This is a genomic window from Pseudomonas sp. TH32 (genome assembly GCF_016650855.1).
Lineage (GTDB): Bacteria > Pseudomonadota > Gammaproteobacteria > Pseudomonadales > Pseudomonadaceae > Aquipseudomonas.
This window is the reverse complement of record NZ_JAEKFA010000002.1, coordinates 571019-628243: the sequence shown is the minus strand read 5'-3', so window position 1 is coordinate 628243 and position 57225 is coordinate 571019. Positions and strand designations below refer to the sequence as shown.

Here is a 57225-nt window from a genome sequence, read left to right as displayed (position 1 = left end):
CGGACACGGCAGCGCCCAGGGTGGCGACCACCGATACCTGTTTGATGAATTCGCGACGTGTTGCCATGGGTACCTCTGGAAGTGGGATCATTGGACGGTAGCGGTCTTGAATTTGGTCCATACGCGCATGCGTGCACGCATGTCCGCCTGGGGGATGTCTTTTCCCGGGATCAGCCGTTCAAACGTGGCCTCATCCGGGTAGATCTGCGGGTTGTTGCGCATCGCCGGATCCACCTCGGGACGCGCCTTGGCGTTCGCGGTGGGGTAGCCGGTGAAGTTGCTGATGGCGGCCATGTTCTGCGGGCGCATCACGAAATTGATGAACGCGTAGGCGTACTCCGGATGCCGGGCATCGACGGGGATTGCCATCGTGTCCATCCACACCGTGGTGCCCTCGCGGGGGATGTGATAGTCGAACGTGACCTTTTTTCCGGCTGCGTCCGCCGCCCGTTGCGCCTGGGTCATGTCGCCGCTGTAGCCGAGGGACAGGCACAGGTTGCCGTTCACCAGGTCGGTCACCGGCTGCGACTGGAACTTGCGGATGTAGGGTCGCAGCTTGAGCAACAGCTCGCTGGCGGCGGCCAGGTCTGCCGGCTTGGCGCTGCGCGGGTCACGCCCCAGGTAATTGAGGGCCACCGCCAGCACTTCATCCGGTGAGTCGATCAGGGAAATCCCGCAGTCGGCGAACTTGGCGGCAAGCTCCGGCTTGAACAACAGGTCGAGGCTGTTGACCGGCGCGTCCGGCATGCGCTGTTTGATCTGCTCGGTGTTGTAGGTCAGGCCGATGGTGCCCCAGGTGTAAGGAACCGTGGCGTTGTTCGAGTAGGTGTAGTGCGTGCGCAGCATCTGCAGCCCGGGCTCGATGTCGCTCAGGGCGGTGAGCCTGGACTGATCCAGCGGCTGCAGGCTGCCTGCGCGCATCAGCCGTTCGCCCACGGTGTCGCCAGGGAAAATCAGGTCATAACCGCTGCCACCGGCCATCAGCTTGGCCTCCAGGGTTTCGCTGCCGTCCATCACATCGTAGATCACCTGGATCCCGGTTTCGGCGGTGAACCGCGACAGCGTGTCCTCGGCAAAGTAATCGGCCCAGTTGTAGAGCTTCAGGGTTTTTTCTTCGGCGTGCAGGGACGACGCCAGCACCAGGGAGCCAAGCAACAGCGTACAGATAATCTTCATGTCAAAGCCCTCGGTGGGTGTGATGACCATCCAGACTCAACAACCCGCCATACATTTCCGGGCGACGGTCACGGTAGATGCCCCAGGTCAGGCGGTCCTCGCGCATCGCCGCCAGGTCGAGGCTGTGCAGCAGCACGCCGGTGCTGTCGCGGTCCGCTTCGGCAAGCAACTTGCCCTTGTGATTGCAGATAAAGGACGAGCCGTAGAAGTCCATCTGCAAGGCCGGGTCGGTGGTCGCCACTTCGCGGCCGACACGGTTGGCAGCGACCACCGGCACCAGGTTGGCGGCGGCATGTCCGCGCATGGTCATCTGCCAATGGTCCCGGGAGTCCAGGGTCGCGCAGCCGGGTTCAGAGCCGATCGCCGTGGGAAACAGCAACACTTCAGCCCCCATCAGCGCCAGGCAGCGCGCGGTTTCGGGGAACCACTGATCCCAGCAGATGCCCAGGCCGATGCGCCCGAACGCCGTGTCCCAGACCCGAAAGCCGGTATCGCCGGGGCTGAAGTATTCCTTCTCCTGATAGCCGATGGCGTTGGGGATATGAGTCTTGCGATACACCCCCAGCAGTTGCCCGTCCGCATCAGCCACGCTCAGGGAGTTGAAGCAGGCGTTGCCGGCCTTTTCGAACCAACTGAGGGGCAGCACCACGCCCAACTCCCGAGCCAGGGCAGCGAAGCGTTTGAGCACCGCGCTGTGTCGGTATTCCTGCGCCAGCGCCAGGTGTTTGTGATGCTGCTCGATGCAAAAGTACGGCGTGGCAAACAGCTCTTGCAGCAGGATCACCTGGGCGCCCTGCCTGGCCGCGTCACGCACCAATTGCTCGGCCAGATCGAGGTTCGCGGACAGGTCCCAGGTGCAGGGCATTTGTGTGACAGCAATCTTCAGCACTGACATGGCATCACCCCTTCACCGGCCAGGCGGGTTGCTGTTGGGTGATGCAATGCACCCCGCCGCCGCCATGGGCCAGGTGATTGATGCGCACCGGCACCACCACGCGCCCCGGGAACGCACGGGCCAGGACATCGGCGGCGACCTGGTCGGCGTCAATGCCATAGGCGGGCATGATGATCGCGTGGTTGGCGATGTAGAAGTTGGTGTAGGAGGCGCAAAACACTTCAGCCTCGGTGTCCACCGCATCGGTGGCTTCATACAGTTCGATCATCTCGAAGCGACGGCCTCGGGCGTCGGTGGCCAACGCCAGAGCCCGACGATTTTCCCGCACCACCTCGGTGTACACCGAATGGGAGTCATGGGTGGCATCCACCAGCAACACGCCCGGACGGGCAAATGCGCACACGCCATCGACATGGCCGTCGGTCATGTCGCCGGTCACGTGGTCGGGGTCACCTGGCAGCCAGATGGTTTTTTTCACGCCCAGCAGGCGGGTGAAAACCTCCTCGATCTCGGCCTTGGTCACCCCCGGATTACGATTGGGGTTGAGCAACACCGATTCGGTGGTGATCAACGTGCCCTCGCCGTCCACATGAATGGCGCCGCCTTCGTTGCTCAACGGTGTGCCCAGGCACTCCACGCCCAGGTGATTGAGCACACGGCGCGCCAGGCCTTCATCCAGGTCATGGGCCGACTTGCCGCCCCACGCGTTGAAACGCCAGCTCACACCGGCGAGCCCGTGTTGCGGATGGCACACAAAACTCGGGCCGGAATCGCGACACCAACTGTCATTCACCGCCAGTTCGATCAGTGCGATGTTTGGCCCGCACAACGCCCTGGCGCTGGCCACAGCCGAAGGATCGACGATCATTTTCACCGGTTCGAACCGCGCAATCGCATTGGCGACACGGGCAAAGTCCTCCTGCACCAGCGCCAATGTAACGCCCCAGCCGGACTCCCACAGCGCCTGGTTATGCGGCCAGACCATCCACGTCGCGGCATGCCTGGCCCACTCCGCCGGCATCCACCCGCCACCGTTTTGAATTTCATTCTGCTGCATGACAAATACCTTTGAGTTAAGTCATTGTGTTCAATGAAAACTGCCTGTGAGGTCTTGGCATGCATGCTACGGCTGTAAAAACGGGCTAACAAACGATGGATTTTGTGGAAAACTGATTAGAGGAACTTATCAGCATGCTTAACCATTGGCCGCCGCTCGGCACCCTTCGCGGCTTCGAAGCCGCCGCCCGGCTGGGCAGTTTCCACAAGGCCGCCGAGGAGCTGCACCTCACTCAATCGGCCATCAGCCAGCAAATTCGCAGCCTTGAGGCGTACCTGGAGCAACCGCTGTTTTTCCGCAGTGGGCGCAGCGTCAGCCTGACGGATGCCGGGCACGACTTCCTCAGCACCACCCAGGCTCTATTGCAGCAATTGGCCGTGGGCGTTCGTCGCCTGGGGCAGTACCGCAAGCCCAACCAGTTGGTGCTCAACACCACGCCGACCTTCGCCCGCCACTGGCTGCTGCCGCGCCTGGAGGATTTCCGCCGCCAGCACCCGGAAGTGGACCTGTGGATTTTCAGCACCGACGAAGTCCCGGACATGGCCAGCCAGACCATCGACCTGGCCGTGCGCGACGACATCAGCTCCCAGGCCGAATGCAGCTTCAAGGTGCTGCATGCCGACCGCCTGTTTCCCGCGTGCAACCCACGCGTGCTGGCACTGCCCAGGGAGGAGCGCACCACCCTGCACGGCGAACGGGAGATGGATTGGAGCCATTGGGCGGTGGAGGCCGGGATTGATGTGGGGCAAAAGGATCAGGGGCTGAATTTCTCCGACCCCGGGCTGTTGCTGGAGGCGGCGTGTACCGGGTTGGGGATTGCGCTGGTCAGCCAGTTATTGAGCCGACAGGCATTGGAAGACGGGTTGCTGCAACCGCTGGTAGAGGCAACCATTCGCGGGCCCAACTGGGCCTTGCTGACCCACCGCGACAGCGAGAACAACCCGCTGGCACGGTGCTTCAGTGAGTGGTTGACGCGCAACCTGGTCACCGCCGGTGCCGATTAGTCCCGGCTGACGCTCAGCTTCTCCCACAAGAAGCGGTAGACCAGCGCACTCATGTGCGCAGCCTGCGCGTTGTCCGCCGCCCCGCCGTGCCCGCCCTCGATGTTTTCGTAATACGTCACGTCCTTGCCGGCCTCGATCATCTTCGCCGCCAGCTTGCGGGCGTGGGCCGGGTGCACACGGTCGTCGCGGGTGGAGGTCAGGAAAAACACCGGTGGGTAGGTCTTCGCCGGGTCAAACAGGTGGTACGGCGAAAACGTCTGGATGTAGGCCCACTCTTCGGGCTCGTCCGGGTTGCCGTATTCCTCCATCCACGACGCCCCGGCCAGCAAGTGGTGGTAGCGCTGCATATCGAGCAAAGGCACCTGGGACACGATTGCACCGAACAGCTCCGGGTATTGGGTGAGCATATTGCCGGTCAACAGGCCGCCGTTACTGCCGCCCTCCGCGCCCAGGTGGAGGGGTGAAGTGATCCCGCGAGCGATCAGGTCCCGGGCCACCGCCGCGAAATCTTCATAGGCCCGCCCACGGTTCTGCTTGAGTGCCGCCTGGTGCCAGCGCGGGCCGTATTCACCGCCACCGCGAATGTTGGCAACCACGTACACGCCACCTTTCGAGAGCCAGGCGCGGCCTACTTCACCGGAGTAATTCGGCGTCAGGGAGACCTCGAAACCGCCGTAGCCATAGAGCAAGGTCGGCGCCGTGCCATCGAGTTGCAAGTCCTTGCCGCGCACCATGAAATACGGCACACGGGTGCCATCCCTGGAGACCGCGAACTGCTGCTCGATCACGTGCTGGCTTGAGTCGAAAAATGCCGGCAGGGTTTTCAGCACCTCGGGCGCCTGACCGATCTCGGCCAGCGCCAGGGTGGTCGGCGTCAGGTAATCGGTGGTCACCAGCCAGACGGCATCACTGTCGTCGCTGTCCACTGCGCGGGCATACACCGTGCCCATGCCGGGCGCCCCCGTGAACGGGCTGTGCTGCCATCCGTTCGCGCCGGGCGTGAGCACGCTGAGGCGACTCTTGACGTGATCGAGCACGTTCAGCACCAGGTGATTCAGGGTCCAGGTAAACCCTGTCAGCGAGGTGCTGTCCGTGGGCGTGAACAACACCTCGAAATCCCGCTGGCCTGCCATAAAGCGATCAACGTTGATCGCCAGCAAGGAGCCCGAGACAAACACTTCATCCAGCGCCCAGTCCTCGCGTAACTCCAGCAGCAGCCAGTCTTTATGCACCGACTTTTCAGCCGAGTTCGGCGCGTCGATTTTGCTCAACTGGCCATCGTTGCCCCGCAGGTACAGCTCGTTGTTGTAGAACGCCAGCGTACGGCTGACGAAGTCACGCTCATAGCCGGGCGTGTCGTCGTGCATCGCCGCGATGTACATATCATCCAGCGTGCCTTCGTAGACAACACGGGCGGCACTCAGCGGCGTTCCGCGCTGCCACTGCTTGGCGATGCGCGGGTAGCCGGAGCGGGTCATCGAGCCTTCGCCAAAATCGGTGAAGACATACACGTTGTCACGGTCGATCCAGCCCAGGCCGCCCTTGGACTCCGGCAACTGGAAGCCGTCTTCGACCCAGGTCTTGCTGGCCAGATCAAACTCGCGGATGACACCCGCATCAGCCCCACCACGCGACAACTCCAGTAGGCAGCGCTGGTAATCCGGGCGCAAGTAATCAGCACCGTGCCACACCCAGTTTTCGCCTTCGGCGGCGTTCAGTGCATCCAGGTCCAGCAGCGTTTCCCAGGCAGGTTGCGCCTTGCGGTACTCCGCCGGGGTGGTACGACGCCACAGGCCGCGCGGGTGAGCGGCGTCCGTCCAGAAGTTGTAGTAATAAGCACCGACCTTGTTGACCTGGGGGATGTTACTGTCCGAGTCCAGCATCTCCAGCACGTCGGCCTTGATTTGCTTGAAGCTGTCGGAGCGGGCGAGCCGGTCTTCGGTCTTGAGGTTTTGGGCTTGTACCCAGTCCAGTGAACGAGTGCTGTCGATGTCTTCAAGCCATAGGTAGGGGTCGGTGGACGTTTGGGGAAGTGTTGGCATGTTCGACTCCTGTCGGAAATCAGTGATGGATAACGCGTAGGGTGCCCGACTTTGACTGTCTTTGAGCGATAAAAAAAGCAAGAAACCGGGTGTGCTACCCAATATGAAAGGCGATACATAGGGACGCAAGCGCGGGCCGTTACGGCAGGAGTACAGGCGATGGCTGAAAAAACCGCATGGATACTGATGGGCGCAGACGCAGAACCTTTCCCAAGCCCCGAGCCGGGAACGCTGGGCGGGCACCGTCGTAGCAGGCTCTATGGAAAGCTCGACTGCCGTGCGGCACTGCAAGCGATTGCGCGCGGCGGCTATGTGAAAAATCGCGTGTTTTTTCTCGATGAATTCACTGCTATCGCGGCTGGATATCGTCCTTGTGCAGTCTGTATGCCCGACGAATACCGTCTGTTTCGAGGACACGCCTGAATCGAGTGGTCGGGTCAAATTCCAGGCAAAAAAAAGCCTGCATCGCTGCAGGCTTTTTTACTATCTGGCTCCACGACCTGGACTCGAACCAGGGACCCAATGATTAACAGTCATTTGCTCTACCAACTGAGCTATCGCGGAATTCGCCGTATGTTACTGATTGAAAAGGAGAAGTCAAGCGTTCAGTGAGATTTTGTGTACCCCAGATTGCGCCGCGCCCGGAAATCATCATCTCCACACTTGTCACAACGCTGTCATACGCCAACGCCAACATCCGCAGATAACCCGCTCCTACCCTCCTCTTGAAGGACAACATATGCACACTCGCTCAGGCCCGCCTGCGGTAAAAACCCTGCTCGCCCGTTTTATCGTTATCGGATGCGCCCTGACGGTGAGCGCGTGTGACAGTGTGACCAAGAGTGCACCGGTCGCCTCTGCTTCGTTCAAGACCCTCGACGGTGCACCGCCCCTGGTGATCGGCCATCGCGGCCTGCCGGGGCTGTACCCGGAAGAAACCCGGGCCTCGTATGAACATGCGGCCGATGCGGGGGCGGATTCGCTGGAGCTGGACCTGCACATGACCAAGGACTGTGTACTGGTGGCCCGACACAATCCCTGGTTGAGCGACAACACCAACATCAGCGACGTCGCGAAGACCAACCATGAGGTTGCACGCCGCAAGCGCACGGTTCCAGGTGTGCTGGTCAATGTCCGGTATCCCGCAACCGCAGAAAATGGCCCGGCCCAGTACCTGAGCGACTTGACCAACCCCAACGATCCAAAATCCGTGCTGAAGTCCTTGATCGTAGATGGCGAAGACCATACCAATGACTGGTCTATCAGCGATTTCACCCTGGCCGAACTCAAGCAATGGATCGGCGGCACAACCTACGATGCCCGGGACGAACGCCCGACCGAACTCAATGGCAAGTTGCCGATCCTGAGCTTCCAGGAAGTGATCGACATTGCCAAAGCCAAAAGCGCCGCCACCGGCCGGGTGATCACGACCTACCCCGAAAGCAAGAACCCGATCTGGAACAACGCCCAGGCCATTGCCAATGGGTGCGGCGCGCCGGGCAGTCATCCGTTCGAAGCCGCGTTTCTCAAGACCCTGAAAGACAACAACCTCAATCGCAAAGACGCGCCGGTGTTTGTGCAGAGCTTTGACCCCAACAGCCTGAAATACCTACGCTCTATCGGCCTGCAAGCCAGGGCTGTTCAACTGGTGGATGGGAACGGGGTGAACTTCAAGACCGGCGAAACCATTTTCATCACCGACAAACCCAACACCTTCGTCAGCGGCCGCCCTTATAGCTGGACGGTCGCGGGCGACCCACGCTCGTTTGGTGCGCTGCTGACACCGGCCGGGTTGGCCGAGGTCAAGACCTACGCCGACGGCATCGGCCCGTGGAAGCCACAAGCGATGTCGCTGACCGCCACTTCAGCGCCAAACCCCGGATTGCCCGAGGTCGACACCTTCAAGCCCACCAGCCTGATCAGCGATGCGCACAAGGCCGGGCTGTTCGTCCATATCTTCACCTTCCGCAACGAAGCCAAATACCTGGCGGGTGCCTACAAGGGCGACCCCGCGGCCGAATACATGGCCTTTTTCCGGGCGGGTGTTGATGGTGTATTTACGGACTTCACGCCGACTGCCGTTGCTGCCCGAAATACCTACCTTAAAGAAGTCGCTCGCTAAATAGTCAGCACGGTGGATGGCGGCCGTCGCGGCCGCCATTGTTCAATCCAACTGCTCGATCACCCCACCCGCCTTGAGCTGCCCCAGCTGTTCTGCCGACAACCCCAGCCGCTCACCCAGCACTTCATCGGTGTGCTGTCCCAACATCGGCGCCGGCCTTACATACTCCACCGGCGTGCCCGACATCTTGATCGGGCTGCCGACCATCTCGAACTCCGGATTCTTGGGATGCGGGATTTTCACCATCAACCCACGGGCAATCACCTGCGGTTCTTCCAGGGATTGAGCGATGTTATTGATCGCGCCCACCGGCACTTTCGACGCGTGAATGCTCGCCACCCACTCGTCCGCCGTACGCCCCAGGAAGTGCGCCGACAACAGCTCGACAATCTCTGCCCGATGCGCGACCCGATCGGCATTGCGCCGAAAGCGCGGGTCTTGCGGCAGGTGTGGCAAACCAATGCTGTGGCACAGCGCAATAAACTGGCTGTCGTTGCCGCAGGCAATGATGAAGTCGCGGTCTGCGGCGCGGAACACCTGGTACGGCACGATGTTGGCGTGGGCGTTGCCGTAGCGCTGCGGTACCTTGCCCGAGGCCAGGTAGTTCATGCTCTGGTTGGCCAGGGTTGCCACTTGCACGTCCAGCAGGGCCATGTCGATGTGTTGGCCGACGCCGGTGCGTTCGCGGCTGAGCAGAGCGGCCTGGATCGCGACGGTTGAATACAGGCCGGTCATCAGGTCGGAGAACGCCACGCCGACTTTTTGCGGGCCGCCGCCGGGCAGGTCGTCGCGCTCGCCGGTGATGCTCATCAGGCCGCCGATGCCCTGGATGATGAAGTCATAGCCGGGCTCTTCGGCACGCGGGCCGGTCTGGCCGAAACCGGTGATGGAGCAGTACACCAGCCGAGGATTGATCTCGGCCAGGGTCGCGTAGTCCAGGCCATAACGGGCCAGGGAACCGGCCTTGTAGTTTTCGATCAGTACGTCGGAACTGGCCGCCAGCGCCCGCACCAGTTCCTGGCCTTCGCTGGTGGCGAGGTCGATGGCCACCGAGAGTTTGCCGCGGTTGGTGGACTGGTAATACGACGCCTGCCCGGACGATTCACCAGTGTCGGTCTTCATCCACGGCGGGCCCCAACCCCGGGTATCGTCACCACTTTGCGGCCGTTCGATCTTGATCACTTCCGCGCCCAGGTCAGCCAACACCTGGCCACACCAGGGCCCGGCCAATACCCGGCTTAAGTCCAGCACCCGCAAACCTGTCAATGCACCCATTATTCTTGTCCTGTGATGAATCGAAATCAGCCGACTGCCGGCTCTTCATGACGCAGGGAAATCCCCAGCACCGCACGCCGCCGCAGCCAGGGGCTGGGGCGATAACGTGGGTCGTGGGTGAGTTCGCTCATGCGCTGCAAAATCGTGAGGATGCGCCGTGGCCCAAGGGCATCGCCCCAGGCCAGTGGGCCTTGTGGGTAACCCAGGCCGAGCTGCACCGCCTGGTCGATATCGTCGACGCTGGCGATGCGTTGCTGGGCAATGTCGCAGGCCAGGTTGACCACCATCGCCAGGGTGCGCTGAGCGACGAAGCCGACGCTGTCGCTGATCACCGTCACGCCTACACCGTCATTGGCGAGCAGCGCGTGGGCGGCGTCGCGGCTGGCGCTGGACGTCAGCGGGGTTTGCATCAGGGTGCGATGGCGCGACAGGTCGGTCAGCAGGTCGATGCACAGGGTGCGCGCCGGGTCGGTGTGGAAGCGTTCGCTGGCCGAGGTGGCGTCGAGGCCGTAAGGCGCCAAAAGGCACAACGCTTCTGGCGATGGCTGCGCCGCGCTTTCCAGGTGCGCGCCCAACTCGATCACCAGGGCGCTGAGGCGCTCGTAGTCATCGGCGTTTTCGGTGGCGATCCACACCGGCGGGAATGGCTTGATAGAAGGCACCGGTTGCGGCTGCGGGCCGTCGACCACCTGGCCATTTTCATAGCGGTAGAAGCCCTGCCCGCTTTTGCGCCCGAAGCGCCCGCCCACCAGCATCTGGCGGGTCAGGGGCGACGGTTTGTAGCGCGGGTCTTGATAGAACTGGTTGTAGATCGACTCCATCACCGGGTGGGACACGTCGAGCCCGGTGAGGTCCAGCAGTTCCAGCGGGCCCATGCGAAACCCTGCGCCTTCACGCAGGATGCGGTCGATATCGCCGCGCTCGGCAACGCCTTCATCGAGCATCTTCAAGGCTTCGGTGCCGTACGCACGGCCGGCGTGGTTGACGATAAAACCCGGGGTGTCCTTGGCGCGCACACCGCGATGGCCGGTGCGGGCGACGAAGGCCAGCAGGTCATCGCCGACCTTCGGCGCGGTGGCCAGGCCGTCGATCACCTCGACGACGCGCATCAACGGCACCGGGTTAAAGAAGTGCAGCCCGGCCACCCGTTCAGGGTGTTGGCAGCCGGTGGCGATGGCCGTGACCGACAGCGATGAGGTGTTGGTAGCGAGGATGCACTCCGCGCTGACCACACCTTCGAGTTGCTGCAACAGGCCGCGCTTGGCGTCGAGGTTTTCGACAATGGCTTCCACCACCAGGTTGCAATCGTGCAACGCCCCGATGGTGGCGGCCACTTGCAGGTTTTCCAGCGCGGCGTCCACCGCCGCCGGGGTGATCTTGCCCTTGGCGGCCAGCCTGGAAAGCGTGGTGCCGAGGCTGTCCCGGGCAGCCTGCGCCGCACCGTCGCGGGCGTCGAACAAGCGCACCAACACACCGGCCTGGGCGGCAATCTGTGCAATCCCGGCGCCCATCACGCCGGTGCCTACCAGGCCCATGATCTTGATTGAATCCGTCATCGTCATTCCCCCAGGTAGTTCGCGGTGCGTTTTTCGAAGAACGCCGCGGCGCCCTCCTTCTGGTCTGCCGAATCGAACAGCAGTTGAAACGCCTTGCGCTCCAACACCAGCGCGCTTTCCAGCGGCAGGTCGGCACCGGCGAGCATCACTTCCTTGATCTGTTCCACCGCCAGCGGCGGCAAGGCGGCAATCTGCGCCGCCAGCTCCAGGGCGCGGGGGATGGTCTGGTCATCCGCCACCACCTCGCTGAGCATGCCCATGGCCAGGGCTTCCGGCGCCTTGACCATGCAGCCGGTCAACGCGATGCGCATGGCCTGGAACTTGCCCACGGCGCGCACCAGGCGCTGGGTGCCCCCGGCGCCCGGCATCAGGCCCAGCTTGACCTCGGGCTGGGCGAACCGCGCCGATTCCCCGGCGACGATCAGGTCGCAATGCATGGCCAGCTCACACCCGCCGCCCAGGGCAAAACCATTCACTGCGGCGATCACCGGCTTCGGGCAGCGGCTGATGGCTTCCCACAGGTATTCGGTGTGCCGGCGATACATCTCGATCGGGCTGGCACTGGCGAACTCCTTGATGTCGGCACCGGCCACGAAGAACTGATCGCCGCCGGTGAGCACGATGGCGCGCACATCACGGCGCTTGGCCAGGGCACGAAAATGCTCGGCCAGCTCCTCGCGGACCTGGGCGTTCAAGGCGTTTTTCACTTCGGGGCGGTGGATGCGTACCACGGCGACGCCATTGTCCTGGACGTCGAGGTGCACTACGGGTTGGTCGAGGCTGGCCACAGATTCTCCTGCTGCAATGTTCTTGTTAGTTCGGATATCGACAGTTTCGCTATGCGAAACAACATTCCGTATTTAGCGATAATCATAAGGACCGACCCATCGTGATGTAAACGTAAAAACCTGAGCGCCCGGTAAATCGGGCTATAACTCTTTGTTTAGACGGCTTTTATTAAACAAAAAGACAATCACCCGCGAAGTTGCTTAGTTTCGCTCTGCGGAATACAATTTTGTTTTGTTGATTTTCTAAAAAAAGGGGGACTAACATGCGCCGTCGAAACCTGGACCCGAACACACCCGAAACACCGGCCGGCAACCACGGGTTCGAGCACTTGCTGCTCGACCCGATGAACGCCGACGAGGAGGAAGACAAGGACCGCCAGTTCGTCACCGCCCTGGCCCGAGGCCTGGAACTGCTGCGCTGCTTCACCCCCAGCGAAAGCGTGCTGGGTAACCAGGAGCTGGCGCGCAAGACCGGGCTGCCAAAGCCGACGATTACGCGGATGACCCACACGCTGACCCGCTTGGGCTATCTCAAGCACCTGCCGCAGTCGGGCCGGTATCAGCTGGATGTAGGGGTGATGGCGTTCGGTTACGCCATGCTGTCGAACCTGTCGGTGCGGGCCGTGGCTCATCCACTGATGGAGACGATGGCCAAGTACGCCCAGGCCGCAGTGGCGATGGCCACGCGGGACCGCCTGGACATGGTGTACCTGGACGTGGTCCAGGGTGAAGCCAACATGACCATGCGCCGCCAGGTCGGTACGCGGTTGCCGTTGCACTTGAGTTCCGCAGGCCGCGCCTGCCTGGCAGCGATGCCGGAAAACGAGCGGGAATTTATCCTCGACCACATCCGCCAGCGTCATCTGGAGGACTGGCCGGGCATCAGGAAGGGCCTGGAGCGTGCCTTCCGGGATTACACCGATTTCGGCTACTGCATGTCGATCGGTGAGTGGCACCGCGATGTAAACGCCATCGCCGTACCGCTGCTGCATGCACAACATGGGCTGCTGACGTTCAACTGTGGCGGACCGAGTTTTCACCTTTCCCGGGAGAAACTCGAGGACGACATCGGGCCCCGTCTCAAGCACATGGTGAACAACATCGAGGCCGCCACCCGCTAGACAGATCGGTGCAGGGCCTCGGCAGATTGACGACAACAGGCCCGCTGAACGGGCCGCTGAGGAATGCACATGATCCGAGACGCCGAAACGCTGCACCTGTTGCTGGAAACCCTGCAGCAGTTTGTCAACGAAGCGCTGATCCCACGGGAAAACGAGCTGGCCGAGACCGATGACGTCCCGGCGGATATCGTCAGCCAGTTCCGCGAGCTGGGCCTGTTCGGCCTGACCCTGCCCGAAGCCTACGGCGGCCTCGGGCTGACCATGGAAGAAGAGGTCAACGTGGCCTTTGAGCTGGGGCGCACCTCGCCGGCATTCCGCTCCTACTTCGGCACCAACAACGGCATCGGCTCCATCGGCATCCTGCTGGACGGCACCGAGGCGCAGAAGCAGCACTACCTGCCGAAGCTGGCCAGCGGCGAACTGCTCAGCTCGTTCTGCCTGACCGAACCGGACTCCGGCTCCGACGCCGCCTCGCTGAAAACCACCGCCGTTCGCGACGGTGATCACTACGTCATCAACGGCACCAAACGTTTTATCACCAACGCACCCCACGCCGGGATCTACACGGTGATGGCCCGCACCAACCCGGACATCAAGGGCTCGGCCGGCATCAGTGCATTCATCGTCGAGCGTCATACGCCGGGCCTGTCCCTGGGCAAGCGCGACCACAAGATGGGCCAGAAAGGCGCCCACACCTGCGACGTGATTTTCGACAACGTGCGCGTGCCGGCAGACCAGTTGATCGGTGGCGTCGAAGGCGTGGGCTTCAAGACGGCAATGAAGGTGCTCGACAAGGGCCGCCTGCACATTGCCGCCGTCAGCGTCGGGGCCGCCGAGCGCATGCTCAACGATGCCTTGCTGTACGCCCTGGAACGCAAGCAGTTCGGCCAGCCGATTGCCGAGTTTCAACTGATTCAGGCGATGCTCGCCGACAGCAAGGCCGAAATCTACGCCGCCCGCTGCATGGTGGTGGACGCTGCGCGCAAGCGTGACGAAGGCCTGAACATCGGCACCGAAGCGTCCTGCTCGAAGATGTTCGCCACGGAGATGTGCGGCCGCGTGGCCGACCGTTGCGTGCAGATTCATGGCGGTGCCGGGTATGTGAGCGAGTACGCCATCGAGCGGTTTTATCGCGATGTGCGCTTGTTCCGGCTGTACGAAGGCACCACGCAGATCCAGCAATTGGTGATCGCCCGCAACATGATTCGCGAGGCCAAGCACTAACCCCGGGAACAACACCGAACTAATGTGGGAGCGGGCTTGCTCGCGAATGCGGTACATCAGCCACCGGATGCATTAACTGACACACCGTATTCGCGAGCAAGCCCGCTCCCACATTTTGATCGTGTTCCAACCGCATGACCGCAACACCCATAACTTGTGCCCTAACAACTACAACAAGGTATCGCTATGGAAGTCGCCGCTTCGGCGGGCGCGTTGTCGCCCGCGAAAAACAACCTGTGGATCATTGTTTTCATCTTCTGCTTCCTCGGCCTGCTGATCGATGGTGCAGATTTGATGCTGCTGTCCTACAGCCTCAGCAGCCTCAAGGCCGAGTTCGGCCTGACCAGCGTCGAAGCCGGCAGCCTGGGCAGTTTCACCCTGGCCGGCATGGCCATCGGCGGGATTTACGGCGGCTGGGCCTGTGACCGATTTGGCCGGGTGAAAACCGTGGTCTGGAGCATCGTGCTGTTCTCTGCCGGCACAGCGATCCTGGGCATGACCCACAGCTATTGGCAGTTCGCGAGCACGCGCTTCTTCGCCTCCCTGGGGCTGGGCGCGCTGTACGTCGCGTGCAACACGCTGATGGCCGAATACGTGCCGACCCGCTATCGCACCACCGTGCTCGGCACCCTGCAGGCCGGTTGGTCAGTGGGCTACATCGTCGCCACCCTGCTCGCCGGCTGGATCCTGCCCAACCACGGCTGGCGCTGGCTGTTCTACGTGGCGATCATCCCGGTGATCCTCGCCGTACTCATGCAGCGCCTGGTGCCGGAGCCGCAAGCCTGGCTCAAGGCCCAGGCCGAACGCGCCCGGGAAAAGGCCGAAGGCATCAAGCGCGTCTCGGCGAAGAAGCCCGACGGCATGTTCAAGCTGATCTTCAGCGACCCGAAAGCCAGCCGCATGTTCATCCTCTGGGCGCTGACCGCAGGCTTCCTGCAGTTCGGCTACTACGGGGTCAACAACTGGATGCCGTCCTACCTGGAAGGCGAGTTGGGGATGAACTTCAAGTCGATGACCAGCTACATGGTCGGCACTTACGCGGCGATGATTTTCGGCAAGGTGCTCGCCGGGCTCGCGGCAGACCGCCTCGGCCGGCGCCTGGTGTTCGCCGTCGGCGCGCTGGGCACGGCGATTTTCCTGCCGGTGATCGTGCTGTTCCAGAGCCCGGACAACATCCTGTGGATGCTGATTGTGTTCGGCTTCCTGTACGGCATTCCCTACGGTGTGAACGCGACCTACATGACCGAAAGCTTCGAAGCGAAATTTCGCGGTTCGGCGGTGGGCGGGGCCTACAACATTGGCCGGATTGGCGCGGCAGTGGCGCCGGCGGCCATTGGCTTCCTGGCGTCCCATGGCTCGATCGGCGTGGGGTTCCTGGTCATGGGCGGTGCGTACTTCATCTGCGGGGTGATTCCGGCGCTGTTTATCCGCGACAAGCAGTTTGACCCGCAAAAACAATAAGCCCGATGCCGGGGCCCGCAGCAACGCGGCCCCGGCTATAAGACGTGCGGCAGTTATACCCTCAAGCAAACCGGGCTAGACTGTACGTCAGTCCTACGGAACTGAAGGAACAGTAAGACGCTCTCACCCAGCCTGTAAGACAGTTTTGTGCTTAGAGGCTCATTCGCTTATGAAAACACCGACCCAGACCAACGCAATTGACTTCGACAGTGCCAAATTGCAACGCCTGGGCTTTGGTCAGCCTTCCTTACTCCCGCGACGCCCCGCCACTGTTGCCCAACTTCGCCACCAATTGGGCATGCAGTTGCAAACCAGCCTGGAGCCGGAGCACATCCTTGCGTTGTTCTTCCGCGAAATCCAACGCCTGGTACCGCTGGACGCCCTGCAATACCGTCACGAAGCCAGCGACCTGCGCCTGGAATATGGCCATCGCGGTCACCATTCGGTGAGCTATGCCCTCAGCCACGACGGCGAGCACCTCGGTGAACTGGTGTTTCGGCGCAACCAGCGCTTCGTCGATGACGAGCTGGCCAACCTGGAATCATTGCTGGCCACCCTGCTCTACCCGATGCGCAACGCCCTGCTCTACCGCGCGGCAACCCGCAGCGCCCTGCGCGACCCGCTGACCGAAACCGGCAACCGCATCGCCATGGACCAGACCCTGCAACGGGAAATCGACATGGCCCGCCGGCACCTGCAGCCGCTGTCCCTGTTGATGCTGGACATCGACCACTTCAAGCACATCAACGACACCCACGGTCACGCCACGGGCGACAAGGTGCTGAAAGCGGTCGCCGCCTCGATCAAGAACCAGCTGCGCAATGTGGACATGGTGTTTCGGTTTGGCGGGGAAGAGTTTTTGATCCTGCTGTCCAACACCGGCCGGGATGCGGCGTCGATGGTCGGTGAGCGCCTGCGCCAGGCGGCACAGGCCCAGGATTACTGGGCGGATGAGGAACGTATCGAATTGACGGTGAGCCTGGGTTGCTCGACCTTGCTGGCGGGAGAGTCCGCCGAGAGCCTGTTGCGCCGGGCGGACAATGCCTTGTATGTGGCCAAGCGTGAAGGCCGCAATCGCCTGGCAATGGCGGGGTAACCGCTTTACTTCACAGCGGCCCCGCCATCCCGCTGTTTATGCCTCGCTGGCAACCAGTTCCGGTTGTTTGCGGGTGCTGGTCGCCGACTTTTCCAACTGCATGCAGCGTTCCAGGAACAGGTACATGTAGTCGTAGCTCTTGCACACCGCCTGGCGCAGCTCAACCTGCAGTTCCTTGGTCGGGTTCATGCCGGCCAGGGTGCAGATGATTTCCAGCGCTTCCCACGGGTGGGCGTCATCGTACTGGGCATGCATCTTCAGCCACTTCATGGCGCGCTTGCGGTCTTCCTCAGGGAATGCCGCGGCATACACGCCGGTCGAACACACCACGGCGGACCACTCCCCAGTGGCCCCCTCGATGGCGTAGTTGGTGGCGGCAATCGCAACAATCAGCGAATCGGCCGAGCTGGTGTGCCAGCACCAATGGCTCAGTGCGTGCAGCTCCGGCGGCACTTCCTGTGCCTGCAACTCTTCGAGGCTGACGCCATGGGCCCGGGCCCAATGCACCCAATAGTCGGCATGGTTGAGTTCCACGCGAATATTGCGCATCAGCCAGCGGCGCGCCATGTCCTCCCCAGGATGGCGGGCAAATTTGGTCTTGGTGAGGTTCTGTGCCATGTACAACGCAAACTGTTCCACCACTGGCCAACCACCAATCAGGTAGTGGCGCATAGTCTTGGCGCTGAGCTTGTTATCGCGCATGCGCTGGTACAGTTCGTGTTCGACAACGCGGCGCTTGCTCTCGCTACAGGCCTGGATCAGTTGCTGCGCCCAGGCGGGGTAACTTGAGGCTTCCATAAGCGGGCCGGTTCTGTTGAATGTGTCGATCACTGTCGGGCTCCTTTTGATTTGTGATATGTACAGACCAGCAAATGTTTCATCGGAACGTGCCAGGCGCCTTGAATAACAGAGGCTGCGGTCGCACAGGTCGACACTGCAAACTATCAAAGGTAAACAACTGCGGACGCTCGATCAGGTATCCCTGAGCGTAGTCGACCCCGATCTCAAGCAACGCTTGTTCGATCTGGGGTGTCTCGACAAATTCGGCAATTGTGCGCTTACCCATGACATGGCCGATGTGATTGATCACTTCGACCATAGCGCGGTTAATCGGGTCGTCCAGCATATCCTTTACGAAACTTCCATCGATCTTCAAGAAGTCTACAGGTAAATGTTTAAGATAGGCGAACGAGGACATCCCGGCGCAGAAGTCATCCAGGGAGAAATAGCACCCTAACTCTTTGAGCTCGTTAATAAAACGAATTGCACTGCCCAAATTCGCGATAGCGCTGGTTTCTGTAATTTCAAAACAAATCATTTCTGGCGGGATGCCATAGGCGCTGAATTGATCACGCAAAAACCCGAGAAAGTCTTCATCGCCGATGGTAATGCCTGACAGATTGATCGCACACATGGCCATGGGCCGGCCCGGGCGCTCACGCATGCAGCCCGCGATGATCTTGAACACGTTCTCCACCACCCAGCGGTCCAGGGAGGTCATCAACCCGTAACGTTCGGCCGCCGGAATAAAGCTGTTCGGCAGGATGATCCGCCCCGCCTCGTCATGCAGGCGCAGCAGGATTTCGATGTGCCCGTCGCCATGTTCGGTGTGCCCCAGGGGCGCGATTTCCTGGGCGTACAGGCAAAAACGGTTCTCTTCCAGGGCCATGTGCAGGCGCTGCACCCAGGCCATCTCGCCAAAGCGCAGGGACAATTCCGAGTCATCGGCGTGATACACCTGCACGCGGTTGCGGCCCTTTTCCTTGGCCATGTAGCACGCCATGTCGGCGGCACGCAGGGACGTTTCCAAAGTGGTCGGGGCTTGGGTGATGTGCACCAGGCCGATACTCACGGTGGTGACAAACGGCCGGCCCTTCCACACAAAGTGCAGGCTCTGCACAGTATGGCGCAGGCTTTCGGCGATCTTTTCCGCCACCGGCGCCGGGCAGTTCTCCAGCAGGATGCCGAACTCGTCGCCGCCCAACCGGGCCAGGGTGTCGCCTTCCCGCAGGTCGGACTGCAACAGTGCGCAGATATGCCGCAACAGCTCATCCCCGGCGGCGTGCCCGCAGGTGTCGTTGACCAGTTTGAACTGGTCCAGATCAAGGAACATCAAGGCGTGGCGCCCGGATTGCTGGCGCCCGACGTTATGCAGCACCTGCTCCAGGCGGAACTCGAACTCGCGCCGGTTGGCAAGGCCCGTCAAGGCATCGTGGGTCGCCTGCCAGGACAGATTGGCGATGTACTGGCGTTCCTGGGTCATGTCGTGCAGCACCAGCACTGCGCCGACGACTTTGCCGGCACTGCGGATCGGCGCGCCCACCAGGGTGACCGACACGGTGGTGCCGTCCAGGCGCTGGATCAGCTTTGAATGCTCGCTGCCGCCGCCGAGCTGGCCGCCCAGGATACGTTCGATCAGGGTAAAGCCGTCGGCCTGGGCATTCTCGTCCAGCAGGTTGAACAGCGCCGCCAGCGGCAACCCCTGGGCCTGGGCGGCTTTCCAGTGGGTCAGCGCTTCGGCGGCCGGGTTCATATAGGCGATGGCGCCATCGACGTCGGTGGTGATCACCCCATCGCCAATCGACTCCAGGGTGATCTGCGCCCGCTCCTTCTCCAACTGCAATGCGTCGGCAAATGCATGCCGCTGGGCCAGCAGTTTGTGGGTGCGCAGCAACGCCAACATGATCAGGCCCAGCGCCGTGGCCAGGTTGGTCACCAGCAGCAGGCGCAGGATCATCCGCGAGCCCTCGCCCAAGGCATCACTGAAGGCTTTGGCCGCCGGCGTCACGCCGTCATTGATCGCAAAAATCCGCTCCTTCCAGCCCTGTACGTCGGCGCTGCTGACCTGATTGGCCAGGATCGCGCGGTGCATCTCCTGGGCCAGGTCGTCCAGTTGCACCAGGTAGCCATCGCCCACGGTCCACAGCTCGATGGCTTTTTCCAGGTAACTGAAATGGCGAAAGTTGAGGTACAGCCAGATCAGGCTGGAAACGTCGTCACGGTGGTTGCCGCCCTTCAGAATGCCCAGGCGCGCGGCGGTCAGGTCCGGGGTCGGGCGATCGAGGGCCACCCGCAGTTCGTGCCCGCCCTGGGGCACGGCAATCGCGTTCTGGTATTTGAGGAAGGTGGCTTCGTTGCGGTTGTCGGCGTACAGCGTCAGGTAGAAGATCGCGTCTTTCTGGCCCTTGGACCACAGGCTTTCGCCCGCCACATAGCCGCGCACCGCCGAGAGCACGTAGAGACTGACGCAGCCTAACAATGCCTGGAACAGTACGACGGCTATAAAAGGCCAGACGATGCCCAATAACCGAGGGGTTCCGAGAGTCTGCTTTTGCTTCATGAGGTCCCTTGCACATGCACAACTAAAATACGCACGCGAGTGAAAACCGCTCCTGATAGCTCAGCGTAGGCTAAATCACCGCACTTGTTGCAAGTGTCCGTAAAGTTTGGCGTACAAGCCACCGTCGGCAATCAACTGCTGATGGTCGCCATCTTCGGCAATATGCCCGCTATCAAACACCAACACCCGATCCGCCTGTTTCACCGCCGACAGCCTGTGGGCGATGATCAAGGTGGTACGGCCACTGAGAAACCGTGCCAGCGCCTGATGCAGGTTGTATTCAGTCGCCGCATCGAGCGCCGAGGTCGCTTCGTCGAGTATTACCACTTTCGGCTCCGCCAGCACCATCCGTGCAATGGCCAGGCGCTGACGTTGCCCACCGGAGAAGCGCACGCCGGAGCGCCCGACCACGCTGTCCAGGCCCAGTGGCAGTGCCTTGACGGTCGCATCCAGCTGGGCAATCTCCAGCGCCTGCCAGCAGGCCTGGTCGCTGCGTTCGCGGCCCATGGTCAGGTTGGCGCGCACCGTGTCGTTGAACAGTGCCGGGTGTTGCAGCACCACGGAGACATTCTCGCGAATCGTCTCCAGGCCGATTTCCTGCTGGGTCAGCCCGCCAAAACGAATGCTGCCGGCCTGCGGCGTATACAACCCCAGCAACAGCTGCACCAGGGTACTTTTGCCGCCACCACTGGCGCCGACGATCGCGACCTTTTCACCCGGGGCAATGTTCAGGTTCAACTGGTCGAGCACCAGCTCTTCGCCATAACCGAAGTTCAGGCCGCGCACCTCGATGCCCACGGTCTCACGCCCGGTAAACGGGTCGGCACCGCCGGCGTACTGCGGCTCGTCGGCGCGGGCCAGCAGTTCGTTGATCCGCGTCAGCGCCCCGCCCGCCGCGTAGTAGGCATATTGCAGGTTCAGCAGTTGTTCCACCGGGCTGATCATGAACCACAGGTAACTGAACACCGCGAGCATCTGGCCGATGGACAGGTCGGAAAACAATACCGTCAGCATCGCTGCCGCACGGAAGATGTCGATACCGAACTGGAACAGCAAGCCACTGGCACGGCTGGAGGCGTCGCTTTTCCACTGGGAATTGACCGCAAAGTCCCGCACTTCCTGGGCGCGCTGGCCCAGGCGCCCGAGGAAAAAGCCCTGGCGGTTGCCGGCGCGCACTTCCTGGATCGCATCAAGGGTTTCGGTGAGGGCCTGGGTAAACCGCGACGTGCTGTCGTTTTCCAGCTTCTTCAGGTGCTTGACCCGCTTGCCCAACTGCACGGTGGCGTAGATCACCAGCGGGTTGAACAGCAGGATCAACAGCGCCAGCTTCCAGTGCATCCACATCAGGATGCCGGAGGTGCCCACCAGTGTCAGCATCGCCACCAGGAAACGGCTGAGGGTCTCGCCGACGAATTTGTCCACCGTGTCCAGGTCGGTCACCAGGTGCGTGGTCACCGTGCCGCTGCCCAGGCTTTCATATTCGCTGAGGGAAATGCGCTTGAGCCGCTCGATCAGCCGCACACGAATGCGATACACGATGTCCTTGGCCAGCCGCGCAAACAACCGCGCCTGCAACACGTTGAACACCAGCGCGCCGCAACGCAGGAGCAAGGTCACCAGCAGCATCAGGCCGATATAACCGGCGGCCTTCTGCCAACCCAGGGGCAGCGCGTGGTTCATGACTTTCAGCGCCGCGTCGCCGTGGCCCAGCAGCACTTCGTCCACCAGCAACGGCAACAGCAACGGAATCGGCACGCTGCACAGGGTCGCCAACACGGCAACGCCGTTGGCGATCCACAGGGATTTCTTGTGACGCAGGGCCAGGCGGCGGACTTCCGCCCAGGTCAACCGGTCGACGCGCTTCGGCTGTTCGATGGGATCAGGCTGATCATGCACAGGCAGCTCGCTCCAGCCAGCGACTCAACAGCGGCGCCAACTCGGACAGCGGCTGATAGCCGTTGGTAAGGAGCGCCAGTTGCCCGTTGCGCTCAGCCAGCAAGGTCGGGAAACCGGCGATGCCCAAATCCTGGACCCAGGTGAAATCCGCCGCGGTGGCCGCATGCTGGTCGGCCCGGTCGAAGGCTTCGGCGAATTCGATACGCGGCACACCGGCCGTCTCGGCCAGCTCCACCAGCACGTCGGCGCGGGTCACGTCGCGACCCTCGACGTAGAACGCCTGCTGGATCAGACCCAGCAGTTTCCACGCGCAATCCGGTGCCAGGCTGCGGGCGGTGACCACGGCGCGGCAAGCCGGCTCGGTGTCGTACACAAAACCGTCTGGCAACGCGCCTTCAACCTTGAACGGCTGGCCGGTGGCGTCGGTCACCGCCTGCCAATGCTCCAGAATGTAGCGCCGAGTGGTCGGCTCCAGCGCCGCGCCGCTGCCGGTGCGCAAGCCGCCCACCACCAGGTGCAGCTCCACGCCTGCGGCCTGGGCCTGCTCAACCAGCGCCTTGGCCACCGGGGCGAAACCCCAGCACCAGGAACACATCGGATCCATTACATAGAGCAGGCGCGCGGACATGGCTCAGGCCTCGGAGGATGGGGATTGCTTGTAGTTGTAGCCAATCGGGTGCGGCATATTGCGGGCCTTGGCCAGTTCAATCTGCTTCTGCCGGTCGATCGCACTGCGACGGGTCTTCTCGGAAAGCTTATCCCAGCAATGCGGGCAACTGATGCCAGCCACGTAGTGTTCGGATGCACGGTCTTCGACGCTGACCGGTGTGCGGCAGGCATGACATTGATCGTAGTCGCCTTCGCTCAAGTCGTGGCGCACGGTCACGCGATTGTCGAACACAAAGCAGTCGCCCTGCCACTTGGTTTCTTCCTGCGGCACCTCTTCGAGGTACTTCAGGATGCCGCCCTTGAGGTGATACACCTCGTCGAAACCCTCGCTGAGCATATAGCTCGAGGCTTTCTCGCAACGAATGCCGCCGGTGCAGAACATGGCGACTTTCTTGTGTTTGGCCGGGTCGAAATTGGCTTTGATGTAGTCGGGAAATTCGCGGAAGCTGGTGGTCTTCGGGTCGATCGCGCCTTCAAAGGTGCCGATGGACACTTCGTAGTCGTTGCGGGTATCGATCAGCAGCACTTCAGGGTCGCTGATCAGCGCATTCCAGTCCTGCGGGTTCACGTAGGTGCCGACTTTCTTGTTGGGGTCGACGCCTTCGACGCCCAGGGTCACGATCTCTTTCTTGAGCTTGACCTTGGTGCGGTAGAACGGCTGCTCGTCGCAGTACGACTCTTTGTGGTCGATGTCGTCCATGCGCGGGTCGTTCTTGAGCCAGGCCATCAGGCCATCAATGCCTTCGCGGCTGCCGGAAACGGTGCCGTTGATGCCTTCTTCGGCGATCAGCAAGGTGCCTTTGATGCCGTTGTCGACCATCGCCTGCAGCAGTGGCTCGCGCAGGGCGACGTAATCTTCGAGGGTGACGAACTTATACAGTGCCGCCACGACAATCGGTTGGGTCATGGATGTTCTCTCCAGGTGGCTACCCTCGTAAGGGGTGAACCGGATGCAAAAAAAACGCGCCGACTGAGCGGCGCGTTGCGGATTCTAACAAAAATGGCGACGATTATGGACCGCCTCTTTACTGTGGCGAGGGAGCTTGCTCCCGCTGGGCTGCAAAGCGGCCCCAACAAGGCAGTTGCAACCTTTCCGTAAGATCGCGGTGAGTGGCAGAAGGGCTGCTACGCAGCCCAGCGGGAGCAAGCTCCCTCGCCACATCAAGCCAATGTGCCACAGTGTCAGTGACCGCCGGCGCAGGTCGGCGAGGCCGGGGCTGCGTCGATTTTCGCCCATTCTTCAGGCGTGTAGGTATGCAGCGCCAACGCATGGAATTCGCTCATCAGGTCACCCAGGGTGGCGTAGACCTTCTGGTGGCGCTTGACGCGATTGAGCCCCTCGAACTGCTGGCTGACCAGCACCGCCTTGAAGTGGGTCTGCAACCCACGGCTGTGCATATGGCTTTCATCCAGCACGCTCAAGTGTTCCGGGCTCAGGGCGACGAGTGCCGATTCGATACGCTGTTGCATGGTCATTCCTGTTTACTTCTTCTTGGCCGGGGCCGGGGCTTTTGGCGTCAGCTCGTTGGTCATGTCTTCCAGCAGCTTGTTCACCACCGGTACCGCGCTTTCCAGCTTGGCCTGGGTCATCTGGGCCGATTGCTGAGTCAGTTGCGGCATTTTTTCCAGGACTTTCTTGCCCAGCGGCGACTGGTAGAACGCAACCAGGTCCTTGAGCTCGGATTCGCTGAAATTGTCGGTGTAGAGCTTGATCATGTCCGGCTTGAGCTTGTTCCAGCCGATGGCCTGGTCCAGGGCGGTGTTGGCCTTGGCCTGGTAGGTGTCCAGGACGGTTTGCTTGGAAGCCGGCGCCTTGGTCTGCTCGAAACGCTGGGCGAACATTTGCTGCACTTGCATGTACACCGGGGTACCCAGCTTGTCGGCATGGGCCAGGGTAAGGAAGGCTTCGGCACTGGCGTTGTGGCTGGCGGTATCGGCAAAAACCTGGCCGCTGGCACATACCAGAGCAACCGCGGTACAGATGGCACGAAGACGAGTCATCGAGTTTCCTTTTCTAGCAGGCGAGGTAAGACCCCAAGGGCGCCCATTCTGCGCCTAAAAAACGCCGCGGCTCAACCCCACGCCTTATGGGGCCTGGTTTTGCGGGGCTTAATCCGATGAAAAGTCTTTTAAGGGAACCCCCAGGGACGATCAAGGCCTAAACTGCGCAAACGAACCTGAAGGAGTGTGCCCGATGAGCCGTATCGAAACCGACAGCCTGGGAGAAGTGCAAGTCCCGGATGACGCTTACTGGGGCGCCCAGACCCAACGCTCGCTGGTGAACTTCGCCATCGGCGACCAACGCATGCCCCTCGCCGTGTTGCACGCCCTGGCCCTGATCAAAAAGGCCGCGGCCCGGGTCAACGACCGCAATGGCGACCTCCCCGCCGACATCGCCCGGCTGATCGAACAGGCCGCCGACGAGGTGCTCGACGGAAAGCACGACGACCAGTTCCCGCTTGTTGTGTGGCAGACCGGCAGCGGCACCCAGAGCAACATGAACGCCAACGAAGTGATCGCCGGCCGTGCCAACGAACTGTCGGGCAAGGCCCGTGGCGGCAAGAGCCCGGTGCATCCCAACGATCACGTGAACCGCTCCCAAAGCTCCAACGACTGCTTCCCCACGGCCATGAGCATCGCCACCGTGCAGGCCGTCACCGAGAAGCTGTTGCCGGCCATCCGTGAACTGTCCGGCGGCCTGGCGGAACTGTCGGCGCGGCACATGAAGCTGGTGAAAACCGGCCGCACCCACATGATGGACGCCACGCCGATCACTTTCGGCCAGGAAGTGTCGGCTTTTATAGCGCAACTGGATTACGCCGAACGCGCGATCCGCAGCGCCCTGCCCGCTGTGTGTGAACTGGCCCAGGGCGGTACTGCGGTGGGCACCGGGCTCAATTCGCCCCACGGTTTTGGCGAAGCGATCGCCTCCGAGTTGGCAGCGCTGTCCGGCCTGCCATTTGTCACTGCGCCGAACAAATTTGCCGCGCTGTCGGGCCATGAGCCCTTGACCACCTTGCACGGCGCCCTGAAAACCCTCGCCGTGGCCCTGATGAAAATCGCCAACGACCTGCGCCTGCTGGGCTCCGGGCCGCGGGCCGGGCTGGCAGAGGTCAAGCTGCCGGCAAATGAACCGGGCAGTTCGATCATGCCGGGCAAGGTCAACCCGACCCAGTGCGAAGCGCTGTCGATGCTGGCCTGCCAAGTGCTGGGCAACGACGTGACCATCGGCTTCGCGGCGAGCCAGGGGCATTTGCAGTTGAACGTGTACAAGCCGGTGATCATCCACAACCTGCTGGAGTCGATCCGCCTGCTGGCCGATGGTTGCAGCAACTTCCAGGAGCATTGCATCGCCGGACTGGAGCCGGACGCCGAGCAAATGGCTGCGCACCTTGAGCGCGGCCTGATGCTGGTGACCGCGTTGAACCCGCACATCGGCTACGACAAGTCGGCCGAGATTGCCAAGAAGGCCTATGCCGAGGGGCTGACCCTACGGGAAGCGGCGCTCAAACTGGGTTACCTCACGGATGAAGAGTTCGACCAGTGGGTGCGCCCGGAAAACATGCTGGAAGCCGGTCATTGAGACGCTAACCGTGCACGCCGGGCCCTGAGCCCGGCGAACAACGACGGCGCCAGCGCCACCGTCGCAGACCCCAACACCACCAACACGGCCCCGCCGTAGCCGAGGGCATTGATGTCTTCGGCGTGCACGTAATCGGGCCACATCCACGCAGCCACGGCGACCGCGACGAAGGTCACCAACGGCGTCATCGCCAGGGTGGCGCTGACCCGCGAGGCTTCCCAGTGGGCCAGGGCTTCAGCGAATGCGCCGTAGGCAACCAGGGTGTTGAAGCAGCAGGCGACCAACAGCCAGCCTTGTACCGGACTCAGTTGCAGCGCTTCCAACGGGTGCGCCCAGGGTGTCAGCAAGAGCGCGCAGGACAGGTAGATCACCATCATCACCTGCACCGAATTCCACACGGTCAGCAACTGCTTTTGGCCCAGGGCGTAGAAGGTCCAGACGGTGGTGGCCAGCAGGATGGTGAGCACCCCGGCGGTGTAGGCGCCCAGGGAGGTCAGCAGTTCGGTCAGGCGCTGGTTGAAGAACAGGCCGAAGCCGGTGATCAATATGAGCAGGCCCACACCCTGGCCCAGGCTGAAGCGTTCCTTGAAGACGAAGACGCTGGCGATCATCAGGAAGATCGGGCCCACCTGCACCACCAACTGCGCGGTGCCGGGGCTTAGCAGCTTCAGCCCGACCAGGTAGAGCACGTAGTTGCCCATCAGGCCGCACACGGCGATTGCCACCAGCCAGCCGCCTTTGGGCCCGAGGGCGCGCCAATCGGGCAAGCGCCGGACGGCGGTGAGGTAGACGAACAGGCAACTGCCGGAGACCACCAGGCGAAACCAGGTGACGGTGACCGGGTCCATCACCTGCAATACCTGTTTGAGTTTGATCGGCAGAATGCCCCAGAGCAGCGCGGTCAGCAGGGCCAGGGATAAACCGTAGACCCAGCGGCCCGATGAGATGTGCATGAGTGCCCCGAATGCCAGAGGTGGAGGAGCTGCATTCTAGGGGGATGCCGGGGGTGGGTGTATATCCGTTTCTTCGGTTATGGCTTCTATTGGTTCCGCTCTTACAGCGGGTCACTTTTGAAAAGAGCCCAAAAGTAACCAAAAGGCTCTTGCCCCACCACTCGGCACCTCGCCTAGGCTCGGTGTGCCCTCACTCCGGCATTACTACGCGGGCCGCCGCGACGGGGCGTCCCTGCCCCGTCGCGGCTAAACCGGCGTCCTGCCGGTTTACCCGCTCCGTACTACCTGCGTTCGGCCAGCGTGGTTTAACGGGGCGCCTAAGATCAAGATCAAAAGCAGATCAACAGCACAGCGGCCTACAGGCCGGCTTGAGTGGTGTGAAGCAAAGGCAAAAGCAAAATCAAAATCTAAAGCGGGCACGGTCCAACTGTAGGAGCTGGCTTGCCTGCGATGGCCTCGCCTCGGTGCATCTGAAAAACCGAGATGTCTGCATCGCAGGCAAGCCAGCTCCCACAGAAAAGCAGAGCCGCATCAGTTTCAGATTTGGCTTTCGCTTTTGATCTGGCTTCTACCACTCAAGCCGGCCTGTAGGCCGCTGTGCTGTAGATTTTGATCTTGATCTGACTGCCCCATTCAGCCCGAGGCCGAACGCAGGTGGTGCGGAGCGGGTAAACCGGCAGGACGCCGGTTTAGCCGCGCTGGGCCAAGGATGGCCCATCGCGGCGGCCCGCGGAGCAGCGCCGGAGTGAGGGAACACCGAGCCTAGGCGAGGTGCCGACAGGCGGGGCAGAGCCCTTTGCTTACTTTGGGGCTTTTCCAAAGTGAGCCGCTGTAAGAGCGGAACCCTAAGCCGCCGTTACCTAAATAACGGATATACCCCCAAAAACTACCGCACCGCTTCAAACAACCCAGTAGCCCCCATCCCCCCCCAACGCACATCGTGACAATCCCGTAACGCAAATTCCGCCGCTGCAACTCACGCACCAAATGCCCCACCTGCCGCGAGCCCGTCATCCCAAACGGGTGCCCGATGGAAATCGACCCGCCATTAACGTTGTACTTGGCATTATCAATTTCCAGCCGATTACGCGCATACAGGCACTGCGAAGCAAACGCCTCATTCAATTCCCACAAATCAATATCCGCCACCGCCAGCCCCCGGGCCTTGAGCAACTTGGGCACCGAAAACACCGGCCCGATACCCATCTCATCCGGCTCACACCCGGCCACCGTAAACCCGCGGAAAAACGCCTTCGGCTTCAACCCCAATTCCAGCGCCTTTTCCAAACTCATCACCAGCGTCATCGAAGCCCCGTCAGACAACTGCGACGAATTCCCCGCCGTCACCGACCCATCCTCGGCAAACACCGGCTTCAACCCCGCAAGACTGGCCAAGGTCGTATCCGGACGATTGCAGTCATCCCGATCCACTACCCCGTCCAGCACCTGCACCGCCCCGGTGTTCTTGTCCTCAACCTTGTACTTCACCGCCATCGGCACGATTTCATCATCAAACAACCCGTCAGCCTGGGCCTGGGCCGTACGCTGCTGGCTTTGCAGCGCATACAGATCCTGTTCCTCACGACTGACGTGATAGCGCCGCGCAACGATTTCCGCCGTCTGCCCCATGGGGAAGTAGATGCCCGGCACCTGCTCCTTGAGCAACGGGTTGATCAGATTGTCGGTGTTCACACTCTTCATGGTCAGGCTGATCGACTCAACCCCGCCGGCGACGATGATGTCGCTGCAACCGGACGCAATCTGGTTGGCCGCAATGGCGATCGCCTGCAAGCCCGAGGAACAGAAGCGGTTGAGGGTCATGCCCGCCGTGCCGGTGCCCAGCTGGGACAGCACCGCCACGTTGCGCCCGATGTTGTAGCCCTGCGCGCCCTCGTTGGAACCGGCGCCGACGATGCAGTCCTCGACAGTCGCCGGGTCGATGCCGTTGCGGGTCAGCAGCGCATTGACGCAATGGGCCGCCATGTCATCGGGACGGGTCTGGTTGAATTTGCCGCGAAAGGACTTGGCCAGGCCGGTTCGCACGCTGTCGACGATCACTACTTCACGCATGGGCCACCTCGATTGTTGTGGTTGTTGAGAGATGGATCGAGCATAGATCCAGCCCTCTTCAACCGCGACAATCATTCATCCCGCGTATGCAAAAGCATGGCGCTACTTCTTCTTGTCCTTCTTGTCATGCTTGTCGGTCTTGTCGAACGCTTCCTCCAGCGCCCGGTTGATGGTGCGCAACACCTTCACCCGTGCCCAACGCTTGTCATTGGCCTCCACCAGCGTCCACGGCGCAATCTCGGTGCTGGTGCGGTCCACCATGTCACCCACCGCCGCCCGGTAGTCGTCCCACTTTTCGCGGTTACGCCAATCGTCCTCGGTGATCTTGAAGCGCTTGAAGGGGATTTCCTCCCGCGCCTGGAACCGCTCCAGCTGCGTCTGCTTGTCGATCGCCAGCCAGAACTTGACCACGATCACCCCGGCGTCGCGCAGCTGCTCTTCAAAGTCGTTGATTTCCCCATAGGCGCGCATCCAGTCGGTCGGCGTGCAGAAGCCCTCGATGCGTTCCACCAGCACCCGGCCGTACCACGATCGGTCGAACACGGTGAACATGCCGCGCGACGGGATTTTCTGCCAGAACCGCCACAGGTAAGGCTGGGCACGCTCGTCTTCGCTCGGCGCGGCAATCGGTACGATGTGGTACTGCCGGGGGTCCAGGGCCGCCGCCACCCGGCGGATCGCCCCGCCCTTGCCGGCGGCGTCGTTGCCTTCAAATACCGTCACCAGGGCGTGCTTGCGCATGCGCTTGTCGCGCATCAGCCCGGAAAACCGCGCCTGCTCGGTGATCAGTTGCTCTTCGTAATCGGCCTTTTCAAGGCTCAGGCTCATGTCCAGGCTGTTGAGCAGGCTCATCTGGTCAACCGCCGACGGCAGCGGTGCGGGGTTCATGCCGCTGGTTTTAGCCTTGGACAGTTTCAAGGCGTTTTGCAGGCCTTCGAGCAGGATCTTGCCCACGGTCAGCCCACGGTAATGCGCATCCACACCCTCGATCACAAACCACGGCGCATAGTCACGGCTGGTGCGGCGCAGGATGCGCTCGCCGAAATGCACAAACTTGTCGTAGGTCTTCGATTGCTGCCAATCCAGCGGGCTGATGCGCCAGCTGTGCAGCGGGTCGTCCTGCAAGGCCTTGAGCCTGGATTTCATCTGCTTTTTGGAGAGATGGAACCAGAACTTGAAGATCAGCGCGCCTTCGTCGCAGAGCATCTTCTCCAGACGTTCGGCCCCGGCGATGGCCTGGTCCAGCCGCGCATCCTTGATCTCGCCATGCACGCGCCCCTGCAGCATCTGGCTGTACCAGTTGCCAAAAAAGATACCCATGCGGCCTTTTGCCGGCAGCTGGCGCCAGTAACGCCAGGCCGGCGGGCGGGCCAGTTCTTCGTCGGTCTGCTGGTCGAAGGTGCGCACCTCGATCAGGCGCGGGTCCATCCATTCATTCAACAGTTTGACGGTTTCGCCCTTGCCGGCGCCTTCGATGCCATTGATCAGGATGATCACCGGGAAGCGCTTTTGCTGCTGCAGCTCGTACTGCACTTCCAGCAAGGCTTCACGCAGGGCCGGCACTTCGGCGTCGTAGGTTTCTTTGTCGATGGCGTGACCGATTTCGGCAGATTCGAACATGGGCGGCTCCGTTCCAGAATGAGGCAAGACTAGCGGATTGGACGGCGCTACGCCGGAGGAAATTCCACACCCGGTTGTCATGGATCAATGACACCCCGGTTGATCGGCTAGAATGGCCGCCTTGTCTTTACCGAGCCGCCCATGAACCCCGTATCCCACGCCCAGCTCAACTGGGATGAACAAGGCCGCCCGCACTCGCGGGTGTTCGACGACGTGTACTTTTCCGACCAGTCGGGCCTTGAAGAAACGCGCTACGTGTTCCTCCAGCAGAACCGTTTGCAGGAGCGCTTTGCTGCGATGCCGGCGGGCGGGCGGCTGGTGATCGGTGAGACCGGCTTCGGCACCGGCCTGAACTTTCTCTGCGCCTGGCAGTTGTTCGAGCAGCATGCGGTGCCGGGCGCGCGCCTGCATTTTGTGAGTGTGGAAAAGTACCCGCTGAGCCGCGCCGACCTGCAACGCGCCCTCGCCCTCTGGCCCGAACTCAAAGCGTTCTCCGATCAGTTACTGGGGCAATACATCGCGATTCATCAAGGCTTCCAGCGCCTGGTGCTGGATAACGGCCGCGTCACCCTCACGCTGCTGATCGGCGACGCCCTGGAGCAACTGCCGCAACTGGACGCACAGATCGACGCCTGGTTTCTCGACGGTTTTGCCCCGGCGAAAAACCCGGACATGTGGACTGCCGAGCTGTTTGCCGAGCTGGCGCGGCTGGCAGCGCCGGGCTCGACCATCAGCACCTTTACCAGCACCGGCTGGGTGCGGCGGTTGATCAACGCGGCCGGGTTCAAGATGAAGCGCACACCGGGCATTGGCCACAAATGGGAGATCCTGCGGGGTGAGTTTCTTGGCTGGCCGGCCGAGACGCCGCCACCGGCGCTGGCCAAACCGTGGTTCGCCCGCCCACCAGTAGTCGGCGGCGAACGCCGGGCGCTGGTGATCGGCGGCGGCCTGGCCGGCTGCGCCAGTGCCGCCAGCCTGGCCGCCCGGGGTTGGCAGGTCAGCCTGCTGGAGCGACACGACGGCCTCGCCCGGGAAGCCTCGGGCAATCCACAAGGCGTGCTGTACCTCAAGTTGTCGGCCCACGGCACCGCGTTGTCGCAACTGATTGTCAGCGGTTTTGGCCACACCCGGCGCCTGCTGGAACACTTGCAGCGCGGGACGGACTGGGACGGCTGCGGCGTCCTGCAATTGGCCTTCAATGCCAAGGAAGCCGAACGCCAGGCACAGCTGGCCGAAGCCTTTGACCCGCAGCTCTTGCACCTGCTGGATCAACCCCAGGCGCAGGCGCGCGCGGGGGTTGCGCTGGAGCATGGCGGGCTGTATTTCCCCGAAGGCGGCTGGGTGCATCCACCCGCGCTGTGCCAGTGGCAGGCCAAACAACCGGGGATCGAGGTACTGCCCCATCACCACGTGCTTGAGCTGCGCAAGGCCGACGGCCAATGGCAGGCGTGGGACGGCGAGCGCCTGCTGGCCAGTGCGCCGGTGGTGGTGCTGGCCGGGGCCGCCGAGGTTAAACACTTTGCACCGAGTGCCGACCTGCCCCTCAAGCGTATTCGCGGGCAGATCACCCGGCTGCCACACACCCCGCAGAGCCAGGCACTGAACACGGTGGTGTGCGCCGAGGGTTACGTTGCCCCGGCCCGCTTGGGCGAACACACCCTGGGTGCCAGTTTCGATTTCAAAAGCCTCGACCTGACCCCCAGTACTGCCGACCACGCGGGCAACCTCGCACTGCTGGAGGAGATTTCCCCGGACCTGCGCCGGCGCCTGCACGCCGACTCACTCGACCTTGAAACCCTCCAGGGCCGCGCCGCTTTCCGCTGCACCAGCCCGGACTACCTGCCCATCGTCGGCCCACTGGCAGACCCGGCGCGGTTCAACGACGCCTATGGGGTATTGAGCAAGGATGCACGCCAGGTACCCGACACGCCCTGCCCGTGGCTGGACGGCTTGTATGTCAACAGCGGCCACGGCTCGCGCGGGCTGATTACCGCGCCGTTGTCCGGGGAATTGCTGGCGGCGTGGCTCGACAATGAACCGCTGCCGCTGCCCAGGAGCGTGGCACAGGACTGCCATCCAAACCGGTTTGCCGTACGCGCCTTGATTCGCGGCAAGGCCTAAAGCGGGCACGCTACCGTCAACGGTTTATCCACCTCCTCCAGCGCCCTGCGGGTCAGGCGCTCCACCAGTTGCTCACGGGCTTGTGCGTGGTCGCTCTGTACGTTGAGCGCTTGGGATAAATAGGTGGAACTGGCCACGTCCAGGGCTTTGAGCCGGGTGTCGTACACCTGACTGACGCGACTGAACTCAGCCGCATACTGACGTTTCAGGTATTCCAGCCAAAACCCCTGGCGTGCCATGAAACGCGCCAGGTTACCCGTTATCTCCCGACTGCTGACCTGGGTGACGGCATCAGTGAGGTCCTCCTGGGTCACCCCGCCCACCTCACGGTACGTGATGCTTTCCGGCTGGCCCGGCAACTCCAGGATCTTCGCCAGACCGCTGCGATACACCAGGCGCACTGCCAGTTGATCGGCGATGTTTTTGCGGCGACTGAACACATCGGAAATGCTGTCCAACTGCTCCAGCCGGAATAACCCGCGGCCCAGTTTCAGCAAGGTCGCGACACTGGGCTGTGTGACACCGGCTTCCTTCATGGCCTTGTTGAGCATCACCGTGACTTCCATTTCACTGAAGCTGTAGGCCGCCGCGTCCACACAGTTGGGCTCGCCCCTGGCCAGGTTGAACAGTAACGCCCGCAGTTCACTGTCCTCGGCCGCCGCGTCCATTACTTGCCACACCCGGCGCACCAGGTCAGCGCGCACCTGCTTGTATTTCGGGGTATTGACCAGTTGGCGCAGCACCGCAAAAAAGTCCCCGGACTGCCAATCGTCCTGGAGCAACTCCCAGGTCGCCCGACGGGCGAGATAAGCATCGGCCGTCTCGCCCTCAAGCCAGGCTTGTTGGGAGCGTTGCTCGCTCAACAGCGCAATATTGTCCTCCTGCAAGCCCATGCCCACGCCTGTGCGGCGGCGGTATTCATCCAGGTCCTGGCGGCTGCGCACGGACACCGGATTGAGCCGCAAGTTGATTTTTTCGGTCACCGCCACCGGCGCAGCAAACAAGTCCGGCGGCAGTTCGATAATGCTGTTCTCCCGCAGGTTGGCGTCTTCCAGGTGCAGGCGCGTGAGCAAACCCTCGGGCAACTCCCTGGCTCGCGTGTCACGCAGGTTCAGGTGCTGCAAATCATGCATGTGCGCCACCGAAGGCGTTTCGCCCAACGGGTTGCTGCTCAGGTCCAGGGAGCGCAGGCCGCTCATGGCTTGCAGTTTTCTGGTAGTCGCGTCGGTCAGGTTGAGGCGGTTTTGCGCCAGGCTCAGGCGTTGCAGGGAAGGCATGTGGGACAGCACTTCAGGCAGCCATGTCAGCTGGTTTTTGTCCAGTTCCAGTGAGCGCAACCCCTTGAACGCCTTGAGGAAGTACGCCACATCGTTGTCCAGTTCCATGTTTTTCAGGGACAGGCGCTGCACATGGCCAAAGTCGATATCGGCTGGAAAGTCTGGCAGTTTGCCAACCCGCATGCCGTCCAGGCTCAGGCCATAGACTGAGGCGTGGGTTTCATCAACGAGCCGGACCTGGTGGCGCCAGGCACTGCGCAAACGGTCTGCGACCTGCCGACGGCTGTGGCGGTAGTCATTCAGCCGGCCCGGGAGTTTGCGCATGTCCGTGTCCTGCTGGGTCCAGGCCTTGAGCACGCCGTCAAGCTTCAACAGTTGCTGCTCGCGCAGGCGCACCGCACTGGCCCGCGACACATCATCAGGGCCCAGGCCCTCGATCAGTTCGCTGGCTTGGCGCTCGGTGAAGAACGGGTACAGGTTTCTGATTTTGCGCACCAGCCCACGCTGGGTTCGAGAAAGCGTCGGTGGCTGCGGTGGGTCGCCGACCTGGCAGGCAGCCACGCCCCCGACGGGACTGATGGGTGCCTTGCCGCGTACAGCCAGCGCACGATCAAGCAGTTGATAACGCAATCGCCGGGCGTCAGACAGGGTGCTGCCGCCAATGTCCAATGCGGTACGCAACGGAATCGGCAGGGCCTGCAAGGTCGCGCGATAAAACCCGTGCGGGCCGCTGAAGACTTCGCCCAAGGCCCGCCCATCCGCCTCGAAAGCCTGATAGCGCTCACCCGTCTGGACCACCACACGCGACTGAGTGGCCGCAGCATCGCCCATGCGTTGCAACACCGTCCCGGTGGTCGATGCCTCGCGCAACTGCAACTGGAAGGTGTCGGGAAAAGCAGGCATCTGTTCCAGCAGGCGCCAGGAAAAATCCCGGGCCTGCGTGTCGGCCAGCTCCGTCAAATAGAAACTGGCGGTCAGGCGCTCACGCTGGATCCGGGCTGCCGCCTCACGGGCGGCCTGCCGCAGCGGCAGCGGCACCCGGCGTGCGTCACGCAAATGGATTCGATCAATGCTTGCAGCGTTATCAATCAGCTCCTGGGCAACCTGGGAAGGCAAACCCGGCACGCTCTCCACCAGGCGCCTCTGCTCTGCCCCCGCAGGCTGGTCATAGTCGGCATACAGCTTCTGATACAACGGTTTGCGATCAATACTCAAGGTGTGCGCCAAGCGCCGTGCCAGTGCCTCGGCATCGGTTTCGCCGGCCTTGACGGGCATATCGCCGAACAATGTGTCCAGCTCAGCCCGGTACATGCCATCGGTCACGCCCAACAACACTTCACCCTCCTCCAGTTGGTCCTGGCTGATGATCACGCTCAACTCACTGTCGATACGCGTGCTGGATGGATAGAGGGCCGTGACCCTGCCTGCGGCGTCCTGTACTTCGAGGTAACGACCACGGGGCCAACCGGGCATCAACGGCAAGGCGTCCAGTTGCAACGTGATGCTCTCGGGGGTAAAGGGCTGGCGTTTCTCCAGGCGCCAGATCAAGTCTGTGATCTTCTGGTCCAGCGCAAACCGCTGGACGCTGTCCTGCAGACCTGCGGGCAGCTTGAGGTTGTCCTGTGCCCAGCGCTGCAGTTGGGGGAGTTGTACATCGCCTACCTGGCGAATCTGCTCCAGGCGAGTGTCGTCCAGGGCGCTCAGGCGCGGGTCCAGGCGCCGCAGGGCATAGAGGTGGTTACTCCACTCCTGCGGTCGCTCATGGATCGACCGCCAGCCACCCCCGCCGTTATGCATCACCGGCGGTGCATAGGCATACGGACGGCCGGGATGGCGAATACGCCACTGCCCCAAAGCGGGGTCAAAACGCACTTCATGGCCACGGCCATCAATACTGATCCATGGCCGCCCGTCCTTCCAATGAAAGCCCTGGGCATCGGCTTCACCCGCCGCCAATGCCTGCCCATAAGGCCTGAGGCTGGAACGCCATAGCCGGCGCCGCCCGTCCGCGCTTTCAACCGCTTCAACGTTATCGAGGCCTTCCAGGGTTTCCCGCGCCCCACGGCGCAAAGTGCCAATGACTTTGCCACCCGCTACAAACGCCGCCATCGACGCCACGCTCTCCAGCACGTTGCGCAAGTGTGACAGCGCCGCGCTGCGGTCCTCGTGGCGCCAGTCCTGCACCCCTTCGTAGATTTCGCCGAGCATTTGCCCGACGGCCACGCCCATCATCAACTGGCCGATCACCGGTACAAAAAAACCGGCAAGGTTGAGCAGGTCCAGGCCCCACGATTCATAGTCTCGCCAACGCTGGTCACGCACCGCCTGGTCAAAGTCTGCGGTGGGCACCGCCAGCACCCGGCTGTCTTTTTGCAGCTTGCCGATGGTGCTGTTGAAGAAAAACTGGAACAGCCCCACGTCGATCGGCAATGACTTGATCACCCCCAGGGATTTACCCACAGAAAACCGGGTGGAAAAATCACCGCGGGACTCTTCGTCCAGGTAACGCGCAAAAAAATCGGCGTAGCTTTTCACCTGCAGCTTCAGCGTCAGGTAACGCTGAAAGTCTGCAAAGCTGGGGTATTCGAAAATCGGCCGATAAGGCTCTCCCGGCATATAGACGATGCACTGGGTTTCGGGGTGTTCATCAATGACTTCCCGGGAGAATACAACGACGCCCCACAGGCAACAGTCATGCACATCCAACCCTTGAAAAACCAAGGGCCTGGCGCCGTATGTCTCAGTGAGCATGGTTGCCTTGGCGAGGTTGGCGCCCTGACGGGTAAAGCCCAATAACAGCTTGAAGGCCGTCTCGCCAATGTCACCACGCAGGTACGCGAGGTACACATCAGCCGCCATGTCATACACCTTCAGTTGCCTGAACTCGCTGGCATCCGGGTTGTGCAAATACTCATCGGCCAGCGGCAGGGTCTGGTTGATCGCGCCACGCAAGTGCTCCTGGTAGCGTCGCCCCAGGTCAAGGGTGCGGCAGTAGGCGGCAAACGCCGGGACGCTGACGGCGCTCACCCGAGTATCGGTGTCACGTCGTACCTGGCTGCCAGAGGGAAATACGCTGCCCAAGGCCTCATCCTCGGAAAAGTTCTGCATCGCCGCCTCCAGCAATGTCCGGGTTTCAATCACCACCTTGGTGGCGGGAATCCCGAATGAAGTGCTTCCCGTGTCGAGGCGATCCCACGGCAGCCATAAATGATCACGCTTCACGTCCAGGGTCACGCCGAACCGGCTTTTGAGGCCACGGGTCAGTTCTTCGGCACAAAACTGATCAAGGCCTTTGATGCGTTGCAGGATCGCATTGACCCTGGGCTCGTGAAGCCCGGCCAACGCGTGGACCTTCTCCAGTTGCTCCAACAGTTCGGGCTTGGCCGTCAGTAACCAGGGAGGCAGGCGTTGCTGCAGAACATCGGCTTTATCCAGGTCGCCGGTCAGTTCCAGCAGGGTTGACGAGAGGAGTTGCGGGGTGAGTTGAGCGGGCACGGAAACGGGGTCAGCCATCGGCAATATCCTTTTGCACAGGAGTGAGCCCCCACGATAACCATCCCCCCACGCCCGGCGCCCATAACTATGTGACGCCACCCGGGTATACGCCCGAGCCCTCCCTGAAAAGCCTGCTTATAACCGATCGTTCTAAAACTCCCTAGATTCATCCGTGTCAGTTTCTGGGTAGCCGCCGTTTTGGCGCGACTGCTTTTGACCCCTCCCCAACGGAAAAACCGGTAAGGAATTTATGTGCGGATTAGCTGGAGAGTTACGTTTCGATGCCCAACCTGCCGACCTGGCAGCCGTTGAGCGCATCACCCATCATTTGGCCCCTCGTGGTCCTGACGCGTGGGGCTTCCATGCCCAAGGGCCGGTTGCCCTGGGCCATCGACGCCTGAAAATCATGGACCTGTCGGACGGCTCCGCCCAACCGATGGTCGACGCCCAATTGGGGCTGTCCCTGGCGTTCAACGGCGCGATCTACAACTTCCCGGAACTGCGCGAAGAGCTGGAAGCCCTGGGCTATGCCTTCTATTCCGGCGGCGACACCGAAGTGCTGCTCAAGGGTTATCACGCCTGGGGCGAAGCCTTGCTGCCCAAGCTCAACGGCATGTTTGCGTTTGCCATCTGGGAGCGGGATGCCCAGCGCCTGTTTATCGCCCGTGACCGCCTCGGCGTGAAACCGCTGTACCTGTCGCGCACCGGCCAGCGCCTGCGTTTTGCCTCGGCCCTGCCGGCGCTGCTCAAGGGCGGCGATATCAACCCGATCCTCGATCCGGTGGCGCTCAACCACTACCTGAACTTCCATGCCGTGGTGCCTGCACCGCGCACCCTGTTGGCCGGCATTGAAAAACTGCCGCCCGCCACCTGGATGCGTATCGAGGCAGACGGCAAGACCGAGCAGAAAACCTGGTGGACCCTGCCCTACGGCCCCCACGCCGACGAAGCCAACCTGACCCTGGAAGACTGGACCGACCGCGTGCTCGACAGCACCCGCGAAGCCGTAGCGATTCGGCAGCGGGCGGCGGTGGATGTGGGCGTGCTGCTCTCGGGCGGTGTCGATTCGAGCATGCTGGTGGGCCTGTTGCGGGAAGTTGGCGTGCAGGATTTGTCGACCTTCTCCATCGGCTTTGAAGACGCCGGTGGCGAGCGCGGCGACGAGTTCCAGTATTCGGATCTGATCGCCAAGCATTACGGCACCCGGCACCATCAACTGCGCATCGCCGAAAGTGAAATCATCGAGCAACTGCCGGCGGCGTTCCGTGCCATGAGCGAGCCGATGGTCAGCCATGACTGCATTGCCTTCTACCTGCTGTCCCGGGAAGTGGCCAAGCATTGCAAGGTGGTGCAGAGCGGCCAGGGCGCCGACGAACTGTTCGCCGGGTACCACTGGTACCCGCAAGTGGACGGCGCCAGCGACCCGTATGCCGCCTACCGCGATGCGTTTTTCGACCGCAGCTACGACGACTACGCCGCCACCGTCGCCCCCAAATGGCTGACGGCCAATGACGCGGCCGGCGACTTTGTGCGCGAGCATTTCGCCCAGCCCGGCGCCGATGCCGCGGTGGACAAAGCCCTGCGCCTGGACAGCACCGTGATGCTGGTGGACGACCCGGTGAAGCGCGTCGACAACATGACCATGGCCTGGGGCCTGGAAGCGCGTACGCCGTTTCTCGACTATCGCTTGGTGGAGCTGTCCGCCCGTGTGCCGGGTAAATTCAAGCTGCCGGACGGTGGCAAACAAGTGCTCAAGGAAGCCGCGCGCCGGGTGATTCCAAGCGAAGTCATCGACCGCAAGAAAGGCTACTTCCCGGTGCCCGGCCTCAAGCATTTGCAAGGCGACACCCTGAACTGGGTGCGTGACCTGCTGCTGGACCCGAGCCAGGATCGCGGCCTGTTCAACCCGGCGATGCTCGACCGCCTGCTCACCGATCCCCAAGGCCAATTGACCCCGTTGCGCGGCTCCAAGCTGTGGCAACTGGCGGCGCTGAACCTGTGGCTCAGCGAACAAGGAATCTGATTCATGAAACCTCACGCCACGGCTTACAGCCAACGCTTGCTGCGGGGCCAGGCGCCCTCCTACGAGCGCCTGCAAGCCCGCTTCGCCGAAGACGGCAGCGAACTGGACCCCACGCCGATTGCCGTGCATTGCGGTTGGGGCCGGCTGTTGATCGGCCACACCTTCCCGGACCCGGCGAGCCTGGCCCTGGAGTTGCTCAACGAGCAGCCTGGCGAGCGCGACATCGCACTGTATGTGGCCGCGCCGCAGCAGATCCTCGGGATTGATCCACAGCAGCTGTTTCTCGACCCGTCCGACACCCTGCGCCTGTGGTTCACCGACTACCGTCCGGCAACCCGGGTGTTTCGCGGGTTCCGGATTCGCCGGGTACAAAGCGAGGCGGACTGGCAGGCGGTGAACCAGCTGTATCAGGGGCGCGGCATGTTGCCGGTGGACCCGGCGCTGCTGACTCCGCGTCATCAAGGCGGCCCGGTGTATTGGCTGGCGGAAGACGAAGACAGCGGTGCGGTGATCGGCAGCGTCATGGGCCTGAACCACCAGAAAGCCTTCCACGACCCGGAGAACGGTTGCAGCCTCTGGTGCCTGGCGGTTGACCCGCAATGCACCCGCCCCGGCGTGGGTGAAGTGCTGGTGCGCCACCTGATCGAACACTTCATGAGCCGTGGCCTGAGCTACCTCGACCTGTCGGTGCTGCACGATAACCGTCAGGCGAAAAGTCTCTACGCCAAGCTGGGTTTCCGCGCACTGACCACCTTCGCCATCAAGCGCAAAAACGGTATCAACCAACCGCTGTTCCTCGGCCCCGGCCCGCAAGCAGGGTTCAATCCCTATGCGCGGATCATCGTCGAGGAAGCCCATCGGCGCGGGATCGATGTGCAGGTGGATGATGCCGATGCCGGCTTGTTCACCTTGAGCCTCGGTGGCCGCCGGGTGCGTTGCCGCGAGTCCCTGAGCGACCTGACCAGCGCCATCAGCATGACCCTGTGCCAGGACAAGAGCCTGACCCACAAGGTGCTCAAGGCCGCCGGCTTGAACCTGCCGGAGCAGCAGTTGGCCGCCAGTGCCGATGACAACCTGGAGTTTCTCGACGAGCACCAGCACATCGTGGTCAAGCCGCTGGATGGCGAGCAAGGCCAGGGCGTGGCGGTGGATTTGCAGAGCATCGAAGAGGTACAGCAAGCCATTGAAACAGCCCGCCAGTTCGACAGCCGAGTGTTGCTGGAAAGCTTCCACGAAGGCCTCGACCTGCGCATCCTGGTGATCGGCTTTGAAGTGGTTGCCGCCGCCATTCGCCGCCCGGCGGAAGTTACCGGCGATGGCCAACACTCCATCGGCGCGTTGATCGAGGCCCAGAGCCGCCGGCGCCAGGCCGCCACCGACGGCGAAAGCAAAATCCCCCTGGACGATGAAACCCAACGCACCCTGCATGCCGCCGGCTACGACTACAACAGCATCCTGCCCCGTGGCGAGCGCCTGGCCGTGCGCCGTACTGCCAACCTGCACACCGGCGGCTGCCTGGAAGACGTCACCGCCATCCTTCACCCGACCCTGGTCGACGCCGCCGTGCGTGCGGCCCGTGCCCTGGACATCCCCATGGTGGGCCTGGACCTGATGGTGCCGGCTGCCGACCAACCGGACTACGTGTTTATCGAAGCCAACGAACGGGCCGGGCTGGCCAACCATGAACCGCAGCCGACGGCTGAAAAGTTCGTGGACCTGTTGTTCCCGCATAGCCAGCCGACCGCGTGAGAAAGGTGTTGCCTTGACTGGCCGCTTCGCGGGCAAGCCCGCTCCCACATTTGGAATACATTCCCCTGTGGGAGCCGGGCTTGCCCGCGATGGGGCCGGAACAGCCGATGACTCTCTAGCCAATGGCCCACTCATCGAAACCATCGATGCCCTCAACTCATCAGGAGTTTCCATGACCCGAACCATCCCCGAACCGGATCTCGCTTACCTGCAAAAAGTGCTGCTGGAAATGCTTGCCATCCCCAGCCCCACCGGATTCACCGACACCATCGTGCGCTACGTTGCCGAGCGCCTTGAAGAGCTGGGCATTCCCTTTGAAATGACCCGGCGCGGGACCATTCGCGCCACCCTCAAGGGCCAGAAAAACAGCCCCGACCGCGCCGTTTCCGCGCACCTGGACACCATCGGCGCTGCCGTGCGGGCGATCAAGGACAATGGCCGCCTGACCCTGGCGCCGGTGGGCTGCTGGTCCAGTCGGTTCGCCGAAGGCAGCCGCGTCAGCCTGTTTACCGACAACGGCGTGATCCGTGGCAGTGTGCTGCCGCTGATGGCGTCGGGGCACGCGTTCAATACGGCCGTGGATGAGATGCCCATCAGCTGGGACCACATCGAACTGCGCCTGGACGCCTACTGCGCCACCCGCGCCGACTGCGATTCCCTGGGCATCAGCGTGGGCGATTTCGTCGCCTTTGACCCGCTGCCGGAGTTCACCGAGAGCGGCCATATCAGCGCCCGCCACCTGGACGATAAAGCCGGGGTTGCCGCCCTGCTGGCGGCACTCAAGGCGATTGTCGACAGCGGCCAACCGCTGCTGATCGACTGCCACCCGCTGTTCACCATCACCGAAGAAACCGGCAGCGGCGCAGCGGCGGCCTTACCGTGGGATGTGAGTGAATTCGTCGGGATCGACATCGCGCCGGTGGCCCACGAGCAGCACTCCAGCGAACACGCGGTGAGTGTGGCGATGCAGGATTCCGGCGGACCGTATGACTATCACCTGTCACGACACCTGCTGCGCCTGGCGGCGGAAAATGAGTTGCCGGTGCGCCGCGACCTGTTTCGCTATTACTTCAGCGACGCACATTCGGCAGTGACCGCCGGCCACGACATTCGCACGGCCCTGCTGGCGTTTGGTTGCGATGCCACCCACGGCTATGAGCGCACCCACATCGACAGCCTGGCGGCGTTGAGTCGCCTGTTGGGTGCCTACATCCTCAGCCCGCCGGTATTCGCCAGCGATGCCCAGCCGGCCAAAGGCTCCCTGGACCGGTTCAGCCACCAGATCGAACACGACACGCAAATGGAGAGCGATACCCGCGTGCCGTCGGTGGACAGTCTGGTGGGTCAAAAAACCTGAGACTGGCAACTGGGATCCCGGCGCAGTAGCATCGCCGGGATTCCTTAGCTGAGGCTTGTATGCTGATTCCTTACGATGCACTTGAAGTCGACACCCTGACCCGCCTCATCGAAGACTTCGTGACCCGCGACGGCACCGATAATGGCGACGATACGCCCCTGGAAACCCGGGTGCTGCGGGTACGCCAGGCGTTGACCAAGGGCCAGGCCCTGATCGTTTTCGACCCCGAGAGCGAGCAGTGCCAATTGATGCTCAAGCACGACGTGCCCAAGCACCTGTTCGACTGACCCTCAGGGGTTGGAAGCAGGTTGGGCCGGTTGCCCCTGCCGGCTGAGAATCTTCTGATAGACCTCTGTGCGATGCACATTGACCCCCACCGGCGCTTCGACGCCCAATTTCACCTGGGTGCCGCTCACCTCCAGGATGCGCAGCGTGATGTGGTCGCCCACCGAGATTATTTCGCCTACCGCGCGGCTTAATACCAGCATGGGGTTCGTCCTTTTTAAGTTACCGAACCCCGACCTTGCGCTACCCGCCTGGCACCATCAATGGCCTTCAGGATAAACAGGCATGTCTTACACATCAGAGTAAATTACCCTACAGACAGGCAGTGAATAATCTCGAATTACACCCAAGAACCAAACGATATGTTCATATTTGCAGGCGATCTCTGTGGCGAGCTCCCGCGCCACATCAGTTGCTCACCTGAAATTCAACCTTTCACCGCCTGCGACTGAGCCTTGGCCCGCATCTTGTCCGCCATCACGGTCATTTCGTCATAGAGCAGCTGCGGGTTCTTCTGCTTCAGCGCCCAGGCCATGCGCCCCTGCTCGTGGGGCAGGATCATGAATTGCCCTTCAGCCACCTGCTGGTAGATGTAGTCGGCAATCTCGGCCGCCGTAATCGGTGAGCTTTCCAGGAGCTTGCCCACCTGGGCTTTCATGGCGGGGGTCGGCCCGCGGAAGGAGTCCAGCAGGTTGGTCTGGAAGAACGACGGGCACACCACGTGTACGCCCACTTCCTGTTGCTTGAGTTCCACCAGAAGGCTTTCGGAGAGCGCCACCACGCCGGCCTTGGCCACGTTGTAGTTGCTCATGGCCGGGCCCTGCATGAGTGCGGCCATGGAGGCGATGTTGATGATGCGGCCCTTGCTCTTTTCCAGCAGCGGCAGGAACGCCTTGCAGCCCTTGACCACGCCCATGAGGTTGATTGCGATCTGCCAGTCCCAGTCTTCCAGGGACAGCTCACTGAAGAACCCGCCCGACGCCACACCCGCGTTGTTGACGATCACGTCGATACCGCCCAGCTTCTCCTCACAGGCCTGTGCGAAAGCCGTGAGCTGGCTGTAGTCGCGCACGTCGCAACGCTGGGTGAAACCATCACCACCGGCCTGGCGCACGAGCTTGAGGGTTTCTTGCAGCCCCGCTTCACTGACGTCCGACAAGGCCAGTTGCCAGCCCTCACGGGCCCAGCGCAGAGCGATTTCGCGACCCAGGCCAGAACCGGCGCCGGTGATCATCATGCGATTTTGCATAGGAAAGTAGCCTTGTGGTTCACGGAAGAAGTGAGCCGCAGTGTAGCGAAGGTTTTTCCCGCACCCACGCACCATCAGAGTGCTGAATGCCCCGGGCAAACCGCGGGCCGGGTCGGATACCCGCAAACCCGCCAAGTTCAATTTATTTCAACTAAGGATGGGTATTTGCAACGCGGTTAAAGGAAATAAGCTAGTTAGCAAAAAGCTTTAAAAAAACACGGAATTTTCTGCCAGACGCACCGGTCGGAGTTATTAAGGCGTCCGTAATAGCTGTCGGGCTTACTCGTTAAATATCAGGTCTTTTCAGAAGACAATAAGGAAAACAAAACATGAGCCTCATTCTTATCATTATTCTGATCCTCCTGCTGGTCGGCGGTCTACCAGTGTTCCCACACTCACGCAACTGGGGTTACGGGCCATCGGGTATTCTCGGTACCGTGTTGGTAGTTCTGTTGATTCTGTTGTTGCTCGGCAAGATATAACCGGTTTAACAGCGCAAAAAAAAGAGGCCTTAAAAGGCCTCTTTTTTTATGCGCGGGTGTTTAGTCCGGCTTGCCGTCCACCACACCTGCGGTGTTGTCCAGCAGGCTCTTGGTAGCAGTCTGCAGGAACGATTCGAGCTTCTGCTTCAACGCAGCCTCGTCCGGCGACTCTGGAATCACTTTCCCGGTCGGGTTGGCGCCCAGTTCGTATTCCCACAACTTCGGTGGCATTTCCTTCGGCAGTACCAGCACGCGGTCGCCAGTGAGCAAGGCCACGGTCTGGTCGCTGCCCGACGGTTTGATCACGCCAAAGCCCTTGTCGCCTTCCGGCAGGTTGAGCAGGTCACGGCCCCAGCACTGGTGCAGGGTGTCACCGCCGAGGCGGCCCATGATGGTCGGCACGATGTCGATCTGGGTGCCCACGGTGTGGTCACGCTCGCCGAACTTCTCCTGCATGCCCGGTGCGATCATCAGCATCGGCACGTTGAAGCGGCCCAGGTCCATCTCGGTGATCTGCTGTTCGTTGCCGAAGCCGTGGTCGCCCACGATCACGAACAGGGTTTCCTTGAAGTAAGGCTCCTTGCGGGCCTTTTCAAAGAACTGGCCCAGGGCCCAGTCGGAGTAGCGCATGGCCGTCAAATGCTCGTTGAGGCTGCCACGGTCAGTGACTTTCTCGACCGGCAATGGCGTCGGCAACGCATACGGCGTGTGGTTGGACAGGGTTTGCAGCAGCGCATAGAACGGCTTGCCGCCTTCACGGGCTTTCAGCTCTTCCAGGCCACGGTTGAACATGTCCTGGTCGGACACGCCCCAGGTCGGGTCCGAGAACACCGGGTTGACGAAGTCATTGCGGCCAATGAAGTTGGTCATGCCCTGGTTGCTGAAGAAGCCCGACTGGTTGTCCCAGGCGAAGTCGCCGTTGTAGACATACACGTCGTCGAAATCACGATGGCTGAGCAACTGTGGCAGGCCCGACAGTTTGTGGCTGCCTTCCGGGGTCTGCATCAGGTATTCGAAGCCTGGCAGGTTCGGGAAGCAGGCCATGGTGGCGAACATACCCTGGTGGGTGTGGGTGCCGTTGGAGAAGAAACGGTCGAACAGCAGGCCTTCCTTGGACAGTTTGTCGAAGTACGGCGTGATGTTGCCCGGGCGGCCCAGGGCGCCCACCGAGTGACCGGCGAAGCTTTCCATCAGGATCACCACGACGTTCTTGATCGGCAGGGTCTTCTCGGCCGGCGGCGTGAAGTCACGGCGCACGGCGGCGGTGTCGGTATCCACCAGTTTTTCGCTTGGCAGCACCAGCATGTCGCGCACGGTCTGGGTGGCCTGGGGTTGTTCCAGGGTGGCTTTCCAGATGTTCGAACGCTCTTCGGAGAAGCGCGATTTGGCCGCCGCAATCAGCGACAACGTGCCGTTGAGGCCCAACTGGTTGGCGAAGTTCGAATCGGTGGTGTACACGTCACCCCAGCGCAGCGGCGGGCCCTGGCGCAGGGTGCCACGGATGGCGACCACGGCGATCAACAGGCAGACCACGAACACCGCGATGCGGGTGTACCACGGCGCCACCTGGCGGGTGCCGATGCTGCCACCGCTGAACGGGCCGCGTGGACGGGTTGCACGGTCGGCGCCTTTGAAGGCGATGCTCAGGATCAGCGTGCCCACGGCCCAGGCCAGCAGGTAGCGCACCACCGGGAAACCGTACCAGAGCATGCTCATCACGGTTTTCGGATCTTCCTTCACGTACTGGAAGACCAGGCCGTTGAGGCGCTGGTGGAATTCGCGGTAGAAGTCCATCTCCATCAGGCCCAGGAACAGCGCGATGCTCGACGCGACCGTCAGCCAGAAGCGGAAGAACCCGCGCGCCGCCATCGCCCGCACGCTGAACAAGGCCAGCAGCAGCGGGACCAGCACGTACATCACCAGGCGAATATCCAGGCGCAGGCCGTTGGCGAATGCTTCAAGGAACGTGGAGGCCGGTGTGTCGAGGATCATCTCGCGGTTGTAGACCAGCAGCGCCAGGCGCAGCAGGGAGAACATCACCATCATGACCAAGGCACAAAGCAGCGTGTACGCCAGATGGGATTTGACGGTCGGTTGCAGCAAGCGATTAGAAGCTCGCTGCTGATTCAGGGCGTCCGGGTTTGCCATGTCGTTTTAGGACCCATTGGAAGTTTAAGTTGCGAATGAATACAGCGGCGCCCCGCCCTCGCCCAGGCTGGCTGGGGTAGACGGTGAACGCAATGGCGCAAATGGTGCCCGATCAACGCCGGCAACGCCATTGATTACTCACTCCGGCCGTTTGTTGGCACTCGTCTTAGAGCACTCGGACAGGAAAATAGCCGGCGAATTGTCTTGGATGGAATGTGAAAATTTTGTACAGCGAATATCTCGACACACAAAAAACAACGGGATTGTAGCGGCCAACTTACGGCCGTATCTTTGCCCCCTGCCCTTTTGGATTGCCCCGATGATGTTTTATTGCTATCACCCAAGTCCGCTCGGGCCGCTGTTACTGGCGGCGGATGAACAAGGGCTGCGCCTGTTGTATATGGACGTGCATCAATGTCCGGTGCAGGCAGACTGGATTCCGGCAACTAATGAGCTGGATGAAGTGCGTCGGCAACTGGATGAGTATTTCGCGCGCAAGCGGGAAGTGTTCGACCTGGCGCTGGCGCCGGTGGGTACGTCGTTTCAGCAGCAGGTATGGCAGGCGTTATTGCAGATCCCGTACGGGCGCACCTGGACGTATGGCGAACAGGCCCAGTACCTGGAGAATCCCAAGGCGATCCGCGCGGTGGGCACGGCCAATGGCGCCAACCCGATCTCCATTATCATTCCGTGCCACCGTGTGGTGGGCAGCGATGGAACACTGGTGGGGTTTGGCGGCGGGATTGAAAACAAGGTGAAGTTGCTGGAGCTGGAAGGCAGCTGGTTGATCTGAAGGCTCCCGTGCGACGCACGGGAGCCTTGCCCGGCGATCAGATCCGCACGTTGCCGCGCGGCCCGGCGATCGCCCAGATGATCAAGCCCAGCACCGGCAGCAGCAGGATCAACAGGATCCACAGCACTTTGGCGCCGGTACCTGCGCCACTTTTGAACACGTTGATGATCGCCCAGATATCCAGCGCCAGGATGATCAACCCGATCAGGCCATTAAAAGTGGAACCCATGGTATCGCTCCTAAGTGAGGGCTTGCCTGCTTAGGATAGTCAGCCGTGGCCAGGGGTTCCGTTTTATTTCAGACGTGGACCGCAACCCGCAGGGCTTCCAGGGACGGTTCGCCCTTGATCCCGACTTCGGCGCACAACGCCAGCACCCGTGGCACGTCGTTGCCGTAGACCAGCACGGCCTGGATCTCGTCGTCCAGCAACTGGCTGAAGTTGACCAGCACGTAGCCGCCGCTCTCCGGATTAAGGGCACTCATCTGGATCTGGATGCGGTTCAGCGCGGTCAGCGCTTCGGTTTTGGCCAACTGCTTGGGCTTGAGATTGAACGCCACGCCGGGGCCGAACGAGGCGACGATCTGGGCGAACAGGTCCTGGTAAGTGTCGGCCTGGAACAGCACGGTGTCTGGCAGACTGCCGACAACGATCCACTCGCCCAGGGGAATCGGGAAAGTGTCGTCGTAGTTAATGTCCGGGTTGGCGGCCAGGAAAGCGTCAGGATCGGCGTAGGCCTGGGCCGCTTCATCCGCCACCCTGGCGATCTCGGGTTCGCTCATGCAGCCGGAGCTGATTTTGCTGATGAGTTCGACGAGTGCGGTTTTCATGGGGTGGTCCACGGCTGATTTGGGGGGCGCGAAGATAACATTGGTTCAAGGCGAGCAACAAATCCACTGTTGGCGTAGCCGCCTTCTATCAACCTATGTAGTCCACTTCCCAAATTTTGTTTTCTGATCATCCTCTTGTTTTGTTGCGCGTTCAGTTACTTATATTCCGTGGCCATATTTATTCCTTCAAGGATGTGGGATATGGCCCAGGCGTATATCTATCAACACACCACCGACCTGCCCAGCTTGAAATCCCGGCTGCTGACCGGTTCCAGCCGGCAACTGGGCGATCAATTCGATGCACTGAACCTGCATCTACGCAACGGCCTCGTGACACCGGGGCAGATGGTGATCATTCCCGACGACTACGGCGTGGCCTGCACGGCGGACGATGCATGGTTAATGCGCCATGCACTGGAGATCCGGCGGGGACTGGAGCAGGATGCGGCCGCCGGTGCGGCGGTGATCAACAACTATGATTTGCTTCAGAGCTGGTTGGGCTATGGGTCGTTGGGCGTAGGCAGCACCACTTCGGCATGGGCGCGGCACCTGGGCGAAGTGAAGACGACGCTGGAGCAAGTCGAGTGGCTTTATCAACAGTTTAAAGACGGCAAACTGGATAGGAACGCGTTTATCCAGCAACGCCAGGCGCTATTCCAGAGACTGGATACGCAACTTCAAGGGGCAGCCCGTTTTGGTACCAGCCTGCGCACTCATAAATCGCTGAAGAAGATTCTGGGTATTTCTACCAAGAGTTATCTGCACAAGAGTGAAGTCGTGGGCTACACGCAACGGATCAGGAGTATTGCCGAGACTTCACGGTTTTTGGGCAAGGGGACTTATGTGGGGTTGGCGCTGGATGTAGGAGCGGCGGGGCTTGCGATCAGGAAGGCGTGTATGGAGGGGCGCGAGGGGATGTGTGAGCGGGCGAAGTATGTGGAGACGGGGCGGTTGGTGGGTGGGGTAATAGCGGCCGCTGGTGCAGGGGAAATATCAGCAAGGGGGGCCGATAGGCTTTGTGTCGTGCTGAAGATAGCAACCCGCGGGTTGGGCAAACTCGGGTGCGGCATCATCGGTGGAGCCGCAGGAGGATTTGCACGCGGAATCATCGGGGGCTCTATTGGCGCGAGTTATGGTGATGTGCTGTATAAGGCATCGGAACAATGAGTCTCACGCTAGCCATCTACCTGACAATTGATATTGCCCTGACGTCATGGATTCTCTGGTATCTCAAATACAGAAAGCTCGAAGAAATAGAGCGCTATTTCACCGAAAACATCGCACTACAACGGAACAAGCGATTTTGGTCCTGGAACAAAGAGATCGATAGAAGGTGGCGTGTAACTTTTATCACCATGTACCTGGTCGCACCCAAAGAGATGATCAGGCGTGGCGAAGTGACCAAAGAAGAACTGGCCGCTGTTCCACAGCCCTTGAAACGTTGGTTTATCTGGAGCTTTTACTGGGGAACCCTGAACGTGATCGCCATGTTTGCCTGGCTCATTTGGGCGAAAGTTCTATAGGGTCCCCTGGCCCGTTTCTTAAACCAGCTTTTGCAACTGCGCCGCCGTATCCACCGCCCCCATGGTCTGGGCCGCTGCCAGCGCGGTCACGCCCTGGGCATCGGTGGCCTTGGGGCTGGCGCCCTGGCTGATCAGGTAATCCACCATTTCGGTGCGGTTGAACATCGCCGCCATCATCAACGCCGTACGGCCATCTGAAGAGGCGCCCTCGACCAACGCTCCGCCTTCGATCAACGCCTTGACCACCTGCAGGTTGCCCTTGAACGCCGCGCCGGCAATCGGCAGCTGGTTCTTGTCGTTGGCAATCTGTGGGTCGGCCTTGAACTCCAGCAGCACTTTCACCGCGTCGACATGACCGTGATAGGCCGACAGCATCAACAGCGTGTCGCCGTTGTGGTTGCGCAGGTTGGGTGGCAAGCCCTTGGCCAGCAACGCCGCCAGCATCGCGGCATCGCCCTTGCGTGCCACGTCGAATACCTGCTCGGCAAATTCGGCGGCTTCGTCTTCGGTCATTTGTTTGGCTTGGTCTGACATGTGGGGCTCCTTGTCTGGTGTTTCATAAGGCGTCCAGTCTCGCGACGGAGTTCCCCACTGTCATGCCTTTTTTCCCATAAGCGGCGATAGGCAGAATCAATAACGGAACTTGCCCGCCTGGATATCCGCCAGCAGTTGCCCGGTGACCGGCACGTAGCTGTCCGATCCCGGCAGCCAGGCAAAGATCGGATCGTCACCGGCCTTGTCCGGGTCGAACGCCTCTTCCTTGAGTTTTACCTTCTGGTATTTGAAGGTGCCGGTGGTTTCCATCTTCACTTTGATCCGCAGGAACAACGGCACCGCATAGGCGGGCAATTGCCCGTGGGCAAACGTCAGCAGTTCGCGCATATCCAGGGACGCCAGGGATTCAGCGGGGGTGATGGCCGCCATGCCGGCGCGACCATTGGTGTTTTCAATCTCTACGCCGTAGGCCACCACTTCGGAAATCTGCGGGTGCTGCAAGAAGATGTTCTCGACTTCGGTGGTGGAGACGTTTTCGCCTTTCCAGCGGTAGGTGTCCCCCAGCCGGTCCACGAACTGGGCGTGACCAAAGCCAATATTGCGCAACAGATCGCCGGTGTTGAAGTAGCGGTCGCCCTTCTCGAACACGTCGCTGAGCACCACCTTGCGGTTCTTCTCGGGGTCGGTGTAGCCGTCGAACGGCGCCTTGTCATCGATCCGGGCCAGCAGCAGCCCCTGGCCGCCCTTCGGCACTTCGCGCATGAAACCGTCACTGCCGCGAATGGGCTCACAGCTGTCATGGGCGTAGTCCACCAGCGCCCAGTGCATCAGGGAAAAGCCGATGGTGTTGTCGAAATTCAGCACGTTGGTGAAGCCGATGTTGCCGTCGCTCGCGGCATACAGCTCACAGATGTGATCGACGCCAAAGCGCTGCTTGAACTCGGCCCAGACGCCGGGGCGCAGGCCGTTGCCGATCATCTTTGTCACACGGTTATCACGGTCCTGCTCGCTGGCGGGCTGGTCGATCAGGTAGCGGCACAACTCGCCGACATAACCCAGGGTGGTCGCGTTGAACCGGCGCACGTCATCCCAGAACTGGCTGGCGCTGAACTTGCGGCGAATGGCAAACCCCGACGCTCCGGCAATCGCCGAACCCCAGCACACGCACAAGCCGGTGGCGTGATACAGCGGCAAGGTGCAATAGACGACGTCTTCGGGGCCCATATCCAGGGCGATGGTGCCAAAACTGGCCGAGGACTTCATCCAGCGGCCGTGTTTGAAAATGCCGGCCTTGGGCAAGCCCGTGGTGCCGGACGTATAGATATAGAAGCAAGGGTCGTTGAAGTAGATCTGCTGAGTGCTGGCGGGGTTTTCCAGCGAATGATCAGCGCTCGCGGCCATCAGGTCCACATAACCCGGCGGTACGCTGGTGTGCTGTTGATCGGCGATAAACCAGGTTTTTTCTGCGCCGATTGCCACCTGGCTGCGAACCACCTTGTAGGCGCCCATCAACTCGGCACCGACCACAATGGCCGCCGGCGTCACCAGGTTGAGGCTGTGTACCAGTGCGGTCTGGGTTTGCGAGGTATTGAGCATCGCGCAAATGCCGCCCACCTTGGCCACGGCCAGCACGCTGAGCAACAGCTCGGGGCGGTTCTCGATAAACAACGCCACCACGTCACCCTTGCCGATGCCCTGCTGCTGCAGGTAATGGGCCATGCGGTTGGCCTGCTGATTGGCCTGGCGGTAAGTGAGGACGCTGTCGCCATACAGCAGCGCGGCGCCATCGGGGTTGCGCTGGGTGGCTTGCTCGAAGGTCCAGCCGAGGCCGCATGGCTGGTCGGGGTCGGTGATGTTGGCAACGCGGATACCGCGCACCAATCGGGGCAGCGCACGGACAATGGTGGGCACCTTACGCAGCATCATGCCCCAGGTGATCATGTCACTTGGCGGGTGGTTCATAGTGGGAACGTCCTTTTTCTTATTGTTCGTATGACCCTCAAGCACCTTTTGCACCGTAAGACCGGCGCCGGATGCCTTGCAGGAAAATACGCCAGCCATTCTTCGACTGTACATTCAGGATTTGAAAAGTTTTGTATCCCGAAAGGAAAAGGAATTTCGCAACCCGTCTCGCGGTCACTATGGAAGACCTGCCTTGCGCACCTGCGGATAAATCCCACGCAGGACCACGCAAAATGCAGGATGCACGATGGCCATTCATGCAATTTGCACGAAACCGAAAATCTTATAAATTTTTAACTTGTTGATTTATAACGTTTTTTAACGATACCCAGTACTGGCACAATCACTGCACCTATCACTCCACGCTGCAAAACATGAGCTAACGGAGCTGATAGACATGAGCCTGATCCAAGATAAATTTTCTTCTGTGTTCTCCAATTTCGACGTCACCACCCAGGCACGTCCTGATGGCGGCATCCTGCTGACCTTGCGCAACAGCGAAGGCAAGCAGATCAAACGTTCGATCTCTTATCAGCAGTTGCACACGGCCGACCAATTGACTTGGGTCATCAGCGCGATTCGCCGTGACCTGGCTGAACAAGCCAGCGACCTGCCGCAGATTTCGATGCTGCAAAGCCAGAACCGCTTTGCCCTGCCGACCTACCATTCGGCTTGACTGTAATGCAGGACCCGAACAGGTCGTGGTGCCGTTGCGCATCACGGCCTTTTTTTATTCGCACAAACCCTGCTTGAGCGCCTCGTTCACCGCCTGAACCCGGTTCGTCACCTGCAACTTTCCATAGATGTTACGCAGGTGAAACTTCACCGTGGCCTGGGAGATTGAACGAATCCTGCTGATTTCCCAGACCGTCTTGCCTTCAGTGGCCCAGCGCAGAACCTCCCGTTCCTTTGGGGTCAGGGGTTTACCGGACAACAACTTCTTCGCACGCGTGTTGCTGCTGTCAGCAGGTCGGTTGTCGCTTTCGGTGGACGGCTGTTCCAGTGGTTCTGGACCGTTCATGCAGGCCTCTCTCTTCTTCAGGTCTTATAACGCCCGTATTCGGATTGCTCCTATTGACAGGCCATTAACTGTTGAGAAAAGAGAGAGTTACACAAAGAGTGGAAGTATTAAGTAAGGCCGGCGAGAAACAGCTGTTGCTCACAAACCTATAAGCTTCTTCCCACAACAATTTCCAACTTGTATGGGTTGATCTTTAAAGCAGCCTCCTATCCGGGAAGCTGCTGTTGGCGAGCTTAGTCCTCGAGCCGAGGAAAATCCTGGGCGATCCCATCGCCGGTCAGGTTGACCGCCAGCCCTTCCAGGCTGTTGAACAGGCGGATCGTTACGAAGTGCGGGTTCTCACCCATATCAAACCAGTGTGCAATGCCGGCCGGCACCGAGATCAGGTCGTTTTTCTCGCAGAACACCGCGTACACATAGTCGTCGATGTGCAAGGTAAACAGGCCACGACCCGCGACGAAGAAGCGCACATGATCACGCGCCAAACGGTGTTCATGGAGGCGCTCGGCGCGCAGCTCGGCTTTCTGCGGGTGGTCGTTGCTGACGCTGACGACATCGACGTGGGTATAACCGCGCTCGGTCATCAGCTCGTCGATGGGCGCCTGGTAGGCCGCGACGATCTCAACCTCGCTGGCGCCCGCCTCAAGCCGGGTGGCGGCCTGCCAGCGGTCGAAACCCACGCCCAGCTCGGCCAGGGTCGAGGCGATATCGTCCGGGTGAGTCAGGACCTTGTTCGGGGTATCGGGGGTGGAGACGTGGTAAACCGCGAGATAGCTCATCAAACTCTTCCTCTGTCACGGGAGAGGCTCATGGCCTCTCCTCTTGCAATCGAATGCCAATGATTATGGCGGCGGCCAGGGCCGCGAGGCTGGCAATGCTGAAGGTCAGGGTCGGCCCCAGCAGGTTCCAGCTGTAACCTGAATAGAGTGCGCCCAATGCGCCGCCGGTACCGGCCAGTGCGGCATACAGTGCCTGGCCCTGGCCCTGCTGGCGAGCACCAAAGCTGCGCTGCACGAACTGGATGGCCGCCGCGTGAAAACTGCCGAAGGTCGCCGCGTGCATCACTTGCGCCAGCAGCAGTACCCAGAAGAACTCGGCGAACGAGCCCAGCAGCAACCAGCGCAGCGCCGCCAGCAGGAAGCTCGCCATCAGCACCCGGCGCACCGAAAAGCGCGTGAGGATCCGGCTCATGGCCAGGAACATCAACACCTCCGCCACCACGCCCAGCGCCCACAGCATGCCGATCACGCCCCGGCTGTAACCGAGGTGTTCGAGGTGCAAGGTGAGAAAGGTGTAGTACGGGCCGTGGCTCATTTGCATCAGCGCCACGCAGGCATAAAACGCCAGCACGCCGGGGCTGCGCAATTGCCGCAAAAAGCCGTCGCCCGCCAGACGGTTGCCCTGGGTCAACGGCTGCGCATTCGGCACCCAGAGACTGGCGCCGATGATGCCCGCCATGATCACCACGACCACCACCGGGTAGATGTCCAGGCTCAGCCAGTCGAACAGGCGGCCCATGATCACAACGGTGAGGATAAAACCGATGGAGCCCCACAGCCGCACCTGGCTGTAGCGTGAGGTCTGGCCCTGCAAATGCGCGAGGGTGATGACTTCAAACTGCGGCAGCACCGCGTGCCAGAAGAACGCGTGCAACGCCATCACCAGCGCCAGCCAGGCGTAGGTCTTGCTGACAAAGATCAGTGAGAAGCTCACCAGAGTACACACCGCGCCAAAACGCACGATGGCCAGGCGCCGGCCGGTGTAGTCCCCCAGCCAGCCCCACAGGTTGGGGGCCACGCAGCGCATCAGCATGGGGATGGCCACCAGCTCGCCAATACGCGCGCTGGAGAACCCCAGGTGATCGAAGTACAGCGCCAGGAACGGCGCTGTCGCCCCCAGCAGGGCGAAATAGAACAGGTAGAAGCTGGAGAGTCGCCAGTACGGGAGTGCTTCCGTCAGCATAAGTGGCGGGTGGCGAGCGAGCGTGCTCGCGCTGGGTCGCGAAGCGGCCCCACTAGAAGCGCCGCATTTCTCCAGGTAATGCCGGGTTGCAGGCTTTGGGGCCGCATCGCAGCCCGGCGCGAGCACGCTCGCTCGCCACACACCGTCACAGCTGGCCCAATACCGGCGTACTGACCTTTACCTCGGCGTTCTGCCCGCGATGGCGCAGCAGGTGGTCCATCAGCACGATGGCCATCATTGCCTCGGCAATCGGCGTGGCACGGATGCCGACACATGGGTCGTGACGGCCCTTGGTGATCACGTCCACCGGGTTGCCGTTCACATCAATCGAACGGCCCGGGGTGGTGATGCTGGAGGTTGGCTTGAGCGCCAGGTGCGCAACAATCGGCTGGCCCGAAGAGATGCCCCCCAGAATGCCGCCGGCGTTGTTGCTGAGGAAGCCTTCCGGGGTCAGCTCGTCACGGTGCTCGGTGCCACGCTGGGCCACGCAGGCGAAACCGGCGCCGATTTCCACGCCCTTGACCGCGTTGATGCTCATCAGCGCGTGGGCCAGTTCGGCGTCCAGGCGGTCGAAGATCGGCTCGCCCAGGCCCGGCATCACGCCTTCGGCAACCACGGTGATCTTGGCGCCGACGGAGTCCTGGTCGCGGCGCAACTGGTCCATATAGGCTTCCAGTTCCGGCACCTTGTCCGGGTCGGGGCAGAAGAAGGCGTTGTCTTCGACGCTGTCCCAGGTCTTGAACGGGATTTCGATCGGGCCGAGCTGGCTCATGTAGCCGCGAATCACGATGCCCTGGGCCGCCAGGTATTTCTTGGCAATCGCACCGGCCGCCACGCGCATCGCGGTTTCCCGCGCCGAACTGCGGCCACCGCCACGGTAGTCGCGTTCGCCGTACTTGTGGTGGTAGGTGTAGTCGGCGTGGGCCGGGCGGAACAGGTCCTTGATCGCCGAGTAGTCCTTGGACTTCTGGTCGGTGTTGCGAATCAGCAGGCCAATGGCGCACCCGGTGGTGCGGCCTTCGAACACGCCGGAAAGGATTTCGACTTCGTCGGCTTCCTGGCGCTGGGTGGTGTGGCGGCTGGTGCCGGGCTTGCGGCGGTCGAGGTCACGCTGCAGGTCTTCCAGGGACAACTCAAGGCCCGGAGGGCAGCCGTCGACAATGGCGACCAACGCCGGGCCATGGCTTTCGCCCGCGGTGGTAACAGTGAACAGCTTGCCGTAGGTATTGCCGGACATGCAGGGCGCTCCGTGAAATCAGTTGAATCAAGTCAACCGTAATAACTTAAGGCGGCCAGTATACGCAGGCTAACCGACTAGATCATCATCGAAACCTTACCGGTAGACATTGGTCCAACCGGCACCTTCCTCATGATGGCGCGATGATGCTGCGAGTTCTGCTTTTGACCCTTACCCTGTTTTCCAGCCTTGGCTTCGCCGCCTCCCCTGTCGTGCTGCAACGGCCCATCAGCCTGGACACCGGCAGCGGCGAGTTGTTTGGCTCGCTGT

General features: G+C 61.5%; 48 protein-coding genes, 1 tRNA gene and 1 pseudogene (2 of these 50 only partly in view). 19 read left to right on the top strand and 31 right to left on the bottom strand.

Annotated elements, in window-relative coordinates; all coding sequences use genetic code 11:
- The 4 genes in view from JFV30_RS06565 to JFV30_RS06550 are tightly spaced (at most 20 nt apart) and all read right to left on the bottom strand, a layout consistent with a single transcriptional unit that may run on beyond the window.
- Positions 1 to 67: the 5' end (the start) of an agmatine deiminase family protein gene (locus JFV30_RS06565; RefSeq protein ID WP_201122575.1), read on the bottom strand. Its footprint begins 1052 nt before the window's first position; 67 of the gene's 1119 nt are visible here — the first part of the coding sequence; the start codon lies at positions 65 to 67; its stop codon lies beyond the left edge, outside the window.
- Positions 68 to 87: 20 nt separating this feature from the next.
- Entirely contained in the window at positions 88 to 1176 is a 1089-nt protein-coding gene (locus JFV30_RS06560) for an extracellular solute-binding protein (RefSeq protein ID WP_201122574.1), read from the bottom strand.
- A 1-nt stretch (position 1177) separates the two neighbouring features.
- The gene (gene aguB / locus JFV30_RS06555; protein WP_201122572.1) at positions 1178 to 2071 is read right to left on the bottom strand and encodes an N-carbamoylputrescine amidase; all 894 of its coding nucleotides are present in this window, start codon (positions 2069 to 2071) and stop codon (positions 1178 to 1180) included.
- A gap of 4 nt (positions 2072 to 2075) precedes the next feature.
- Positions 2076 to 3128 carry an agmatine deiminase family protein gene (locus JFV30_RS06550; protein WP_201122570.1) on the bottom strand — a complete coding sequence of 351 codons (1053 nt, stop codon included), beginning with the start codon at positions 3126 to 3128 and terminating at the stop codon, positions 2076 to 2078.
- Between the two features lie 134 nt (positions 3129 to 3262).
- On the opposite strand from JFV30_RS06550, the gene JFV30_RS06545 reads away from it, so the two are divergent.
- Positions 3263 to 4132: a LysR substrate-binding domain-containing protein gene (locus JFV30_RS06545; protein WP_201122568.1), complete on the top strand. Its 870-nt coding sequence runs from the start codon at positions 3263 to 3265 to the stop codon at positions 4130 to 4132.
- On the opposite strand, the gene JFV30_RS06540 is transcribed toward JFV30_RS06545, so the two are convergent.
- Positions 4129 to 6174, bottom strand: a complete 2046-nt coding sequence (locus JFV30_RS06540) for a prolyl oligopeptidase family serine peptidase (protein WP_201122566.1) — start codon at positions 6172 to 6174, stop codon at positions 4129 to 4131. The genes JFV30_RS06545 and JFV30_RS06540 overlap by 4 nt on opposite strands.
- Before the next feature lie 159 nt (positions 6175 to 6333).
- On the opposite strand from JFV30_RS06540, the gene JFV30_RS06535 reads away from it, so the two are divergent.
- The gene (locus tag JFV30_RS06535; RefSeq protein WP_201122564.1) at positions 6334 to 6597 is read left to right on the top strand and encodes an Ada metal-binding domain-containing protein; all 264 of its coding nucleotides are present in this window, start codon (positions 6334 to 6336) and stop codon (positions 6595 to 6597) included.
- A gap of 65 nt (positions 6598 to 6662) precedes the next feature.
- On the opposite strand, the gene JFV30_RS06530 is transcribed toward JFV30_RS06535, so the two are convergent.
- Positions 6663 to 6738: transfer RNA gene (locus tag JFV30_RS06530), tRNA-Asn, on the bottom strand.
- 175 nt (positions 6739 to 6913) lie between these two features.
- Here JFV30_RS06530 and JFV30_RS06525 point away from each other — a divergent pair.
- Positions 6914 to 8296, top strand: a complete 1383-nt coding sequence (locus tag JFV30_RS06525; RefSeq protein ID WP_201122562.1) for a glycerophosphodiester phosphodiesterase family protein — start codon at positions 6914 to 6916, stop codon at positions 8294 to 8296.
- A gap of 42 nt (positions 8297 to 8338) precedes the next feature.
- Here JFV30_RS06525 and JFV30_RS06520 read toward each other — a convergent pair whose 3' ends face one another.
- From JFV30_RS06520 to JFV30_RS06510, 3 genes are read right to left on the bottom strand one after another with little or no spacing between them, the layout of a single operon-like run.
- A complete protein-coding gene (locus JFV30_RS06520) occupies positions 8339 to 9571 on the bottom strand; it encodes a CaiB/BaiF CoA transferase family protein (protein WP_201122560.1) in 1233 nt (410 codons plus the stop codon).
- A 26-nt stretch (positions 9572 to 9597) separates the two neighbouring features.
- On the bottom strand, positions 9598 to 11127 hold the full coding sequence (locus tag JFV30_RS06515; RefSeq protein ID WP_201122557.1) for a 3-hydroxyacyl-CoA dehydrogenase: 1530 nt from the start codon (positions 11125 to 11127) through the stop codon (positions 9598 to 9600).
- A gap of 2 nt (positions 11128 to 11129) precedes the next feature.
- The gene (locus JFV30_RS06510) at positions 11130 to 11915 is read right to left on the bottom strand and encodes an enoyl-CoA hydratase (RefSeq protein WP_010175990.1); all 786 of its coding nucleotides are present in this window, start codon (positions 11913 to 11915) and stop codon (positions 11130 to 11132) included.
- 263 nt (positions 11916 to 12178) lie between these two features.
- On the opposite strand from JFV30_RS06510, the gene JFV30_RS06505 reads away from it, so the two are divergent.
- The 4 genes from JFV30_RS06505 (at position 12179) to JFV30_RS06490 (ending at position 16817) form a co-directional block, all read left to right on the top strand.
- A complete protein-coding gene (locus JFV30_RS06505; RefSeq protein ID WP_169387546.1) occupies positions 12179 to 13036 on the top strand; it encodes an IclR family transcriptional regulator in 858 nt (285 codons plus the stop codon).
- Positions 13037 to 13105: 69 nt separating this feature from the next.
- Entirely contained in the window at positions 13106 to 14260 is a 1155-nt protein-coding gene (locus JFV30_RS06500) for an acyl-CoA dehydrogenase family protein (RefSeq protein ID WP_201122555.1), read from the top strand.
- A gap of 186 nt (positions 14261 to 14446) precedes the next feature.
- Positions 14447 to 15721, top strand: coding sequence for an MFS transporter (locus JFV30_RS06495; protein ID WP_010175996.1), 1275 nt, complete (start codon positions 14447 to 14449; stop codon positions 15719 to 15721).
- A 169-nt stretch (positions 15722 to 15890) separates the two neighbouring features.
- Positions 15891 to 16817 (top strand): GGDEF domain-containing protein, encoded by a 927-nt coding sequence (locus JFV30_RS06490; protein ID WP_201122553.1) that lies wholly within the window; start codon positions 15891 to 15893, stop codon positions 16815 to 16817.
- A gap of 36 nt (positions 16818 to 16853) precedes the next feature.
- On the opposite strand, the gene JFV30_RS06485 is transcribed toward JFV30_RS06490, so the two are convergent.
- From JFV30_RS06485 to JFV30_RS06455, 7 genes are all read right to left on the bottom strand, one after another.
- Positions 16854 to 17615 (bottom strand): TenA family transcriptional regulator, encoded by a 762-nt coding sequence (locus JFV30_RS06485; RefSeq protein WP_207201849.1) that lies wholly within the window; start codon positions 17613 to 17615, stop codon positions 16854 to 16856.
- Positions 17616 to 17694: 79 nt separating this feature from the next.
- The gene (locus tag JFV30_RS06480) at positions 17695 to 20157 is read right to left on the bottom strand and encodes an EAL domain-containing protein (protein WP_201122550.1); all 2463 of its coding nucleotides are present in this window, start codon (positions 20155 to 20157) and stop codon (positions 17695 to 17697) included.
- A 75-nt stretch (positions 20158 to 20232) separates the two neighbouring features.
- On the bottom strand, positions 20233 to 22053 hold the full coding sequence (locus tag JFV30_RS06475) for an ATP-binding cassette domain-containing protein (protein WP_201122548.1): 1821 nt from the start codon (positions 22051 to 22053) through the stop codon (positions 20233 to 20235).
- Complete coding sequence (locus JFV30_RS06470) at positions 22046 to 22681, bottom strand: DsbA family protein (RefSeq protein WP_201122546.1); 636 nt, start codon at positions 22679 to 22681, stop codon at positions 22046 to 22048. The genes JFV30_RS06475 and JFV30_RS06470 overlap by 8 nt, the downstream gene beginning before the upstream one ends.
- A 3-nt stretch (positions 22682 to 22684) precedes the next feature.
- A complete protein-coding gene (gene trhO / locus JFV30_RS06465) occupies positions 22685 to 23629 on the bottom strand; it encodes an oxygen-dependent tRNA uridine(34) hydroxylase TrhO (protein WP_010176008.1) in 945 nt (314 codons plus the stop codon).
- A 275-nt stretch (positions 23630 to 23904) separates the two neighbouring features.
- The gene (locus tag JFV30_RS06460; RefSeq protein ID WP_003216739.1) at positions 23905 to 24198 is read right to left on the bottom strand and encodes a BolA family protein; all 294 of its coding nucleotides are present in this window, start codon (positions 24196 to 24198) and stop codon (positions 23905 to 23907) included.
- Positions 24199 to 24204: 6 nt separating this feature from the next.
- A complete protein-coding gene (locus tag JFV30_RS06455) occupies positions 24205 to 24723 on the bottom strand; it encodes a DUF2059 domain-containing protein (protein WP_003216742.1) in 519 nt (172 codons plus the stop codon).
- 193 nt (positions 24724 to 24916) lie between these two features.
- Here JFV30_RS06455 and JFV30_RS06450 point away from each other — a divergent pair, with 193 nt between their 5' ends.
- The gene (locus JFV30_RS06450) at positions 24917 to 26305 is read left to right on the top strand and encodes a class II fumarate hydratase (protein ID WP_201122544.1); all 1389 of its coding nucleotides are present in this window, start codon (positions 24917 to 24919) and stop codon (positions 26303 to 26305) included.
- Here the strand turns inward: JFV30_RS06450 and JFV30_RS06445 are convergent.
- The 3 genes and pseudogenes from JFV30_RS06445 to pap all read right to left on the bottom strand — a co-directional run bounded on the left by JFV30_RS06445 (position 26299) and on the right by pap (position 30948).
- On the bottom strand, positions 26299 to 27258 hold the full coding sequence (locus JFV30_RS06445; protein ID WP_201122542.1) for a DMT family transporter: 960 nt from the start codon (positions 27256 to 27258) through the stop codon (positions 26299 to 26301). The two genes, JFV30_RS06450 and JFV30_RS06445, sit on opposite strands and share 7 nt — an antisense overlap.
- Positions 27259 to 28144: 886 nt before the next feature.
- Positions 28145 to 29328: pseudogene (locus tag JFV30_RS06440) on the bottom strand (thiolase family protein).
- 102 nt (positions 29329 to 29430) lie between these two features.
- On the bottom strand, positions 29431 to 30948 hold the full coding sequence (gene pap / locus JFV30_RS06435; RefSeq protein ID WP_010176026.1) for a polyphosphate:AMP phosphotransferase: 1518 nt from the start codon (positions 30946 to 30948) through the stop codon (positions 29431 to 29433).
- Between the two features lie 141 nt (positions 30949 to 31089).
- On the opposite strand from pap, the gene mnmC reads away from it, so the two are divergent.
- A complete protein-coding gene (mnmC, locus tag JFV30_RS06430; RefSeq protein ID WP_201122541.1) occupies positions 31090 to 33069 on the top strand; it encodes a bifunctional tRNA (5-methylaminomethyl-2-thiouridine)(34)-methyltransferase MnmD/FAD-dependent 5-carboxymethylaminomethyl-2-thiouridine(34) oxidoreductase MnmC in 1980 nt (659 codons plus the stop codon).
- On the opposite strand, the gene JFV30_RS06425 is transcribed toward mnmC, so the two are convergent.
- The gene (locus JFV30_RS06425) at positions 33066 to 37859 is read right to left on the bottom strand and encodes an NEL-type E3 ubiquitin ligase domain-containing protein (protein WP_201122539.1); all 4794 of its coding nucleotides are present in this window, start codon (positions 37857 to 37859) and stop codon (positions 33066 to 33068) included. The two genes, mnmC and JFV30_RS06425, sit on opposite strands and share 4 nt — an antisense overlap.
- 232 nt (positions 37860 to 38091) lie before the next feature.
- On the opposite strand from JFV30_RS06425, the gene JFV30_RS06420 reads away from it, so the two are divergent.
- The 4 genes from JFV30_RS06420 (at position 38092) to JFV30_RS06405 (ending at position 43257) form a co-directional block, all read left to right on the top strand.
- Complete coding sequence (locus JFV30_RS06420) at positions 38092 to 39864, top strand: N-acetylglutaminylglutamine amidotransferase (RefSeq protein WP_201122537.1); 1773 nt, start codon at positions 38092 to 38094, stop codon at positions 39862 to 39864.
- A gap of 3 nt (positions 39865 to 39867) precedes the next feature.
- Positions 39868 to 41613, top strand: coding sequence for an N-acetylglutaminylglutamine synthetase (gene ngg, locus JFV30_RS06415; protein ID WP_201122536.1), 1746 nt, complete (start codon positions 39868 to 39870; stop codon positions 41611 to 41613).
- Positions 41614 to 41785: 172 nt separating this feature from the next.
- Entirely contained in the window at positions 41786 to 42970 is a 1185-nt protein-coding gene (locus JFV30_RS06410) for an osmoprotectant NAGGN system M42 family peptidase (RefSeq protein ID WP_003216760.1), read from the top strand.
- A gap of 59 nt (positions 42971 to 43029) precedes the next feature.
- A complete protein-coding gene (locus JFV30_RS06405) occupies positions 43030 to 43257 on the top strand; it encodes a YheU family protein (protein WP_003192759.1) in 228 nt (75 codons plus the stop codon).
- Between the two features lie 3 nt (positions 43258 to 43260).
- Here the strand turns inward: JFV30_RS06405 and csrA are convergent, their stop codons facing one another.
- Together csrA and JFV30_RS06395 are read right to left on the bottom strand one after the other, a co-directional pair.
- Complete coding sequence (gene csrA, locus JFV30_RS06400; protein ID WP_010176033.1) at positions 43261 to 43458, bottom strand: carbon storage regulator CsrA; 198 nt, start codon at positions 43456 to 43458, stop codon at positions 43261 to 43263.
- A 224-nt stretch (positions 43459 to 43682) separates the two neighbouring features.
- The gene (locus JFV30_RS06395; RefSeq protein ID WP_177122582.1) at positions 43683 to 44504 is read right to left on the bottom strand and encodes an SDR family oxidoreductase; all 822 of its coding nucleotides are present in this window, start codon (positions 44502 to 44504) and stop codon (positions 43683 to 43685) included.
- A gap of 329 nt (positions 44505 to 44833) precedes the next feature.
- On the opposite strand from JFV30_RS06395, the gene JFV30_RS06390 reads away from it, so the two are divergent.
- A complete protein-coding gene (locus JFV30_RS06390) occupies positions 44834 to 44986 on the top strand; it encodes a DUF3309 family protein (RefSeq protein ID WP_003216767.1) in 153 nt (50 codons plus the stop codon).
- A 60-nt stretch (positions 44987 to 45046) separates the two neighbouring features.
- Here the strand turns inward: JFV30_RS06390 and JFV30_RS06385 are convergent, their stop codons facing one another.
- Positions 45047 to 47134 (bottom strand): LTA synthase family protein, encoded by a 2088-nt coding sequence (locus JFV30_RS06385; protein ID WP_201122535.1) that lies wholly within the window; start codon positions 47132 to 47134, stop codon positions 45047 to 45049.
- A 322-nt stretch (positions 47135 to 47456) separates the two neighbouring features.
- On the opposite strand from JFV30_RS06385, the gene JFV30_RS06380 reads away from it, so the two are divergent.
- Complete coding sequence (locus JFV30_RS06380; RefSeq protein WP_029616117.1) at positions 47457 to 47927, top strand: methylated-DNA--[protein]-cysteine S-methyltransferase; 471 nt, start codon at positions 47457 to 47459, stop codon at positions 47925 to 47927.
- Positions 47928 to 47964: 37 nt separating this feature from the next.
- Here the strand turns inward: JFV30_RS06380 and JFV30_RS06375 are convergent, their stop codons facing one another.
- Entirely contained in the window at positions 47965 to 48156 is a 192-nt protein-coding gene (locus JFV30_RS06375) for a PLDc N-terminal domain-containing protein (RefSeq protein WP_010176042.1), read from the bottom strand.
- Between the two features lie 68 nt (positions 48157 to 48224).
- Positions 48225 to 48755 (bottom strand): hypothetical protein, encoded by a 531-nt coding sequence (locus JFV30_RS06370; RefSeq protein ID WP_201122534.1) that lies wholly within the window; start codon positions 48753 to 48755, stop codon positions 48225 to 48227.
- 201 nt (positions 48756 to 48956) lie between these two features.
- On the opposite strand from JFV30_RS06370, the gene JFV30_RS06365 reads away from it, so the two are divergent.
- Positions 48957 to 49922 (top strand): hypothetical protein, encoded by a 966-nt coding sequence (locus tag JFV30_RS06365; protein WP_201122533.1) that lies wholly within the window; start codon positions 48957 to 48959, stop codon positions 49920 to 49922.
- Positions 49919 to 50278, top strand: coding sequence for a hypothetical protein (locus JFV30_RS06360; protein ID WP_201122532.1), 360 nt, complete (start codon positions 49919 to 49921; stop codon positions 50276 to 50278). Before JFV30_RS06365 ends, JFV30_RS06360 begins: the two co-directional genes overlap by 4 nt.
- An 18-nt stretch (positions 50279 to 50296) precedes the next feature.
- On the opposite strand, the gene JFV30_RS06355 is transcribed toward JFV30_RS06360, so the two are convergent.
- Both JFV30_RS06355 and JFV30_RS06350 read right to left on the bottom strand, forming a co-directional pair.
- Complete coding sequence (locus JFV30_RS06355; protein WP_201122531.1) at positions 50297 to 50812, bottom strand: ankyrin repeat domain-containing protein; 516 nt, start codon at positions 50810 to 50812, stop codon at positions 50297 to 50299.
- Between the two features lie 96 nt (positions 50813 to 50908).
- Positions 50909 to 52735 (bottom strand): long-chain-acyl-CoA synthetase, encoded by a 1827-nt coding sequence (locus JFV30_RS06350; RefSeq protein ID WP_201122530.1) that lies wholly within the window; start codon positions 52733 to 52735, stop codon positions 50909 to 50911.
- A 397-nt stretch (positions 52736 to 53132) separates the two neighbouring features.
- Here JFV30_RS06350 and JFV30_RS06345 point away from each other — a divergent pair, with 397 nt between their 5' ends.
- Positions 53133 to 53411, top strand: coding sequence for a DUF3509 domain-containing protein (locus JFV30_RS06345; protein ID WP_003216777.1), 279 nt, complete (start codon positions 53133 to 53135; stop codon positions 53409 to 53411).
- A gap of 54 nt (positions 53412 to 53465) precedes the next feature.
- Here the strand turns inward: JFV30_RS06345 and JFV30_RS06340 are convergent, their stop codons facing one another.
- From JFV30_RS06340 to aroC, 4 genes are all read right to left on the bottom strand, one after another.
- Positions 53466 to 53756 carry a response regulator transcription factor gene (locus JFV30_RS06340; RefSeq protein WP_201122529.1) on the bottom strand — a complete coding sequence of 97 codons (291 nt, stop codon included), beginning with the start codon at positions 53754 to 53756 and terminating at the stop codon, positions 53466 to 53468.
- A gap of 233 nt (positions 53757 to 53989) precedes the next feature.
- Positions 53990 to 54535, bottom strand: a complete 546-nt coding sequence (locus JFV30_RS06335; RefSeq protein WP_201122527.1) for a 1,2-dihydroxy-3-keto-5-methylthiopentene dioxygenase — start codon at positions 54533 to 54535, stop codon at positions 53990 to 53992.
- Between the two features lie 28 nt (positions 54536 to 54563).
- The gene (locus JFV30_RS06330; RefSeq protein WP_029616118.1) at positions 54564 to 55715 is read right to left on the bottom strand and encodes an MFS transporter; all 1152 of its coding nucleotides are present in this window, start codon (positions 55713 to 55715) and stop codon (positions 54564 to 54566) included.
- Between the two features lie 148 nt (positions 55716 to 55863).
- Positions 55864 to 56955, bottom strand: a complete 1092-nt coding sequence (gene aroC, locus JFV30_RS06325; RefSeq protein WP_201122525.1) for a chorismate synthase — start codon at positions 56953 to 56955, stop codon at positions 55864 to 55866.
- Positions 56956 to 57098: 143 nt separating this feature from the next.
- Between aroC and JFV30_RS06320 the strand changes: the two genes are divergently transcribed.
- On the top strand, positions 57099 to 57225 hold the start of the coding sequence (locus tag JFV30_RS06320) for an alpha/beta hydrolase (RefSeq protein ID WP_010176059.1). Its footprint extends 836 nt past the window's final position; only the first 127 of its 963 coding nucleotides appear in the window; its start codon is at positions 57099 to 57101; its stop codon lies off the right edge, out of view.

Excerpts from the sequence above, each read along its gene's own strand:
- JFV30_RS06380 (WP_029616117.1), top strand. The coding sequence starts at position 47,457 with ATGTTTTATTGCTATCACCCAAGTCCGCTCGGGCCGCTGTTACTGGCG.
- JFV30_RS06365 (WP_201122533.1), top strand. The coding sequence starts at position 48,957 with ATGGCCCAGGCGTATATCTATCAACACACCACCGACCTGCCCAGCTTG.
- JFV30_RS06395 (WP_177122582.1), bottom strand. The coding sequence starts at position 44,504 with ATGCAAAATCGCATGATGATCACCGGCGCCGGTTCTGGCCTGGGTCGC.
- ngg (WP_201122536.1), top strand. The coding sequence starts at position 39,868 with ATGAAACCTCACGCCACGGCTTACAGCCAACGCTTGCTGCGGGGCCAG.
- csrA (WP_010176033.1), bottom strand. The coding sequence starts at position 43,458 with ATGCTGGTATTAAGCCGCGCGGTAGGCGAAATAATCTCGGTGGGCGAC.
- JFV30_RS06445 (WP_201122542.1), bottom strand. The coding sequence starts at position 27,258 with ATGCACATCTCATCGGGCCGCTGGGTCTACGGTTTATCCCTGGCCCTG.
- JFV30_RS06375 (WP_010176042.1), bottom strand. The coding sequence starts at position 48,156 with ATGGGTTCCACTTTTAATGGCCTGATCGGGTTGATCATCCTGGCGCTG.
- JFV30_RS06535 (WP_201122564.1), top strand. The coding sequence starts at position 6,334 with ATGGCTGAAAAAACCGCATGGATACTGATGGGCGCAGACGCAGAACCT.
- JFV30_RS06540 (WP_201122566.1), bottom strand. The coding sequence starts at position 6,174 with ATGCCAACACTTCCCCAAACGTCCACCGACCCCTACCTATGGCTTGAA.
- JFV30_RS06370 (WP_201122534.1), bottom strand. The coding sequence starts at position 48,755 with ATGAAAACCGCACTCGTCGAACTCATCAGCAAAATCAGCTCCGGCTGC.
- JFV30_RS06450 (WP_201122544.1), top strand. The coding sequence starts at position 24,917 with ATGAGCCGTATCGAAACCGACAGCCTGGGAGAAGTGCAAGTCCCGGAT.
- JFV30_RS06460 (WP_003216739.1), bottom strand. The coding sequence starts at position 24,198 with ATGACCATGCAACAGCGTATCGAATCGGCACTCGTCGCCCTGAGCCCG.
- mnmC (WP_201122541.1), top strand. The coding sequence starts at position 31,090 with ATGAACCCCGTATCCCACGCCCAGCTCAACTGGGATGAACAAGGCCGC.
- JFV30_RS06505 (WP_169387546.1), top strand. The coding sequence starts at position 12,179 with ATGCGCCGTCGAAACCTGGACCCGAACACACCCGAAACACCGGCCGGC.
- JFV30_RS06485 (WP_207201849.1), bottom strand. The coding sequence starts at position 17,615 with ATGGAAGCCTCAAGTTACCCCGCCTGGGCGCAGCAACTGATCCAGGCC.
- pap (WP_010176026.1), bottom strand. The coding sequence starts at position 30,948 with ATGTTCGAATCTGCCGAAATCGGTCACGCCATCGACAAAGAAACCTAC.
- JFV30_RS06340 (WP_201122529.1), bottom strand. The coding sequence starts at position 53,756 with ATGAACGGTCCAGAACCACTGGAACAGCCGTCCACCGAAAGCGACAAC.
- JFV30_RS06545 (WP_201122568.1), top strand. The coding sequence starts at position 3,263 with ATGCTTAACCATTGGCCGCCGCTCGGCACCCTTCGCGGCTTCGAAGCC.
- JFV30_RS06550 (WP_201122570.1), bottom strand. The coding sequence starts at position 3,128 with ATGCAGCAGAATGAAATTCAAAACGGTGGCGGGTGGATGCCGGCGGAG.
- JFV30_RS06335 (WP_201122527.1), bottom strand. The coding sequence starts at position 54,535 with ATGAGCTATCTCGCGGTTTACCACGTCTCCACCCCCGATACCCCGAAC.
- JFV30_RS06470 (WP_201122546.1), bottom strand. The coding sequence starts at position 22,681 with ATGTCCGCGCGCCTGCTCTATGTAATGGATCCGATGTGTTCCTGGTGC.
- JFV30_RS06500 (WP_201122555.1), top strand. The coding sequence starts at position 13,106 with ATGATCCGAGACGCCGAAACGCTGCACCTGTTGCTGGAAACCCTGCAG.
- JFV30_RS06355 (WP_201122531.1), bottom strand. The coding sequence starts at position 50,812 with ATGTCAGACCAAGCCAAACAAATGACCGAAGACGAAGCCGCCGAATTT.
- JFV30_RS06350 (WP_201122530.1), bottom strand. The coding sequence starts at position 52,735 with ATGAACCACCCGCCAAGTGACATGATCACCTGGGGCATGATGCTGCGT.
- JFV30_RS06360 (WP_201122532.1), top strand. The coding sequence starts at position 49,919 with ATGAGTCTCACGCTAGCCATCTACCTGACAATTGATATTGCCCTGACG.
- aroC (WP_201122525.1), bottom strand. The coding sequence starts at position 56,955 with ATGTCCGGCAATACCTACGGCAAGCTGTTCACTGTTACCACCGCGGGC.
- JFV30_RS06495 (WP_010175996.1), top strand. The coding sequence starts at position 14,447 with ATGGAAGTCGCCGCTTCGGCGGGCGCGTTGTCGCCCGCGAAAAACAAC.
- JFV30_RS06560 (WP_201122574.1), bottom strand. The coding sequence starts at position 1,176 with ATGAAGATTATCTGTACGCTGTTGCTTGGCTCCCTGGTGCTGGCGTCG.
- JFV30_RS06385 (WP_201122535.1), bottom strand. The coding sequence starts at position 47,134 with ATGGCAAACCCGGACGCCCTGAATCAGCAGCGAGCTTCTAATCGCTTG.
- JFV30_RS06490 (WP_201122553.1), top strand. The coding sequence starts at position 15,891 with ATGAAAACACCGACCCAGACCAACGCAATTGACTTCGACAGTGCCAAA.
- JFV30_RS06520 (WP_201122560.1), bottom strand. The coding sequence starts at position 9,571 with ATGGGTGCATTGACAGGTTTGCGGGTGCTGGACTTAAGCCGGGTATTG.
- JFV30_RS06390 (WP_003216767.1), top strand. The coding sequence starts at position 44,834 with ATGAGCCTCATTCTTATCATTATTCTGATCCTCCTGCTGGTCGGCGGT.
- JFV30_RS06455 (WP_003216742.1), bottom strand. The coding sequence starts at position 24,723 with ATGACTCGTCTTCGTGCCATCTGTACCGCGGTTGCTCTGGTATGTGCC.
- JFV30_RS06425 (WP_201122539.1), bottom strand. The coding sequence starts at position 37,859 with ATGGCTGACCCCGTTTCCGTGCCCGCTCAACTCACCCCGCAACTCCTC.
- JFV30_RS06420 (WP_201122537.1), top strand. The coding sequence starts at position 38,092 with ATGTGCGGATTAGCTGGAGAGTTACGTTTCGATGCCCAACCTGCCGAC.
- JFV30_RS06410 (WP_003216760.1), top strand. The coding sequence starts at position 41,786 with ATGACCCGAACCATCCCCGAACCGGATCTCGCTTACCTGCAAAAAGTG.
- JFV30_RS06480 (WP_201122550.1), bottom strand. The coding sequence starts at position 20,157 with ATGAAGCAAAAGCAGACTCTCGGAACCCCTCGGTTATTGGGCATCGTC.
- JFV30_RS06525 (WP_201122562.1), top strand. The coding sequence starts at position 6,914 with ATGCACACTCGCTCAGGCCCGCCTGCGGTAAAAACCCTGCTCGCCCGT.
- JFV30_RS06405 (WP_003192759.1), top strand. The coding sequence starts at position 43,030 with ATGCTGATTCCTTACGATGCACTTGAAGTCGACACCCTGACCCGCCTC.
- trhO (WP_010176008.1), bottom strand. The coding sequence starts at position 23,629 with ATGACCCAACCGATTGTCGTGGCGGCACTGTATAAGTTCGTCACCCTC.
- JFV30_RS06345 (WP_003216777.1), top strand. The coding sequence starts at position 53,133 with ATGAGCCTGATCCAAGATAAATTTTCTTCTGTGTTCTCCAATTTCGAC.
- JFV30_RS06515 (WP_201122557.1), bottom strand. The coding sequence starts at position 11,127 with ATGACGGATTCAATCAAGATCATGGGCCTGGTAGGCACCGGCGTGATG.
- aguB (WP_201122572.1), bottom strand. The coding sequence starts at position 2,071 with ATGTCAGTGCTGAAGATTGCTGTCACACAAATGCCCTGCACCTGGGAC.